This window comes from Butyricimonas sp. DFI.6.44, from assembly GCF_022132345.1.
Lineage (GTDB): Bacteria > Bacteroidota > Bacteroidia > Bacteroidales > Marinifilaceae > Butyricimonas > Butyricimonas muris.
In genome coordinates this window covers 173,015-230,685 of record NZ_JAKNJD010000007.1, presented here as the reverse complement: position 1 = coordinate 230,685, position 57,671 = coordinate 173,015, and the positions used below count along the sequence as shown (strand labels likewise).

Annotated in this window: 50 protein-coding genes and 1 tRNA gene (1 of these 51 cut by a window edge); 36 read left to right on the top strand and 15 right to left on the bottom strand. The window is 44.3% G+C overall.

Annotated elements, in window-relative coordinates; all coding sequences use genetic code 11:
* Positions 1-308: 308 nt before the first annotated feature.
* The 15 genes from L0M98_RS11485 (at position 309) to L0M98_RS11415 (ending at position 15,768) form a co-directional block, all read left to right on the top strand.
* A complete protein-coding gene (locus L0M98_RS11485; protein WP_227215974.1) occupies positions 309-536 on the top strand; it encodes a hypothetical protein in 228 nt (75 codons plus the stop codon).
* A complete protein-coding gene (locus tag L0M98_RS11480; RefSeq protein ID WP_227215973.1) occupies positions 529-801 on the top strand; it encodes a hypothetical protein in 273 nt (90 codons plus the stop codon). Before L0M98_RS11485 ends, L0M98_RS11480 begins: the two co-directional genes overlap by 8 nt.
* Positions 767-1,156 carry a hypothetical protein gene (locus L0M98_RS11475; RefSeq protein WP_227215972.1) on the top strand — a complete coding sequence of 130 codons (390 nt, stop codon included), beginning with the start codon at positions 767-769 and terminating at the stop codon, positions 1,154-1,156. The genes L0M98_RS11480 and L0M98_RS11475 overlap by 35 nt, the downstream gene beginning before the upstream one ends.
* Before the next feature lie 100 nt (positions 1,157-1,256).
* Positions 1,257-1,649 carry a hypothetical protein gene (locus L0M98_RS11470; RefSeq protein WP_227215971.1) on the top strand — a complete coding sequence of 131 codons (393 nt, stop codon included), beginning with the start codon at positions 1,257-1,259 and terminating at the stop codon, positions 1,647-1,649.
* Between the two features lies 1 nt (position 1,650).
* Positions 1,651-4,356: a hypothetical protein gene (locus L0M98_RS11465; RefSeq protein ID WP_227215970.1), complete on the top strand. Its 2,706-nt coding sequence runs from the start codon at positions 1,651-1,653 to the stop codon at positions 4,354-4,356.
* A 1-nt stretch (position 4,357) separates the two neighbouring features.
* Positions 4,358-6,130: a hypothetical protein gene (locus tag L0M98_RS11460; RefSeq protein WP_227215969.1), complete on the top strand. Its 1,773-nt coding sequence runs from the start codon at positions 4,358-4,360 to the stop codon at positions 6,128-6,130.
* Between the two features lie 55 nt (positions 6,131-6,185).
* A complete protein-coding gene (locus L0M98_RS11455) occupies positions 6,186-6,398 on the top strand; it encodes a hypothetical protein (protein WP_227215968.1) in 213 nt (70 codons plus the stop codon).
* Positions 6,395-7,534: a hypothetical protein gene (locus L0M98_RS11450; RefSeq protein ID WP_227215967.1), complete on the top strand. Its 1,140-nt coding sequence runs from the start codon at positions 6,395-6,397 to the stop codon at positions 7,532-7,534. Before L0M98_RS11455 ends, L0M98_RS11450 begins: the two co-directional genes overlap by 4 nt.
* A complete protein-coding gene (locus L0M98_RS11445) occupies positions 7,535-12,799 on the top strand; it encodes a hypothetical protein (RefSeq protein ID WP_227215966.1) in 5,265 nt (1,754 codons plus the stop codon). It begins immediately after the preceding gene.
* Between the two features lie 45 nt (positions 12,800-12,844).
* On the top strand, positions 12,845-13,150 hold the full coding sequence (locus L0M98_RS11440; protein WP_227215965.1) for a hypothetical protein: 306 nt from the start codon (positions 12,845-12,847) through the stop codon (positions 13,148-13,150).
* Positions 13,151-13,166: 16 nt separating this feature from the next.
* Positions 13,167-13,463: a hypothetical protein gene (locus tag L0M98_RS11435; RefSeq protein ID WP_227215964.1), complete on the top strand. Its 297-nt coding sequence runs from the start codon at positions 13,167-13,169 to the stop codon at positions 13,461-13,463.
* Positions 13,464-13,584: 121 nt separating this feature from the next.
* On the top strand, positions 13,585-14,043 hold the full coding sequence (locus tag L0M98_RS11430) for a hypothetical protein (protein ID WP_227215963.1): 459 nt from the start codon (positions 13,585-13,587) through the stop codon (positions 14,041-14,043).
* Positions 14,021-14,431 (top strand): DUF5675 family protein, encoded by a 411-nt coding sequence (locus tag L0M98_RS11425; RefSeq protein ID WP_370645646.1) that lies wholly within the window; start codon positions 14,021-14,023, stop codon positions 14,429-14,431. The genes L0M98_RS11430 and L0M98_RS11425 overlap by 23 nt, the downstream gene beginning before the upstream one ends.
* Positions 14,432-14,439: 8 nt before the next feature.
* A complete protein-coding gene (locus L0M98_RS11420) occupies positions 14,440-14,826 on the top strand; it encodes a hypothetical protein (protein WP_227215962.1) in 387 nt (128 codons plus the stop codon).
* A 393-nt stretch (positions 14,827-15,219) separates the two neighbouring features.
* Entirely contained in the window at positions 15,220-15,768 is a 549-nt protein-coding gene (locus L0M98_RS11415) for a hypothetical protein (protein WP_227215961.1), read from the top strand.
* Between the two features lie 120 nt (positions 15,769-15,888).
* Here the strand turns inward: L0M98_RS11415 and L0M98_RS11410 are convergent, their stop codons facing one another.
* Both L0M98_RS11410 and L0M98_RS11405 read right to left on the bottom strand, forming a co-directional pair.
* A complete protein-coding gene (locus L0M98_RS11410) occupies positions 15,889-17,067 on the bottom strand; it encodes a tyrosine-type recombinase/integrase (RefSeq protein WP_227215960.1) in 1,179 nt (392 codons plus the stop codon).
* 137 nt (positions 17,068-17,204) lie between these two features.
* Positions 17,205-17,278, bottom strand: a tRNA-Pro gene (locus L0M98_RS11405).
* A 211-nt stretch (positions 17,279-17,489) separates the two neighbouring features.
* Between L0M98_RS11405 and trxB the strand changes: the two genes are divergently transcribed.
* Positions 17,490-18,449 carry a thioredoxin-disulfide reductase gene (trxB, locus tag L0M98_RS11400; RefSeq protein WP_099293780.1) on the top strand — a complete coding sequence of 320 codons (960 nt, stop codon included), beginning with the start codon at positions 17,490-17,492 and terminating at the stop codon, positions 18,447-18,449.
* A 138-nt stretch (positions 18,450-18,587) separates the two neighbouring features.
* Here trxB and L0M98_RS11395 read toward each other — a convergent pair whose 3' ends face one another.
* Positions 18,588-19,589: a DUF2027 domain-containing protein gene (locus tag L0M98_RS11395; RefSeq protein ID WP_227215959.1), complete on the bottom strand. Its 1,002-nt coding sequence runs from the start codon at positions 19,587-19,589 to the stop codon at positions 18,588-18,590.
* A 234-nt stretch (positions 19,590-19,823) separates the two neighbouring features.
* On the opposite strand from L0M98_RS11395, the gene L0M98_RS11390 reads away from it, so the two are divergent.
* The gene (locus L0M98_RS11390; protein WP_186976249.1) at positions 19,824-21,833 is read left to right on the top strand and encodes a urocanate hydratase; all 2,010 of its coding nucleotides are present in this window, start codon (positions 19,824-19,826) and stop codon (positions 21,831-21,833) included.
* A 323-nt stretch (positions 21,834-22,156) separates the two neighbouring features.
* Here L0M98_RS11390 and L0M98_RS11385 read toward each other — a convergent pair whose 3' ends face one another.
* Positions 22,157-23,038 (bottom strand): RluA family pseudouridine synthase, encoded by an 882-nt coding sequence (locus tag L0M98_RS11385; protein ID WP_227215958.1) that lies wholly within the window; start codon positions 23,036-23,038, stop codon positions 22,157-22,159.
* A 198-nt stretch (positions 23,039-23,236) separates the two neighbouring features.
* On the opposite strand from L0M98_RS11385, the gene L0M98_RS11380 reads away from it, so the two are divergent.
* Complete coding sequence (locus L0M98_RS11380; RefSeq protein WP_227215957.1) at positions 23,237-24,781, top strand: PCMD domain-containing protein; 1,545 nt, start codon at positions 23,237-23,239, stop codon at positions 24,779-24,781.
* A gap of 59 nt (positions 24,782-24,840) precedes the next feature.
* Here the strand turns inward: L0M98_RS11380 and L0M98_RS11375 are convergent, their stop codons facing one another.
* Entirely contained in the window at positions 24,841-26,118 is a 1,278-nt protein-coding gene (locus L0M98_RS11375; RefSeq protein ID WP_227215956.1) for a DUF4925 domain-containing protein, read from the bottom strand.
* A gap of 336 nt (positions 26,119-26,454) precedes the next feature.
* On the opposite strand from L0M98_RS11375, the gene L0M98_RS11370 reads away from it, so the two are divergent.
* The 9 genes from L0M98_RS11370 to hisIE all read left to right on the top strand — a co-directional run bounded on the left by L0M98_RS11370 (position 26,455) and on the right by hisIE (position 35,250).
* Positions 26,455-27,735 (top strand): DUF4925 domain-containing protein, encoded by a 1,281-nt coding sequence (locus L0M98_RS11370; RefSeq protein WP_227215955.1) that lies wholly within the window; start codon positions 26,455-26,457, stop codon positions 27,733-27,735.
* A gap of 286 nt (positions 27,736-28,021) precedes the next feature.
* On the top strand, positions 28,022-28,879 hold the full coding sequence (gene hisG, locus L0M98_RS11365; RefSeq protein WP_227215954.1) for an ATP phosphoribosyltransferase: 858 nt from the start codon (positions 28,022-28,024) through the stop codon (positions 28,877-28,879).
* An 18-nt stretch (positions 28,880-28,897) separates the two neighbouring features.
* Entirely contained in the window at positions 28,898-30,178 is a 1,281-nt protein-coding gene (gene hisD / locus L0M98_RS11360; protein WP_227215953.1) for a histidinol dehydrogenase, read from the top strand.
* Between the two features lie 120 nt (positions 30,179-30,298).
* Positions 30,299-31,336 (top strand): histidinol-phosphate transaminase, encoded by a 1,038-nt coding sequence (gene hisC, locus L0M98_RS11355; RefSeq protein ID WP_237961695.1) that lies wholly within the window; start codon positions 30,299-30,301, stop codon positions 31,334-31,336.
* 8 nt (positions 31,337-31,344) lie between these two features.
* On the top strand, positions 31,345-32,445 hold the full coding sequence (hisB, locus tag L0M98_RS11350; protein WP_227215951.1) for a bifunctional histidinol-phosphatase/imidazoleglycerol-phosphate dehydratase HisB: 1,101 nt from the start codon (positions 31,345-31,347) through the stop codon (positions 32,443-32,445).
* Between the two features lie 34 nt (positions 32,446-32,479).
* Positions 32,480-33,064, top strand: a complete 585-nt coding sequence (hisH, locus tag L0M98_RS11345) for an imidazole glycerol phosphate synthase subunit HisH (protein WP_227215950.1) — start codon at positions 32,480-32,482, stop codon at positions 33,062-33,064.
* Between the two features lie 5 nt (positions 33,065-33,069).
* Positions 33,070-33,768: a 1-(5-phosphoribosyl)-5-[(5-phosphoribosylamino)methylideneamino]imidazole-4-carboxamide isomerase gene (gene hisA, locus L0M98_RS11340; RefSeq protein ID WP_227215949.1), complete on the top strand. Its 699-nt coding sequence runs from the start codon at positions 33,070-33,072 to the stop codon at positions 33,766-33,768.
* Between the two features lie 106 nt (positions 33,769-33,874).
* Positions 33,875-34,630 (top strand): imidazole glycerol phosphate synthase subunit HisF, encoded by a 756-nt coding sequence (gene hisF, locus L0M98_RS11335; RefSeq protein WP_227215948.1) that lies wholly within the window; start codon positions 33,875-33,877, stop codon positions 34,628-34,630.
* Positions 34,631-34,644: 14 nt separating this feature from the next.
* Positions 34,645-35,250 carry a bifunctional phosphoribosyl-AMP cyclohydrolase/phosphoribosyl-ATP diphosphatase HisIE gene (gene hisIE, locus L0M98_RS11330; protein ID WP_227215947.1) on the top strand — a complete coding sequence of 202 codons (606 nt, stop codon included), beginning with the start codon at positions 34,645-34,647 and terminating at the stop codon, positions 35,248-35,250.
* A gap of 10 nt (positions 35,251-35,260) precedes the next feature.
* Here the strand turns inward: hisIE and L0M98_RS11325 are convergent, their stop codons facing one another.
* The gene (locus L0M98_RS11325) at positions 35,261-37,318 is read right to left on the bottom strand and encodes a helix-hairpin-helix domain-containing protein (RefSeq protein ID WP_227215946.1); all 2,058 of its coding nucleotides are present in this window, start codon (positions 37,316-37,318) and stop codon (positions 35,261-35,263) included.
* 251 nt (positions 37,319-37,569) lie between these two features.
* On the bottom strand, positions 37,570-38,076 hold the full coding sequence (purE, locus tag L0M98_RS11320; RefSeq protein WP_099293760.1) for a 5-(carboxyamino)imidazole ribonucleotide mutase: 507 nt from the start codon (positions 38,074-38,076) through the stop codon (positions 37,570-37,572).
* Between the two features lie 103 nt (positions 38,077-38,179).
* Here purE and L0M98_RS11315 point away from each other — a divergent pair, with 103 nt between their 5' ends.
* The 4 genes from L0M98_RS11315 (at position 38,180) to ubiE (ending at position 41,795) form a co-directional block, all read left to right on the top strand.
* The gene (locus L0M98_RS11315; protein ID WP_227215945.1) at positions 38,180-38,719 is read left to right on the top strand and encodes a phosphoribosyltransferase; all 540 of its coding nucleotides are present in this window, start codon (positions 38,180-38,182) and stop codon (positions 38,717-38,719) included.
* Between the two features lie 87 nt (positions 38,720-38,806).
* A complete protein-coding gene (gene obgE / locus L0M98_RS11310; RefSeq protein ID WP_099293756.1) occupies positions 38,807-39,796 on the top strand; it encodes a GTPase ObgE in 990 nt (329 codons plus the stop codon).
* 83 nt (positions 39,797-39,879) lie between these two features.
* Positions 39,880-40,923, top strand: a complete 1,044-nt coding sequence (locus L0M98_RS11305; protein WP_099293754.1) for a DUF2776 family protein — start codon at positions 39,880-39,882, stop codon at positions 40,921-40,923.
* 179 nt (positions 40,924-41,102) lie between these two features.
* On the top strand, positions 41,103-41,795 hold the full coding sequence (ubiE, locus tag L0M98_RS11300) for a bifunctional demethylmenaquinone methyltransferase/2-methoxy-6-polyprenyl-1,4-benzoquinol methylase UbiE (protein WP_227215944.1): 693 nt from the start codon (positions 41,103-41,105) through the stop codon (positions 41,793-41,795).
* A 34-nt stretch (positions 41,796-41,829) separates the two neighbouring features.
* On the opposite strand, the gene L0M98_RS11295 is transcribed toward ubiE, so the two are convergent.
* From L0M98_RS11295 to L0M98_RS11285, 3 genes are all read right to left on the bottom strand, one after another.
* Positions 41,830-43,119 (bottom strand): arginine deiminase, encoded by a 1,290-nt coding sequence (locus tag L0M98_RS11295; protein ID WP_227215943.1) that lies wholly within the window; start codon positions 43,117-43,119, stop codon positions 41,830-41,832.
* Positions 43,120-43,764: 645 nt separating this feature from the next.
* Entirely contained in the window at positions 43,765-46,245 is a 2,481-nt protein-coding gene (locus tag L0M98_RS11290) for an endonuclease MutS2 (RefSeq protein ID WP_227215942.1), read from the bottom strand.
* A 36-nt stretch (positions 46,246-46,281) separates the two neighbouring features.
* Positions 46,282-46,986: a DUF1573 domain-containing protein gene (locus L0M98_RS11285; protein WP_227215941.1), complete on the bottom strand. Its 705-nt coding sequence runs from the start codon at positions 46,984-46,986 to the stop codon at positions 46,282-46,284.
* 117 nt (positions 46,987-47,103) lie between these two features.
* Here L0M98_RS11285 and rpsO point away from each other — a divergent pair, with 117 nt between their 5' ends.
* The 3 genes from rpsO (at position 47,104) to L0M98_RS11270 (ending at position 51,044) form a co-directional block, all read left to right on the top strand.
* Positions 47,104-47,373 carry a 30S ribosomal protein S15 gene (rpsO, locus tag L0M98_RS11280; RefSeq protein ID WP_099293740.1) on the top strand — a complete coding sequence of 90 codons (270 nt, stop codon included), beginning with the start codon at positions 47,104-47,106 and terminating at the stop codon, positions 47,371-47,373.
* A gap of 121 nt (positions 47,374-47,494) precedes the next feature.
* A complete protein-coding gene (pnp, locus tag L0M98_RS11275; RefSeq protein WP_227215940.1) occupies positions 47,495-49,732 on the top strand; it encodes a polyribonucleotide nucleotidyltransferase in 2,238 nt (745 codons plus the stop codon).
* A gap of 211 nt (positions 49,733-49,943) precedes the next feature.
* Entirely contained in the window at positions 49,944-51,044 is a 1,101-nt protein-coding gene (locus L0M98_RS11270) for a PdxA family dehydrogenase (protein ID WP_227215939.1), read from the top strand.
* 31 nt (positions 51,045-51,075) lie between these two features.
* Here the strand turns inward: L0M98_RS11270 and L0M98_RS11265 are convergent, their stop codons facing one another.
* From L0M98_RS11265 to L0M98_RS11245, 5 genes are all read right to left on the bottom strand, one after another.
* Positions 51,076-52,839: a (Fe-S)-binding protein gene (locus L0M98_RS11265; protein WP_227215938.1), complete on the bottom strand. Its 1,764-nt coding sequence runs from the start codon at positions 52,837-52,839 to the stop codon at positions 51,076-51,078.
* 4 nt (positions 52,840-52,843) lie between these two features.
* Entirely contained in the window at positions 52,844-53,191 is a 348-nt protein-coding gene (locus L0M98_RS11260; RefSeq protein WP_227215937.1) for a 4Fe-4S dicluster domain-containing protein, read from the bottom strand.
* An 82-nt stretch (positions 53,192-53,273) separates the two neighbouring features.
* Positions 53,274-54,296, bottom strand: coding sequence for an FAD-dependent oxidoreductase (locus L0M98_RS11255; RefSeq protein WP_227215936.1), 1,023 nt, complete (start codon positions 54,294-54,296; stop codon positions 53,274-53,276).
* A gap of 78 nt (positions 54,297-54,374) precedes the next feature.
* Positions 54,375-55,451: a CoB--CoM heterodisulfide reductase iron-sulfur subunit B family protein gene (locus L0M98_RS11250; protein ID WP_227215935.1), complete on the bottom strand. Its 1,077-nt coding sequence runs from the start codon at positions 55,449-55,451 to the stop codon at positions 54,375-54,377.
* A gap of 79 nt (positions 55,452-55,530) precedes the next feature.
* A complete protein-coding gene (locus L0M98_RS11245; protein ID WP_227215934.1) occupies positions 55,531-56,223 on the bottom strand; it encodes a 4Fe-4S dicluster domain-containing protein in 693 nt (230 codons plus the stop codon).
* A 250-nt stretch (positions 56,224-56,473) separates the two neighbouring features.
* On the opposite strand from L0M98_RS11245, the gene rbr reads away from it, so the two are divergent.
* Together rbr and L0M98_RS11235 are read left to right on the top strand one after the other, a co-directional pair.
* On the top strand, positions 56,474-57,052 hold the full coding sequence (gene rbr / locus L0M98_RS11240) for a rubrerythrin (RefSeq protein WP_227215933.1): 579 nt from the start codon (positions 56,474-56,476) through the stop codon (positions 57,050-57,052).
* A 419-nt stretch (positions 57,053-57,471) separates the two neighbouring features.
* On the top strand, positions 57,472-57,671 hold the 5' end (the start) of the coding sequence (locus tag L0M98_RS11235) for a UpxY family transcription antiterminator (RefSeq protein WP_099293720.1). Its footprint extends 325 nt past the window's final position; 200 of the gene's 525 nt are visible here — the first part of the coding sequence; it begins with the start codon at positions 57,472-57,474; its stop codon lies beyond the right edge, outside the window.

Genomic DNA, 57,671 nt, shown 5'->3' with positions numbered 1-57,671 from the left:
TGAGATATATAAAGGAATAGCTCTCGTCATGGAGCATCTCTGAAACTTTTACAACTTTAGAGGGAAAGCCTACCATTCTTGTGGTGGGCTTTTTTCGTGAAAAATGGAGCAAATTTAGAGGCAGATTGCCATAGATTCCGGTTCTTTTCTTATCTTTGCAGTGCTAACAGTTTTAATATAAGTATTCGTGCAAAGATTTTATTCAAAAATAAAAAGGCGGCATACGGGTGTGAGTCCCGAGACTTTTCAGCTTATGTTGAAACTGTTAGCGGTGACCGCCTTCTTTTTTTATCACAAGATTTTCTATTATGCTAACAGGAAAAGTCAATCCCGCATCTACGGTGGCGGAAGTCCCAACTCTCCATGGGATAAAGAAACAAGAGGAGAAAGTAAATTATTACAAAGAATTATTCTTGCAAAATTTGGCTTCTAAGAATGTCGAAGCCTATCGCAAGGTATGGGCAAAGGCTCGGGCTGAATTGTCACGAATGCAAATGGAATATCACTTTGCCGAAAAGGAGGTGAGTCATGTGTAAGCCTTTTGAAAACGTGAAGGTTGATAATGCCGTGATTACCGCACGTGTTGCCCATTATCTTGGTTGTCTGCAGGCGAATAATAACGAAGACTTGCACATGATGCTGGGCAATATAGCCGAGATGAAGCGTTTTTTTATTAGCTTACAAGGACGTGATGTTGATTCGAATGAATTGTTGGGATACCTCGGTTATGTGCAATATATAGAGGATGCCTTGAAAGAATTGATGTATGACGAAACAGCTACAAGAAATGGAAAAGAATAAAAAGAAAGAAGATTCGGTAGAAAAAAGAGAGACTGATCTAAATAAAATGACTCCACTCGAGATTATCACTCGTTGTGGGGAGTTGCGCTACTCGCTTACGCAGATAATCGCTTTATTGCGTCCCCGGCTATCAAATGACGAGATTCTTCGGGTAACCCTTGCAATGCGTACTCCCGGATCAGACGAGTATAATGCTTATGAAACTGGAATGACTACTGCAGATTTCAAATTGCAGTCCGAGTTACTGGAACGAGCTGGGATGGATAAAGATTCCTACGAGGCATTTACAGCGGAACAACGTCGGCAGGCTATTAATGCTGCACTACAAGATAAATTCGGGATATCCGAATCGTAAACCTAAAATTAGACTTTGTAACCCGCCATGAAAGTGGCGGGCTTTTTTGTCCTTTCTATCCCGTTTTCTTGGAAATACATTAGCTTAAAATGTATAGAAAATGGGAATAAAGAAGTATGTAAAACCGAAATTTGTCGATAAAATTCTTGCGGAGGAAGCCGAGGTAATCAAGGGGTTGCAGATGGAGGCTGCGGATGATTGGGGGTTGAATGATGACTCCGGAGAATTACGTGAAAGTTTGCGGGGACATTTTTCTGTAACCCAACTGGGTGAAGGAACTCGGCTTACCATGCGGTACGTGAAGTACCTGCGTTTTATCGACATGCCTTGGGTGGCAACCCGAAAAAAAGGTTTACATCTTTACAATCGGATCGTGTTCGGTCGGATTTATAATGACACCCATTTGCGCTTGAGACTTGCTTACCGGGAAGCATTCAACGAGCAAGCAATAAACATGATAAAAGAATCGATGGGACTGCTAAATGACAAGTAACATGAAAGATGATAATGTAAACTTACAGGTAAATATTGGGGTATCAGGAGCGGTTGCTAGTATCCAAAAGTTGAATGACGAGAACATGAAACTTGCTTCTTCCACGAAGGCAGCTAAAACCCGCATGGCGGAACTCAAGGCACAAGGAGAGAAAAATTCAGAGGAATATAAACAGCTTGAAGCCACGATAAAAGCTAATACTACTGCCATTAATGAGAATAAGAAAAAGATCGTGGAGCATGAGAAATCTTTATCCTTGAACGAGAAAACGATGGCTCAACTCCGAAAAGAAGCGAAGGAGTTGCAAGCACAATTGGATCGAACGGTTCAGGCTGCCGATCCTAAAGGATATGCCGATCTGCAGAAACAACTTGAGACAGTAAGAGGACGTATGGGGGAATTACGTAGTTCTGGACAATCACTTTCAACCCAGTTGCAAAATATTCCCGGTCCGGCAGGCGCCGTTACCAAGGGCGTGATGGGAATCCATAAGGCATTTCTTACTTTACTTGCGAATCCGATAATTGCGGTCATTGCGGCTGTTGTAGCGATTTTCATGGCTCTTTATAAGGCTATCAGCACGAGCGAGGAGGCCACGAATAAATTAAATGCGATCATGGCGCCACTAGGTGCGGCAATGGATGCAATTTTAAATGTTGTACAAAAAGTTGTGATTGGTCTTCTTGATTTTATTGCAGCTATTCTTGAATTTGTAAGGACTGTATCGGAAAAACTCCCTATCGTGGGTAAATATTTTAAAGAGATAAATGATTATGAACGGGAAGCTATTGCGTTGGAGAAATCGAAACAGGCTCTTGTAAAAAAAGAACGTGAAACTCTCGTGGAGAATGCTGCAGCTGAAGTGAAAATTTCTAAACTTAGAACAGAGGCAAAGAGGAAGGATCTGTTTACTTCAGAACAGCGACTTGCGAAGATTGAGGAAGCGATTAAGTTGGAGCAGGATATGGCTAGTCAAGAATATGCAAACGCTCAAGAGCGATACCGAATAGAAAAAGCAGAAGCTGATAGAGCTGATAATGCGGCAGAAAAAAACCAGAGGCTTGCTGAATTGCAAGTTGCTATGTCGCGTGCGGAAAAAACATATCACGATCATTCTCGTGAGTTGACAGAACAATTGAATACAGTCCGAAATGAGTTTGCAAATGAAGAAAAGCAACGCATAACTGATCTTTTAAATAAGAAGATTGAGGCTGTCGATCGAGCCATTGCCTCCGAGAAAGCCAGTTTGATTCAATCTCGTTTGGATAAAGAGATTGACGAAAAGAACTTCAATAAAAAAATGGAGGAACTTGAGCTTGAGGCATTGAATCGTAAACTCGAAATTCATGGACTAGAGAAGAAAAAGCGGGATGAAATTAATGCTGCTATTTTGGCTGCTAAATTGAAGATGCTGCAGGAAGAAGAGAAAAAATCTAAGGAATTAACAGAAAAACTTCGTGTTGATGCGTTCTCTAAGTCAGAAAAAGAGATAGATGACATTCGGAAAAAATATGAAGAACGAGAAAAATTACTTGTTGAAAGTAAAGAACAAGGTCTAATTACAGAAGCGGAATACGCACAACGGCTACAGGTTCAACGGGAGGAAATGCAAGCCGAGATTGATAAAAGAACTACCGAGCAACGTTCCAATCGGGCTGCAGAAGAACTTCGGGAGATGGAACAAGCCTATGATCGGGAGAGGATTTTAATCATGGAGCAATACGCCAATAGAGAGATATCGCAAGCAGAGTATCAACAACGTTTATTAGACTTGGAGCGTGAATTTCTTGCCGAGAGATTGATGATTAACGGGTGGACGGAGGAACAAATTGCTAAATTGAAGGAGAAAAGCTTGCAGAAACAAATAGCAGATAGAGAGAAAGAAGAAGAGGATGCAGAGAAAAAAGAAAAGGAGAGATTGCAAAAACGGGCACAGATATTCTTGAATTTTGGCGAAAAGATTGGAACAATTTTAGGAGAATTTTTAACAGGTACGGAAAACTCGATTGCAGATGCTTTGGGTGAAATGTTATTATTGACGCTTGATTCTTTACGACAAATGGTAACATTGGCAATCGCAGAAACAACGATTAGAAATATAAAAACGTTGGGTTTGGTGGGTGCCGCAAAAGCTGCGGCCGAAATTGCTTTGATAAATGCAGCATTTGCAGCAGTGAAAGGTGTTATAAAGAAACCATCTTCAAAGAATGCAAATAGTGATTTGCAAGGTAAATCTGATACGGGAAAGCTTGTTGTGAACCAGCGTGCCATAGGAAAATATGATGTTATTGGTGAAGAAGACGGTAGACTTTATCGTGATGTTGAGTACGTGGGAGAGCCGACGACGGGCATCGTTCGGAAGCCAACTCTAGTGGCGGAACAAGGGGAAGAATTGGTCGTGTCCAGTCCGGATCTTCAATTGCTAAAGAAACACGTGAATTACCCGTATATAGTATCGGCGATCAACGATGTTCGTGCGGGTGTTGTAAAACAAAGAGCTACCGGAAATTATGATGCTGTTGATAATGTAGTCCCTTCTTCCGATGCCGATGATCCTCGTTTATTCGAAATCTTTAATAAATTGAGTGCGATACTAGCGTATTTTCAAGAGTACGGCATTAAGGCTTATGTTGGGTTGGACGAATTTGACGCGCAAAGAAAATTGAGAGATGATGCTCGAGCAATTGGAACAATAAAAAAATCATAACATGGAGATAATTACGGAACAAGGGGAGCATTTTGATGTTCCTGCAGATTATTCTTTTGATTTCGAGTTTATAAATCCAATGTTGTCAGAGGTTGGTTCACAAACAGCTCCGGGAACATTACCTTACACCACCCGCAATCTAAAACTGTTGGATTATCCACAACGTTTTGACCGGGCGAAAAAGTACCTGATAAAAAGAAACGTTCTTCTTCGTGCCGGAACATTTCAAAAGAGAGCGACACAGGCTGTATTGAAAGCAAACGAGAAAGATAAAATCGTGACAACATTTTACATGGACGAGGCTATTTTTTACGAGAAAATAAAAGACGTGCAGATGGGGGCGGTGAATTATGGTGGAACCCGCACGGGAACGGTTCGGGAATTATTTAATCTTTGTAGTGACGTGATGTTTAACCGTCGTGTGGATGATTTTCATTTATTCCCGGTGGTTGCAGGGTTTGACGGGAAAAAGTATACTTCCGGAATATGGTTGAATAAGATAAGAATAGATCCGGACACGAAAGCAGTCTCTCTTTGGGACCAAAGCACTTCCCAGATTGAAATAGATGGCACGATGGTTGATGTCCCGTTTGGTTTCGGGATAACTCCATTCTTGAAAGTATCATTTGTGATAAAGAAAATAATTGAACATTTTGGATATTCCGTTGGGGAGTCCGTGTTCGAGTCTGATGTGTCGTTCAAACAACTTGTACTAGTGAATAACGTGGCGGATGCGATTGTTGGTGGAGTGCTTGATTACACGCAACTCCTGCCAACTTGTAATGTCAGTGATTTTATTTTAGCCCTTCAGAAAAAATTCGGTCTGGTATTTATTTGTGATGATACAAAGAAAACGATATCGGTAACCTTGATCGATGACAACATCTCTCGGGAGCCTGATGTGGATCTTACACGATTCGCGGCAGAATTGCCTAGAATCGAGTGGCACGATAACGAACAACTCAAGATTTCGGCAAAGACATCCATTAAATCGGCAGCACCTCCGTGCGAGTTATTGTCTGATCTAGTGGCGAAGTACGGGGAGATAACTTTATTGAAGAATGATTACGGGATTCAAACGAACGGGAAATTGTATTATGTAGCCCCGGAAAATACTATTTACAGGAGATATTATGCGGAAGGTCATATTGCGGCAAGCTTACAACGATTTTCTCCCTATTTCAATTACTATTCATCGAAAAATAAAATGATGGTAGAATACGCGTCTGATGACGAACAACTACCCATGTTTCGGAATAGAATTAAAATGACAAAAAGTGACGGTAACGATGTTTATAATTTTTTCTATGTGCCAACGGTTCCCGAGATAATCCTCTTGAACTCGAGTTTAGTGAAAGAGGGGGACGACATTGATAGTAGCAAAACAACCGCGGATATAAAAATGATGTTCTGTTTTAAGGTCCCGGAGTTACAGAAAGAGAAAAATTCTGGAACATTGATTAGCATGGGAACAACCGTTAAGTATGATTATCCGGGTGAAATATGGGGGAATTGGAGTTTAAGGATTGCCGGGGAGGATGGTTTATACGAGAGATTCTGGAGGAAATATGATATGATGATTCAGAGTTCCAATCAAACGATATATTGTAACTTGAACCTAACACTGAGTCAATTGCAGATGCTAAATATATGCACACCTAAGTTGTTATTCAATCAACCTGTTCTTATAGAACGGATAAAGTGTAAAATCGGGATTGATAAATTTGAAATAACAGAAGCCGTGTTCAGGACTCTTCGAGAGTACCAAGATTAGTTTGTCCTTTCTCTCCTTGTTGTCACGTCGTATTTTCGAGATAAAATAATACGATATGGCAACGATCCTTACGGCACCGACTATCAATAATGTGGGATTATTGTTCGAGCGATATAAAGAACAATTTCCTACGGCTTCAGAGGAAGCATTTTATCGCTTTTTATTGGCTCCTACCCCGGAACGGAAATTTTTTTTAGAGCAAAATTGTTCTAAAAGCTATTTTACACATGATACACAAGTCGTTGAAGTAAAATTATATTTGTTATGACAGCAGAAATTTTACCGCCCGGTATGGCTATGACTGGAAACCCGATATTGGTTAAAGTGACCGCTTCCGGGGAGAAATATGTTCTGGTGTGTGTCAAACATGACAACAAGGAAATTTTTTCTACATCGGGTATCCCAGATACGAATGGTAATATTGAATTTCGTATAGATGAAGTATTGAAAATGCTTTTAACTTCTCGAATTGTAGAGTCTGCAGATTTGTTAGTTGCACTCCCGGAAATGACCACGGATTATAATGTTACCGTGAGAGGACAAAGCGGGACGACGGTAACACTCTCCGGAGAATGTTTTACCGGAGGGGCTTCTAAAAGCGAGTTGAGAAAATTTGTAGATGTAAATATTTTAGAGACGTTCAAAATATTGAATCGTAATGGCAATTTCTTTTTGACCACTCGGACACAATCGGATTTGATTTCCATGAGAGAAAGTGAAATCTATCCCTTGTATTTCATACATCCGGATGGAATCATCCGTGTTGAAGATAGTTCCGGGAATGCGATAACTTTGCCGATAGGAACACCCCGAAAACCTTACGCGTTAAACCTGCCTGTAATTCGAAAACAATTCCTTGAAGCCGGAACTCTTTCAAACTATTTTAAAATATTTGTTGATGATATTTGTGCGTGTCGAGTTGTTTTAATCCCGGCAGTTGATGCTGATGATCGATACTTGGTACAGTTTAAGAATTCGTATGGTGCTTATGAAAGAATAGAGATAACCGGAACTCCAACTCTTGAAAGCAAATATGATAACACTAACGCTCAATATACTGGATACGATGAAGATATCCACGATTTTTCATCGAGTACGAAAAAAGTGAAAGCCACGAAAGTGATAAAAGTACATACTGGTTATAAAACTCCTGAAGAAATAAATTTTATAAATGATTTACTCTCTTCTGATGATGTACAGTTACTCACGATGAATGCTGATGTTTTCAAGGTTTTGGTTTCTGCCCAAAAAGTAGAACAGAAATTATTACAAAGTGTTGCTCCTAATAGTATTCAGCTTAACATCCAGTTTGTTGATTCTGAATCCTATAATATCCCGGGTATGATTGGTAATGTTTTAGCTAATAGGATATTTTCAATTCATTTTGACCAAACTTTTAATTAAATGACACTAGAGGAATTACGACAATATATACTTGGTGCTCTTGACAAAGCGATCGGGATCCGGGACGAACAACGCATGATGGCAAATACGGCCAAGCGTGTAGGAGGGGATCTTGTGGATATCGTAGAGATTCTTCGAACTCTGTTTTCTGATTATTTGGATCAGGCACTTCGTACTTTCGATGATGTGGAATTTCAGAAGTTAGTTTTGCGGGAGAGTTTTAAAACGGCTGATTTTATTCCCGGTGTTCTTGGTGCTGGTACGGGTATGGTTGGTACGGAAGATTTCACTACCGGGAAACTGACGGTACGGAATTACATGGAGGTGATGGCACTCGCCATTGCGCAGGTATTTTGGCGTGGAGGGCAAGACGTGTATTCTCCATCAGGAATGAAGGTCAACAAGGTGGAGGAATATGACGATTACTGGCGTTGTTACATGGAAACTTCCAAGGGACAGAAGAACACTTGCACGGTCGGGGCTCAGATGCGTTGTAACAAGTACGGGGATGGCAAGAAAAAATATTACTGGAACCTTGTAACGAGTACCGGGGAGAATTATATTGATTTGTCGAAGACAGACCGGGACGGTGTTGACGTGCCGGAGGTGGGGGATGAACTGGCGCAGTTCGGACACAGGACGGCCCCGAATCTCTCTTGGATTCTTGTTATTTCCTCGATGCCAGAGGATGCTGGGATGACGATGTACGCCGGGGTGGATAGTTACACGCTCTCGGGAAAATGGGCTATTAGAGTGGGTAAAGACCCGAACGGGAGTAACCGGGTGGGAATATTCACGAAAAACGGGGAGTTCTCTGATGTTATCGAGGGATTGGAGGATAAGGTTGACGGGATACAGATAGGGGTTAGGAACTTGTTTTTAAATTCTGGTATAGAAGTTAAGAATAGCTCGTATAATATCGTTAATTATGTAACTTCCATCGATCTGGTTACTGGCGGGAAATACACGTTAGTATTAAGAGGGACAACGACAGGAGGACAACAATTAGGAATGTGGGCTAATAGTGGTAATGGTAAGATCGTCTTGTTAAAGGCAAACATGAATGACGAGGTCGTGTTCGCGCACGTTACTCTACCAACCATAAACGAAAGTTACAAGAGAAAAATAGATTTTTATAACTACCCTAGTTCAGGTGCGACAGCCAACCCGGCAACGATAAAATGGGCTTGTCTTTACGAGGGACATATAAAACCACCTTTAGATTGGGTACAAGCCCCGGAAGATATAGACAAAGCGATTCAGAACGCTATCGCCAAAACGGTGGATATTATAGCACCCTCTCAAGTGTTTAAATACGAGGCGGCTTACACGGGTACCCCAACCCCGGCAAGCATCCTTTTAACGGCATGCCCGAGGAATTTCACGCCGACGTCGTACCAGTGGCAATTCTTAAATGGCAGCACTTGGACGAACATAAGCGGAGCAACCTCCTCGACTTATTCGGTAGCACCGGGTAACACCACGTTGTTTCCTCCCGGGGTTTACACGAGAACATTCCGGTGTGTATGTAACGGTGACGAGAAATTATCGGATAATTTCACGCTTGCCAAGTTAGCGGATGGTGCAACAGGGCAGCCCGGAGCGGCGGGCAAGGGGGTAAAAAGTACAGTGGTAACCTATCAAGCCTCTACCTCTGGCACGACGACACCCACGGGAACTTGGTTAGCAAGTATTCCACCCGTGGCTGCTGGTTCTTACTTGTGGAGCAAAACCGAGATAACATACACTGATAACTCTAGAAGCACGATGTATTCCGTGGCAAGGATGGGAACGAATGGTACTAACGGGAACGCCGGGAACGGGGTAAGCGGCACGGTGGTGACGTACCAAGCCTCAACTTCCGGCACGACCGCACCGACTGGGACGTGGAGTAACACCATTTCCCCGGTTTCGGCAGGTTCTTTCCTTTGGACGAAAACGGTAATCAGTTACACGAATGGAACAAGTTCGACAATTTACTCCGTGGGTAAGATGGGAAGCACGGGAGCGGCAGGGAAAGACGCTTACACGATCCTGCTAACCAACGAGGCTCACACTGTGGCTTGCGATGCCAACGGGAATCCGTTACCGGGAGAATTGGCGAAGGCGAAAACGAAGATAACTGCCTACAAGGGGACTTCTAAATTAGCGGCAGTTCATTCCGGGGCAACGACGGGGCAATTCTATGTCGTTAGTTTAACAAGTGTTGGCGGATCATTTCAATTAAATGGTAATGACGAGATAACATGTACAGCCATGAACGCGGACACGGCGTCATACACTTGTAAAGTTTATCTTGAATCTACTTCTTTCTATGTGGAGAAAACATTTATTGTCACGAAAGCGAAATCCGGGGAAAATTACTGGAAAACTGACGTGTGGCTGGATGCGTCCTCCTATGACGCTGACAAATGGATACCTTTTACCGGTACGGCTTTGCAAAGAATGGGATACAACAGGATATGCGTTTCGGTGGCGCTTAATAGTGGAATTAAACCGGCTTGGAGTACTCACGCCTCTGGTTTCTCGGTTGACTTTGATTTTGATATGCAAGCGAGCGGGTGGGGAACGACTGACGCGCAAACTCTAATTTATGCTGACACGTTCAAGTTCTGCCCGGAGTCCCCGGCGAGTTGCGGGCAAATGACGTATTCAAGCATCCCGGTTTTGTACCTGCGTGGAGGGGGCAAGTATCACGTGAAAACTGATTTTCCCGTCACGTGGACACCAAGGCCCGACGGGTACACGTGGACCAGTGGATCGTACACGCAATCGGTAAGCCCGCAAACGAGTAGGCCGAAGCCGGTTGGGACAAGCATAATCGGTCGTGGTGTTAGATCGGTGACGAACAAGTACGCCGTTTCGTCAAGCAACACAACAGCCCCCACGTCGTGGTCAGACACGGTACCATCCACGACGACGACGAATCGATACCTTTGGAATTACGAGATCATAACCTACACGGATGGCATGACGGCGGAAACGAACAAGCGAGTTATCGGGGTACATGGAGCCACCGGAGCCACGGGAGTGGGGATTAAATCGATCACCGAGTATTACCTCGCTTCCGCTAGTGCAAGTGGCGTGACAACATCCACGTCGGGATGGACGACCGGGATGCAAGTCACCACAACGACAAAGAAGTACTTGTGGAATTACGAGATTGTCACGTACACGGATAATAGTAAATACACTAGCACGCCCGTGATCATCGGGACTCATGGTGCCCCCGGAGACAAGGGAGACACTGGTGCGGCTGGTAAGGGCGTGAAAAGCACGGCAATTGCTTATCAAGCCTCAAGTTCTGGAACTACAACTCCTACCGGGACGTGGAGTGGTAGCATACCCGCCGTTGCAGCCGGGCAATACCTTTGGACCCGGACAATCATAACTTACACGGATAGCACGACAAGCACGATGTATTCTGTCGGTAGAATGGGTACGAACGGCACGAACGGTAACGCCGGGAACGGGGTGAGTAGTACCACTATAACTTATCAAGCCTCAACATCAGGCACCACGGCACCAACGGGTACATGGAGCAGTAGTATTCCAACGGTTGCGGCGGGTTCTTATCTTTGGACGAGAACGATAATTAGTTACACTAATGGTACGAGTTCTACAATTTACTCGGTGGGAAAAATGGGTAACACGGGAGCCCAAGGGGTACCCGGCGAGTCCATTAACGGGAAAATGCTTTATAAAGATCCGGAGTTTAAACTAGGCTGGAATGGGGTTAATAAATACTCTAATTCCGCCGCGGATGTTAAAGCCAAGTTAGTCGTGGAAAGAATCGCGAAGCCATCGGATGCCCCGACACAATCCGGGTACTGCTTGAAGATCACGTGTAAAGCAGCTCAATCACCCGGGTATGGCGGGGTGTACCAGTCTATAACTTCCCGGGCGAATGCCGTGTTTGTGCAAAAAATTATCGCCAAAATACCCGTTGGTTATAAAATAAATACAGCTTCCAATAGCATGGGAGCGGGCTATTCCGACACGTGGCTAACTCCCACGGAGGGTACAGGGAAATACACGACGTACCTTCGTAAGGTTGTCTGCGGGGCAACCGGAACTTTTAGTGCGGGTGGACACGTGTATATAACCGGTAATCCCGCTCCTTCTGAATCCATACCGTTGGAATGGTATATCGCTTCCATGACTTGTTTCGACCAAACGTCGGACGGGTATGCCGATATAGAAATCGTCACGAAAGATTCCTTTGCGGTACAGCTTGGGTTCACTAGTTTCGAGGCACTGAAGGCGAATGCTTTAACTAAAGGTCCGCTAATAAAAGCGGGGCTTATTAATGCGGATGTTATAGATGTCAACACGCTGGCTGCTAACGACGCTCTCGTCGATAAATTACGAACTAATATCCTAAAAGCTAACGTTATCACGGCCAATATGCTATCCGTCGCCGGTTTCACGTTTGCCGACAACAAGATAATTGGCGGTAAAGACTTCGGAACTGGGGCTGGTATAAAGATAACATCAATCGCCGCGGAGAAATCTTTCAAGGCTTATAAGGATGCTAGTAACTATATTAGTATGTTTTACAATAGTGATAGCGATTGGGGGCTGAAAGGGGTTGTGGGAGGTGCGGAACTGTTAAAATTAGGGATAACGAACAAGATCGGTCCTTTCACTATCGAGGGATCGTGGCTAAGAGGTAGCAACTTGGCTCTATCTGGTTCCCAGTTAAATTTCAGTTATAGCGATCATCAAGTATACGTGGGTAGTCATCCTGACATGACTACCGCCGGTAATGCCAAGCTCGGGACTTTCATGTTGTCGGGGGGAGGCTATGGAGGTCTGGGTAGTAATAAACAAGTTGCGTTGATAGCGGGAGCCCCCAATAATGTTAATTCCTACGCCATGGCGGTGACACAGGGAATGTTAAAAATGTTTCCAAATGCGTCTATCGTGTCGGGTGTTTACAGGGCTTACATGACAGGGAGCAACCCGGGGATTACACTAGGTAATGAACATCCTAACTTTATATGTCTTTACGGTACTGGCAACAGGAAAAAAATAAACCTGTATGCCGGGATGGAGATCGGGAAACATTTTATCATAACAAGCGAGGCGTCGCAAGGGTTTGATATATTATGTACGGGGAGTGAAAAATTTTACCGTAACGGGAACACGTACGTGGCAGTACAGTCAAGCGGGCAGGATTCCGTTCTCGTGATGAAGGTGGACACGTATAAATGGACCGCTTGTCAGATGCCTATAAACTGGCTTGGAACATGGAATCCTTAATTACAAGAAGTGAGTTAATATCAAACATATATAACAAACACGAACATGGAACTAACATTTGTAGATAGAATAGCTATTAAAAATCTCATTCCCGAGCGGGTAAACATGATAAAAGGTATGTTGTTTAATTCAATCGCCAAAAAAGTGAATTTCACCCCGGAAGAGGTAACGAGGCATAAACTAGAAGAAAAAGAAACTATTATCAACAATATCCCTGAAACGATAGACGTGGTATTCGAGGAATCAGAGTTGATGGTAATGAAAGAGATAATCGACGAGATGGATAAAGAGGGAACAATTCCATTTGGGCTTATCGATTCTTATTACAAGATAAAGAACACGAACGTTTAATTTAAAAATTATAGAAATGGAAATTAATTACAAAACGGTAGCAACAACCACAACCCCGGTTATTTTAAAAGGGATAAACGTGAATTTGTCGGCAGAGTACGAGAACAACGCCCCCGGTATCGTGACTTTCAGCTGCGATGGACATTTCGTGGAAGAGAATTCACAGCGTTCCGATTACTTGAATTTTAATGGGTCTTACGATTGCGTGAATCGTTCCTTTCCTGCCATCGGTGGTGGTCCTGTGTCACCCGTTTTCTTGACGTTACTGGAGCAGCCAATTATGGAGTTCTACAAAACGATCAAGGAAGGGTGATAAAAAAGAGGGAACTTTTCCATCACGGTACTTGTTCCCTTCACACTTAGAATTTTCAATACGCAAAAATAGTAACAAATAATGCAATATTGAAAAACAATGGAATAAAAGGAGGCGTGTAATGATAGAATTTTTTGTGACAGGTGATTTTAACGTTATTCAATCGCAAGTGTACATTATACTGGCGATGTGGGCTATAATGGTTCTCGCTGTTTGTATTGACTTGTGGGCAGGTACGGATAGTGCTAAAGCCCGGGGAGAGAAGATTTATTCCGGCGGTTTGCGAAGAACTTTTTCGAAGCTTGGGGATTACTGGCGAATACAAGTCATGGCCTTGATATTTGATTTGATCGGGAGCTGTATCGACTGGTACACGTTACCTTTCGCCTCGATGCTCGTGACGGCCGCTATCGTGTTAATCGAGGGACGTAGCGTGTGGGAGAACGAGAAAGCGAAGAAAAGTCAAGTGGCGAAATTACCGGATGCCATCCGGGCGATAATCCAATGTGCTGATGTTAAAACGGCAGAACAATTACTGGACAAATTAAAAAAACTCGATGATGAAACTAGAACTAAATAGAATAGTGAAGAAACCTTTATACACGATTGGTCGGTTGTTCGTGGACGGGGAATATTTCTGTGACACCTTGGAAGATCGTTGTCGGGATTTGGACAAGGAAGAGAAGGTGATGAACGAGACGGCGATCCCAGCAGGAACCTACGAGGTTATCGTGAACGTGTCCGCGAAATTTAAACGGAAATTGCCTTTGCTTTTGAATGTTCCCCACTTCACGGGTATAAGAATTCACAAGGGTAATACAGATAAGGACACGTCCGGGTGTATTCTCGTGGGAGAAAACAGAATACCCGGAAGAGTGATTAACTCGACAAATTACGAGTTAAGATTAACACGTGTACTGGAGGAAGCGATGGTGGCCGGGGAAAAAATAACCATAACAGTAAAATAGCAAGTTTTATGAAAGCAAAAGAGTATTCAGTTTTTGAAGGGGGAGAGCGTAACTGTCATCAGCCTGTGAATGCAGGTGAGCAAACAATTCATCGAGGGTCCTCCATTGGCGTGTGTCCCCGAAATGAAGAATTATCTTCCATAAATAGGGATGTTCAACAAACAGGGGGAACATCTTTGTTGCTATCACGTTGTAATAATCTCGATGATATTTTGGCTCGGACAAAATTGAACCCCAAGATTGTAACCATCCCGGATGATCAGTTGAAGAAAGCAGCCGAGGATTTTTTGAAAGGAGGGCATCTAGATAATCCCGGAGAGAGGGGGCGTAATGGGTCTGGTATTCTTCGTGAGATTGAGACCAAGAGGAATAAAAAAGTGAAAGTTGAAATATAGACGCTAGCTCGCAAATGGACTCCTCGAACCATGTTAATCCAGTTATCTCCCCAGTAAATTTTCCGTTTATTAAATGATGGCAATATTCATGAGCAAACTGGTATATCCATTGACACCAGTAATTTTCTTGAGTATTTAAATGAATTTGATGCCCAATACCGATATCTGTACACATGGGACAGTTAGGATTATAAATAATATAACAATTACGAGAGATAAAAGGTGGAATTTCTAAATATGCTGAAAAATTGACATCAACTGATGCCAACAACGTGTGAATGATATTTCTGTCATAATTACCGAAGGATTGATCATTTGCTATGTATAGATTTGGTGCGAATTGAATGAAACTCATGATTTTATTTTTAATGACAAAACAAAAGTAATAATAAAATGAATAAATTTCTAGTCGTATGCTGTATAGCTTGTTTTGCAATTGGATTCTTTCTTGGGCGTTCTTTCTCGAAAGAAAAAATAATTACTAAAAACGTACAAGGTGTAACGATTCGGGACACGATAACTCGATTTGTTCCGGATACGGTTTATTTAACTGGGAAATTAAAGTATAAGTATGTGTATATTTCGGATACGATTTATAAAGATGTACCCGTGATCGATCGGGAGGAAAGTATCGCAGAAACAGTCCGGGACTGGAACCGGACGAGAGAATACAATAGACTACTTTTCGATAACGAATTCGGTAAATTGTCTATCGACTTTGTTACGCAATACAACGAATTACAGAAACTATCTTACTCATTTACCCCGGTACGCAGAGAAAAAATGATCGTGAAGAAAAGAGTGTTCGAGCCTTTTGTTTCCGTGTCTTGTATCCAGTTGAGTTTTTTTAGTATGGGTGGCGGTTTTTTTTATCAAGACGTTGGTTTTAGAATAGAATATGCAGTTAATGGCTTGAATTTTGGAATAATGTATAAGTTTTGAGTATTATTTGGGGTTCAAGATTGTACTTCTATTGCAAAACAGAAATTTTACTGGTTTGTATTCAATCAGGAGTGAATTAGAAAGAGGCATTTAGCCTCTTTCTTGGTTGTAGGTTGTAAGCTAAAATACATCTTCATGTGCTTCGATTAGAGCGTTTGCTTTTTGAATATCATGTGGTGTATAAATGTCCGTAATCAGAATACTTGAATGTCTGGCTTGATCCCTAACACTTAATTTGTCGATATTAGTATCCCTGAGCAAGTTCGTGATTCCTGAATACTTTAAACTATAAAATTGATAATAAGCGGGAAAGTGCAATTTTTTCCGAATCTCTCGACTCCAGTAATCTCTAAAACGTTTTTCATTTACGTATTCTAACCCGGGCATGAAATCCTTGGAAAATAGGTATGATTCACTTGGATTGTTGAAAATACTTAGATCAACCATAAGGTGTATTACTTTTTTAGGGAGAGTAATAACCCCTGCGGTTCTATTCTTAGAGATGTCTTCAGGAATATAGATAGTACGATTTTTAATAGAGAGATGTTCAAGTTTTATCTTGGACATCTCTTTGGGGCGTATAAAACAATAATACAATATATAACAAGCTAATAGATAATGTTTATTATGCTCCTGAAGATAAGTACTTAGTCGAATCAAATCTTGTTTCTCTATCATTTTTCGTTTCTTCTTGTGGGCTTTTTTACCTAACATGGAAAATCCCTCGCTAGGTTTGACCTTTACGAACTGTTGTTGCACCAAATACGTGGAAAATTGGCGTAGCCATGATAAGTAATTATCTCTAGTTTGAGCTGTATTTTCTCGGTCAATATAAACATGATCTAGAAAATCATTGACATAGGCGTGATCAAGTTGATATATGTATGTTATAGGTATTTTAAGTCTTTCATTATAATTGCATAAATTGCGTAAGAAAGAGGAATATGCCGTAAATGTTTCTTCTGTATATATGTTATCCTGAAATAATTTTGTAATATATCGTTTATAATGTTCGCATACATCATCGAATTTGTTGTAAGATTTTCCGTATTGTGTTTCAATCCACGGGTTCCATCCCTTGGATAGTTGGTCGCTTAACCTTTTTATTAAATCTTGTGCATATTTTCTTTTTGCACATATCCCGCCAGCAATACGATTAATTTTTATTCGTTTTCTATGGAGTTTACCAAGTGCTGGATCAAAAGCCATGAAGCCGATGTACCATTCTTTCCCCGTGTAAAGTTGTGGGGGTGTGTAAGAAATGATCTCGTCAATTCGTGTTTTTTCGTGATTTGTCATTTTTTTTTTTGCTCACCCACATTTGTTGTGACTATGCAAAGAAATATATGTACTAATACGTGTCCCGTTTTTGTCCCGGTATAAAAATGGGGAAGCGGCTTAATAAACTGTTTTCCAATTTATTAAACCGCTTTCTGTCGGGATGACAGGATTTGAACCTGCGACAACACGCCCCCCAGACGTGGACTCTACCGGGCTGAGCTACATCCCGAATTCGGATGCAAATATAGTAAGAATTTTTGTAATGATGCACGTTGATGCGAAAAAAAATGTAAATATCGCTTATGGTGTAGGCTTTCAGAGAATTGCGGGGAGAAAAAAGAGAGTGGGGTGGAAAAGATTGGAGGTACAATTTTTTTTTGGTAACTTTGCGAATCGTTACGTGGAATAGATACATTGTAAATTAATAAAAGGAATAATTTATGTCTACAGAAAATGCAATAGAAAGAGTTAAGTGTTTGATTATAGGTTCAGGACCTGCCGGATACACTGCCGCGATATATGCTTCAAGAGCTAATTTGAACCCGGTGCTTTACACGGGAATACAAATGGGTGGACAGTTGACGACCACGACCGAAGTAGAAAACTTCCCGGGGTACCCGGAAGGTGTTACCGGACCGGTGATGATGGAGGATATGAGAAAACAAGCCGAGCGTTTCGGTACGGATATCCGTTTCGGTATCGTGAGTGATGTGGATTTTTCCGGGCATCCTCATAAAGTGACGGTTGACGGGGAGAAAGTAATCGAGGCTGATGCCGTGATTATCGCCACGGGTGCTACCGCTAAATATTTGGGATTGCCGTCGGAAGAAGCGTTCCGGGGAGCCGGGGTGAGCGCTTGTGCTACTTGTGACGGGTTCTTCTATCGTGGGAAAGATGTTGCCGTGGTAGGTGGTGGTGACACTGCTTGCGAGGAGGCTACTTATTTGGCCGGATTGTGTCGTAAGGTATATTTGATCGTTCGTAAGAATTACTTGAGAGCTTCAAAAGCTATGCAGGCACGTGTGTTTAACACGAAGAACATCGAAGTATTGTTCGAGCACAACACGTTGGAGTTACTCGGTTCTGATATGGGGGTAGAGGGAGCTCGTCTTGTGTACAAAAAAGGTACCCCGGAAGAGGCAACCAAAGAAATCAAAATCGACGGATTCTTCTTGGCTATCGGTCATACCCCGAACACGGATGTATTCAAGAAATTCATCGAGTTGGATGAACAAGGGTATATCATCACCGAGGGTAAGTCTTGCAAGACAAATGTTCCCGGGGTATTTGCTGCCGGTGACGTGATGGACCCGACGTATCGTCAAGGTATCGCTGCTGCCGGAACCGGTTGCCGTGCCGCTATTGACGTGGAACGTTATTTGGGCGAATTGAATGCGTGAATATTCTAACCATTGAATAGAATCGTTTTCTAATAAAATAGAAAAGCTGTTTGAAATAATATTCGAACAGCTTTTTTTTAATCCCCAATTGATTTCTGATGAAATACGGATTGTTTTAATATTCCTTTAATATATAATTTACTTGATCGTGACCATTGTAGCCCCGTAACCGTATTGTTTGAAAGAGGCATCCTGATGGTTGAACCGTTTGTATTTGGTTTGCAGTTCCCAGAGAATGCGTTGTCTTAACACGCCGTCGCCTTTTCCGTGTATGAACACGATTTTCATACCCCGCCGCAGTTTATATTCTTCCAGTGTCTTGTGAAAAACGTCCATTTGGTATTCCAACATATCTTTATTATCCATTCCGACAGTGGTTTCCAGTAACTGGCTAATGTGGAGGTCTACTTCAAGTATGTTGCCGACCATTTGTTTATGGGGACGTTCGTGTTGTTTGTCTTCCGGTTTCGGAGCGGCTTTCTCCAAGAATTGCTCCGGGATAACTTCCAGACCTTCTTCTTTAACAATGCTTTCTTTGTCAAGCGGGCGGAGCAAGGTGATCGTGTTGAACCAGCGGGTATGCTTGTATGCCCCAGTTTTGCAGAGGTTGGTGGGCACGATCTTGATTTGTGCGTCTATGGCGTTTCTCAACTGGTGAACACCCTTTTGATAAAAGACGGCTTGTACATGAATTCCTTTGATGTTGTCCAGTTCTTTCAATGAATAATTACCGATCAGGTAAGTGGTGTCGGGGTTGCTGTTGCCTGCCGTGATACCGGTGTATTTTTCCCCGTCATGGAACGAAATGGAATACAAGCTTGTCTGCGTGGTATCGTTCACGAGATAAATGTCGAAACGGCTACCCGTGAGATCATTGAAGTTCTCGGGTACGAATGCAAGGTAGACGGTATCGGCTGATTGCATCACCACGTTTTTTTGTTTTGCCGCGGGTGATGCGTTGATTTTGTTTACCGGGGCAGAATCCGTGTGTATCACGACAAGGTCATTGGTCGAGGCGGGTATCTCGAAACCATATTCGTCACAGAACACGTTTACCGTGTTGTTATCTATGATGCCCGTTACTTTTCCTTCTAGTTTTTCGGATATAAACCGAACGATATCTCCTATTCTTACATTCATGATATGTGCTTTTTTGTCCTACAAAAGTAGTGTTTTATCTCTTTATTACGAGATGTTGGAGTGAATGATTTGAAAGCGTATAGCAAAAAAATGCCCCAATTAATGGAAAAAACCATTGGAATGTATTAATTTAGCGAACTGATAAGTAGGCTATACGCTGAAAATCGGATGATAGCGGTACTAGTTTGTATGCCGTGTGGTTATTGAAATAATAGATAGTAAAATATAATTATAATGACATTACAAGAGTTTCAACAATCAATCCGGGAAGGTATCCCGGCGGAGTTACCGGCTCCCAAAACGTACGAACCGGAGATCAACCATGCTCCCAAGCGGAAAGATATTCTCACGAAAGAAGAGAAAAAATTAGCGATTCGTAATGCCTTGCGGTATTTTGACCCGAAACATCACGCCGTGTTAGCCCCGGAATTTGCCGAGGAGTTGGAAAAATACGGGCGTATTTATATGTATCGTTTCCGTCCCGACTACAAGATGTTCGCTCGTAATATCAATGATTATCCGCACAAGAGTTTGCAAGCCGCGGGGATTATGTTGATGATGAGCAATAATTTGGATTATGCCGTGGCGCAACATCCTCACGAGTTGATTACTTACGGGGGGAATGGTGCCGTGTTCCAAAACTGGGCGCAGTATCGTCTGGCGATGAAGTATCTGTCGGAAATGACGGACGAGCAGACGCTGGTGTTGTATTCCGGTCACCCGATGGGACTGTACCCCTCTCACAAGGATGCTCCCCGTGTGGTTGTGACCAACGGTATGGTTATTCCGAACTATTCCAAACCGGATGATTGGGAACGTTTCAATGCTCTGGGAGTTTCTCAATACGGGCAGATGACTGCCGGTTCATTCATGTATATCGGACCGCAGGGTATCGTGCACGGAACGACGATCACGGTTTTGAATGCAGGTCGCAAGATTTCCAAGCATGGCGAGGGACTTGCCGGGAAATTGTTTATCACTGCCGGGTTGGGCGGTATGTCCGGGGCACAGCCGAAAGCCGGAAATATAGCCGGTTGCATCAGTATCACTGCCGAAATTAACCCGAAAGCGACACATACCCGCCATTCTCAAGGTTGGGTGGATGAGGTATTTGATGATTTAGATAAATTGGTGGAGCGCGTGAAAGTAGCTCGCGAGAAGAAAGAGGTGGTTTCTATCGCTTTCCAAGGTAATATCGTGGATGTTTGGGAACGTTTCGCGGAAGGAGATATTCCTGTCGAGTTAGGTTCCGACCAGACTTCTTTGCACAATCCTTGGGCGGGTGGGTATTATCCCGCGGGCGTTAGTTTCGAGGATGCCAATCGTATGATGGCGGAAGAACCCGAACTGTTTAAACAGAAGGTACAGGAATCTTTGCGTCGTCACGTGGCGGCTATCAATAAATGCGTGGCTCGTTTCAATACTTATTTCTTTGATTACGGGAACGCGTTCTTGTTGGAGTCTTCCCGTGCGGGTGCGGATATTTTGAAACCGAACGGTGATTTCAAATACCCGTCTTACGTGCAGGATATCATGGGACCGATGTGTTTCGATTACGGGTTCGGCCCGTTCCGTTGGGTATGTTCCAGTGGCGACCCGAAGGATTTGGCTAAGACCGACGAGATCGCGGCTCGTGTGTTGGAAGAGATCATGACTCACTCCCCGAAAGAGATACAACAACAGATGGCGGATAATATCCGTTGGATCAAGGCGGCGATGGAAAATCATTTGGTTGTCGGCTCTCAAGCCCGTATCCTGTACGCGGATGCAGAGGGACGTATCAAGATTGCCGAGGCTTTCAACAAGGCTATTGCTGCCGGTGAGATTTCCGCTCCCGTGATTTTGGGACGTGACCATCATGACGTGTCCGGTACGGATTCTCCTTATCGCGAAACGTCCAATATATACGACGGTTCTCGTTTCACTGCCGATATGGCAATCCAGAACGTGATCGGGGATTCTTTCCGCGGTGCGACTTGGGTATCCATTCACAATGGTGGCGGTGTCGGTTGGGGAGAAGTGATTAACGGCGGTTTCGGGATGTTGTTGGATGGTTCTGCCGATAGCGACAGACGTCTGAAGAGCATGTTGTTCTGGGACGTGAATAACGGAATCTCTCGTCGTAGCTGGGCGCGTAACGAGGGTGCCGTGTTCGCTATCAAGCGCGCGATGGAGGCAAATCCGAACCTGAAAGTGACGTTGCCGAACTACGCTGATGACCAGTTAATAGAATCGTTATTTTAATCATAATATTTTGATATTGGCGGGGAATGCTTTTCACGGGCATTCCCCGTTTTGTTTTCAAGGGATAAGTACATGCGGAATAACCCCTTTTATACCCGATTTGCCGGGAATAGGTTTCTGGTTGCTTTTTTGTTGCTTGGGTGTGCGAATGGCATGCGAGTAGCGTGTCTGTTTACAATCTGTTAAAACGTGGGCGAAGTGTGGGTAGTGCGTGGGCGAATAGTAGGCGATGCCGCCTACAATCCGCCCAAAAGCCACTCTAAATCCGTCCGAAAAGGTAGGTCGTCCCTTGAAATAGGGTTGTTAATTCTCGTGTCGCTCTTTTATTTGAATAAGGCGGTGAACTTGGCGGGTACGGGAGTTTCAAAATTCATTTCTTTTCCGGTGACGGGGTGAATGAAATGGAGCTTGAAGGCGTGCAATGCCAAGCGGCGCAAAGGATTCTTCATGGCACCGTATTTTTTATCCCCGGTGACCGGATGTCCTATTTCCTGCATGTGTACTCTGATTTGGTTCTTGCGACCGGTTTCTAGATCCAATTCGACGAGCGAGAATTGCCTGTCGGATTTTAATACGGTGTAGTTCGTGATTGCCAGTTTGCCGTCTTTGGAGGAGTGAACGACAAAGGCTCGGTTTTCTGATATGTATGATTTTATTTGTCCCTGCTCTTGTTGCGGGCAGCCCTCTATGATAGCCACGTATTTTCGTTCCAGAATCATGTTGTTCCAGTCTTTTTGTAGCTTTTCCTGTACTTTAGCGCTCTTTGCGAACATCATGATTCCGGATGTTTCTTTATCTAGACGGTGAAGGATGAAAACGTGGTTCCGGGGATTTTTGTTTTTCACGTAATCGTTCAATATATGATACGCTGTTTTCGTCTTGTCCCGTTCCGTTCCCATGGAGAGCAGGCCGCTCGCTTTTTCAGCGACGATTAAATCATCATCTTCATGCAGGATGGTCAACATCGGGTGGTGGAAAGGGGCTGCCGTTTTGTTCATGCCGACGGTGACCGTATCGCCCGGATTCAGACGTGTGTCAAATTGTGTGGTCGGGCGGTTGTTCACTTGTACAAGTCTGTGAGCGAGTAGTGATTTCACGGTAGTTCTACTTTGGTCATGCAGAGCTTGTAACAAGAAAGGCATGAGAGTATTCTCCTCTTTGACTTCGAAGCTTCTGCTTCGCGGGGCCGGGTAATGGGATTTCATATGTTTATTTTTTAGCCGTTAATCCGAAACAAAGGTAGTGAAATAAAGTGTTAATTTTTATATTTGCGGGAATAGACATGTTAATTCTTGTTCTGTTGCGGAGATAGAGGCGATAATTTGTAACGCGGGCTTGGTCTTTGTTGTAAAAGAAAACCTAGGAATTTGTTCCATAAGTTATTAACAAACAAATGATCAGTTATGAGAAGAAAATTTTTGTTTTTATGCACATTCGTGAGTGTACTGGGTTTCTTGATGTCATGTAGTGATGATAAGAAAAAGCCGGATATTCCGCCAGTCCTTGAAGATGTTATCGGGGAGTATGCATCGGATAAGTTGAGCGTGAAGGTGGACGGGAAAGATGCGGATGCAAATGCAAAAATCCATGTTCTAAAGGAGGCGGACAACACGGTTTCTTTGAAATTGACGAATATTGTACCCGGTGTCGAAGAATTTATTATTCCTAATGCCCAATTTAACACGGCTAGCCGGAGTTCGTACGTTGCAACATTAAGTGGTAAGCATGCCGATAACGTGAGCGGTTACGAGGTGTCCGTGGATGGAACCGTGGATAACGATGTATTGACGGCAATCGTGTCGATAAAGGAGATAGCGGGAGAGTCCGTTGAGCCGGAACAATTTATCGGGGCTAGGTATAAGGGCGAGATGAAGATTACCGCCGGGAATTTGCCGGCACCGGTGACGATAGAGCAACAAGTGTATATCACGAAGACCGAGACGGAAGAACCGAATGTTTTCTGTTTGAATATTGATAATTTCGGGCTTGGGGAGGATCTGCAGTTGGGTGATATTAAGCTGGACGGAGTGACGCTCGTGAAGAGGGGTGACGTGTACGGATTCAGCGCGGAAGGTTGCAAGATCGATTTGGATATCGTGGGAGAAGTGACGTTGGACGTGAAGGGAGCTATCAATGGTTCCACGATGACGATGAATCTGGATATTGATGCCCTAGGGATGAAAGTAACGGTTGCTTTCACTGGAGAGTATTATTTCGGTTTTGACATGACGCAATGGGTGGACGTGACTTCGGGGAAATATACTTTCCAAGAACCGTTGTTTATGGCGACGTCGAATCAAGCGGGAGTATACCTTATGAATATGAAAAAGATCGATTCTTTCTTCGTGGTATATGACGAGGATGAAGGGGCTGCCAAGATTGACACGAAAGACACGGAAGGTTCAAGTTTGTTTGGAGTTGTTATTCCTAAATCAACAGCGGGAACGTTGTTTACCGGTTCTTTTGTTTTGAACGCCACGAACACGTTAAAGAGTACGCATTTCGGTGTGCCTTACCGGATGAAGCCGACGACGTTGAAAGTGACGTATAAATACACGGCAGGTGAAAAATTCTATGAAACGACTTCTACGGGAAGTGGTTTAAGTACAAAAGTTACAGTCACGGAATTTCCGGATATAGTGGATAAATGTTCGATTGCCGCTTATTTATTCGAGGTGGATTCGTATGACGATGATGATTATTTAGATGGTAATACGATTAAAGATTCTGATAGTAAGGTTATTATGGTAGCTTCTTTGACAAGCGAGGGAGAGGCGAATTTTACCAGTAAGGAACTGAAGTTTGAAGAAACTGGTAAAGGTGCGTATGATCCGAATAAAAAATATAAATTAGCCATTGTTTGTACTTCAAGTAGCGAAGGGGACGCTTATCGCGGGGCCCCGGGAAGTACGTTGTGGGTGAAGAATTTAGAGGTTCTTGGAGAATAAAATAATATTATAAAAAACTCCCGGTATCTGATAGGTGCCGGGAGTTTTATTTTATTCTATTATTTTAAATCTAAACCAATTCCAATACTTTCGGTAATAGACCAGTATTGAGGTAGGTATTGAATTAATAGTTTCGCTTGCGCATATTGACTTGGCATAATTCCGGCTGTTGTTAGTATATCCCATATTTTTATTATATCAGCTGACGTGGGATCACTGGGGTCGCTTGGTTTTAGCAAAGGTTCCAGAGCCTCTTTGTCAAGATAGAGGCAGGTGTGATTTTCTTCTTGTTTTATGTTTAGAGGGAATCCGGTATTAACCCACTTGAGTAAAGTGTTGATGGATTCATCACTAATAGAACTTATGTCGATATTAGCAAACTGCTTTATGATGGTTTTGATAGTTGCGGCATCAGCTTGAAGTATAGTATTGATGATACTGGAAAGGTCAAAGCTATTTTCTGATAATGTTGAAGTTTGGTTATCAGCCATTGTTTGCGTGATAATATTGGCAATATTAAGTTTTACATAGACTTTCTCATCTTTCATGAACCAAAATGCGAGATTCTGGGGAGAATTAGTCCAATCGGTAGATGGTATAAGAGCCTTCACTTGTTCTGCGGTAGGAACTATTGCAAACCAAAGTGGTTTGAATGTTATTTCATTTGCTCCGGTGTAGTAACTTGCTAGAATATTACCGTCCGCATTGAATGTTACAGATTGTAATATCTGGGGTAAAATAATACTTCCTATTGCGCGGTACGATTTCCCGTAAGCAATTCCATATTCGTTATTTTCGTCTTGGGCAACCCAATCCACGTGTAGGGCTCCCGCCACGCAACTGGCTATAGTGTTTGATTTGCCATTCCATTGGTACGTGAGTTTGTCTTTCACGTAATCGGTTAAAGTGTATGTTTTGACTAAATTGGCAGGGTCTGTAAAGGAAACATTTAGATTAAGGGTTAATTCCCCTTTCTTTACTGACCCACTATAGGAAATATTGCCTTGTGATTCGATACTTCTACTTATAGAAGTAGAACCTTCGAACGTGTACATTTCGTTTCCCTCGATGAGTTGAATGTTACTGATTGTCATTTCCGTTTTGCCCGGAATGATATCTTTTAGTGTTAGCGTGGCTGTTTTATTGTCTTGGGTGTTAAAGGTCACTTGTTTCCCTTGTAATTCAACTCCACTATAGGTCATTTTTAAAACGGATTCACCGCTACCAAAGGTTGTATTTATATCTGCGGGTGGAATTAGCGGTTTGTCGTCATCATCGCTACAGGAACATAAGAATGTTATTCCTAGAAATAGTAATAAAAGAAATTTGTTTTTCATACTTCATTAAATATTAATTAGACATCTTTTTATAATCAAATTTGTGTAATATCAATAAACCTTCGTTTATTAATAGCGTATGAATAAATATTTTTCAAGTAAAATCAAAAAGAAGTATGGCACTATATGGCTATAATTTGTTGAATTTTTAAATTTTTAAAGAGGTGATAATTAAACATTTGTGAATCTTGAAGTGTTAAAATTGCAAATCACTTGTAACTTCTGATTAAAATTGCACGTTTTTTGCTGGGTAAATAGCTACGTGGCGTAATAAACGAAGGTTTGTTGATAGCACGTTTGGTTATAAAAAGATGTCTAATTAATATTTAATGAAGTATGAAAAATCGGTTTTTATGGTTGTTGATTTTAGGGATGGTGTTGTTTTCTGGGTGTAGTGATGATGACGATCCTATGATTTCTCCTGTGGACTTGAACACTACTTTTGGAGAGGGAGAAACCATGTTAAATATGACTTATGGTGGTACTGCTTTAGTGGGTAAACAGGTTAAGTTTAATACAAAAGATAGTAAGACTGCAACATTAACTTTGTTGGAAGTTATTCCGGGACAAGTAGAAACAATAATTGATGGAATACAATTGATCGAGGATAATGACGTGTATAAATTTGATGGTGCAACCGTTTTGGGACGTGCTGTTCAAGGTTCTATTGCCTATAACGGTTTTGTGAAGAAGGGCGAATTGACATTGAATTTGACAGTTACGATGCCAGATGATAAAGGATGGAGTAAAAACTATAAGTTGGGAGAATATACTTGTGGACCTGCAGAATATGCGGGAAGTCCATTAACTAATTGGGCATACAGTGGAGCGTTATACACTAAATGGGAAGGTGAGGAAGAAGACCATTATGGTTTTATGCTTGCTGGAATATTGAGAGTGGTTGGAGCTGCTATTCTTCCGCAGGTTGTAGAAACTATAGGCTTGGAAAATGATGGGAATATTGTTGCTAATTACATGGAGGAGCCTAATGTTGTGTTTGATCAATCTTTGATAATGCAAATCTTTTTTGGTGGTGGTGCACCTACGGTTGAGCAGATTCAAGAGTTGATTCCTAGTGACGGTTGGAAAAGATCTCCGAAAAATCTAGCATTTTGGTTTGAGAAGGATGGTAAGATGTATATTAAATTGGATGTACCGGCAATTATTGCTCAGTCGATGTCTGATGAGACAACGAATTCTTCTATTGTAAATACACTTATTGCTGGTGTTTTAAACGGAGATGCGGCAACGATTAAGCAATTGGCACAAGGTGTTAATATAGATTTGAGTAAGATCACGGATAAGAGTATTAATATTTTGCTGGATTGGGTTAAAAATGGTATTCCCATGAATGTAAAAAATGAAAATAAACATACGTACATTTACTTGGATAAGGATTCTATAGAATCTTTCATGGCTGTACGTGATTCAGGAGAAGTGGATGATTGGGGAGATTCTGTCATGACTTCTGATTTGAAGGAAGTATGGAAGGCTATAACAGCTGCTGGGATAATTCCTAAGGAAATGGAAGCATTAGGAGCGTTTGTTGAGATGATGGCGGCAACATGGACTGGTACGACTGAATTTGCTTTAGGATTAGATTTAATTGCTCAGTAATTACTGATGTGTTTATGATTTTCATGGAAATTTTATTCATGAGATTTGGATAATAATTTTTAGTTCTTATATTTGCAGCACGAAAAAGACAAAAATATGAATAGTACGTTACATCATATGCATCATCATTGCCATCACTGTTTTCAGGTGAGATGATGCTGTTGTGCTGTAATTAGAGATAAAGAAAGTATAAACGAGCTCGCCTGAATCAGGCGGGCTCGTTTTGTTTTTTTCGATATCATAAATAGCCTTTCCGGATTCAGTGCGACGATAAAATCGAATAAAGATGGTAAAATTGAAAGTTGCGATTCAGAAGTCAGGACGTTTGAACGAGGATTCCCTCGAATTGTTGAAAGAGTGTGGCATTTCTATTAATAACGGGAAAGAGCAGTTGATGGCACAGGCCTCCAATTTCCCGTTGGAGGTGCTTTATTTGCGAAATTCGGATATTCCTCATTACGTGGAGGATGGGGTGGTTGACGTGGCGATTATCGGGGAGAACACGATAATAGAGAAACGGGCGAATGTATTGAAGTTGTTGGATTTGGGCTTTTCCGGGTGTCGGGTGTCGATAGCGATTCCGAAGTCGGAGGAGTTTACGGGATTGGAGTGGTTGCAGGGGAAGAAGATCGCGACATCGTACCCGAATACATTGAATGATTTTTTACAGCAGAATAACATACAGGCAGAGGCTCACGTGATTACAGGGTCGGTGGAGATTGCGCCGGGGATTGGGTTGGCGGATGCGATTTGTGATATCGTGAGTTCGGGGAGTACGCTTTTCAAAAACGGATTGACGGAGGTTTACACGTTATTCAAGTCTACTGCTGTTTTGGTGGCGAACCCGAATTTGGACGAGGGAAAACGGATGTTGTTAGAGCAATTGATGTTTCGGATTAAAGCGGTGTTGGCGGCGAAATGTAACAAGTATATTTTGTTGAACGCTCCGGAGGATAAGTTGGAAGAGATTTGCAGGGTGTTGCCGGGGGTGAAAAGTCCGACCGTGATGCCGTTGAGGATGAAGGGGTGGTACTCGCTTCATTCGGTGGTGAACGAGAATCGGTTTTGGGAGTCGATAGGAGCTTTGCGTGCCGCAGGAGCGGAGGGGATACTGGTGGTGCCGATTGAAAAAATGATTGAGTAAAATTAATGTAATAAGGTTATGAATAAGATATTATATCCGAAAAGAGAAGATTGGGCGAAGATATTGGAACGTCCGGTAAATAAGGGCGAGGATTTGGAAAAGGTGTGTCGGGCTGTGTTTGATGAGGTGGCTCGTGATGGGGATGAGGCGTTGAAGAAGTACACGTGGTATTTCGATAGGGTGAAGATGGCTGATTTTGAGGTAACGAATGAAGAGTTTGAAGCTGCTGACCGGGAGGTAGCCGCAGATTTGAAAGAGGCTATCGGTGTGGCGAAGGAGAATATAGAACGGTTTCACGAGGTGCAGTTGCCGGGTATTAATGAATACGTGAATGCGAATGGTTTCCGTTGTTGGCAGGAGGCGAGAGCGATTGAACGCGTGGGGTTGTATGTGCCGGGAGGAAGTGCGCCGTTGTTTTCGACCGTGTTGATGTTGGCTATACCTGCGCGTATTGCCGGATGTCGGGAGGTTGTGATTTGTACGCCGCCGGGACAGGATGGACGGGTGAATCCGGTGATTTTGTGGACGGCGAAGCTGTGTGGCGTGAGTCGGGTGTATAAAGTTGGGGGGATTCAGGCGATTGCCGCTTTGACGTTGGGGACGGGAACGATACCCCGAGTAGATAAGATTTTCGGACCGGGCAATCGTTTCGTGACGGCGGCTAAACAAATGGTCGGGCGTTACGGGGTAGCGATTGATATGCCGGCTGGTCCGTCGGAATTGATGATTGTGGCGGATGGAACTGCCTGTCCCCGTTTTGTGGCGGCAGATTTGTTATCGCAGGCGGAACACGGTCCGGATAGTCAGGTGGTGCTTGTCACTTGCGTGGAGAGGTTGGTGGAAGAGGTGGAAAGAGAGTTGCGGGAGCAATTGGATAGATTGCCTCGCAAGGCGATAGCGGAGATGGCGTTGAAATGTTCGAAGTACGTGGTGTTGAACAGTCGGGAGGAGTGCGTGGAGATGGCGAATCTTTATGCCCCGGAACACTTGATGTTGTGCGTGGAGGATTACATGGCGTGGGTTCCGCGGATACGGAATGCCGGTTCTGTTTTCTTGGGAAATTATTCGACGGAGAGCGCGGGGGATTATGCTTCGGGGACGAATCACACGTTGCCGACGAACGGGTATGCACGGGCGTATAGTGGTGTCGGGGTAGATTCTTTTATGAAGAAGATTAGTTTTCAAGAGATTCGTCCGGAGGGATTGGCTTATCTGGGGAAGACGATAGAGATTATGGCTGATAACGAGAATTTGACGGCGCACGGGAATGCGGTAAGGGTTCGAGTTGAAAGTTTGTAAGGTTCATAAAGTTCATAAGATTTATGAGGTTTATGGGCTGTATGGGGACTTTGTTCTCGGCAGCGAGGCTGCCGGAATACTTTATAAACTTTACGAACATTATAAACTTTATAAACAAACATGAAAATGGAGTTTGAGAATTTGGTAAGAGAGAATATACGGGAACTGGAGGCGTATTCTTGTGCCCGCGGGGAGTTCGAGGGAGCGGGGGCGGTGTTGTTGGACGCGAATGAGAATCCGTTCGCGTCGGAATATAACCGTTATCCGGACCCGTATCAGCGGGAACTGAAACGGCAGGTTGCCCGGTTGAAGGGGGTGGATGTGTCACGGTTGGTGTTGGGTAACGGGAGTGACGAGTTGATTGATATGTTGATACGGACGGTTTGTGTACCGGGACGGGATAATATAATCGTGTTTTCTCCGGGGTATTCGATGTACGAGGTGAGCGCCCGGGTAAATGGCACGGAGGTGCGGAACTTGGTGCTGGACGATAGTTTTATGCCGGAATGGGAGCGTATTTTTGAGCGGGTGGATGAGCGGACAAAGATTATTTTCTTTTGTACCCCGAATAATCCGGTGGGGAATGTCATTCCCTTGGATGAGATTCGGCGGGTTGCGTCACGGTTTGACGGGTTGGTCGTGGTCGATGAGGCGTATATCGACTTCGCGGATGTGCCGTCGGCAACAAGTTTACGGGGGGAGTGTCCGAATGTCGTGGTATTGCAGACGTTGTCGAAAGCGTGGGGATTGGCGGGATTGCGTGTAGGGATATGTATGGCGGAACCGGGATTGGTGAAGTATCTGAATAAGGTAAAGCCGCCTTATAATATCGGTTCGGTGACGCAACGAATGGCGTTGGAGGCGTTGAAGAACGTGGATTTGTTTCGAGAGAGAGTCGAGGAAATCAAACGAGAGAGGGAACGGGTGTTGGTGGCATTGCGGGGTATGGCGTGTTTTGAGCGGGTGTATGATTCGGAGGCGAATTTCTTGCTCGCGTGTACGCCTCGTTATCGGGAAGTGTATGATTATTTGTTGGCTCACGGGCTGGTTGTCCGGGTACGGCATATTCCGCCCCGGTTGGAGGGGGGCTTGCGCGTCACGATTGGGACGAGGGAGGAGAATGATTTATTGATTCGGGTATTAAAGGATTTTAGATGACGTGGTTTATGAAGAAGATTTTGTTTATAGATAGGGATGGAACGATTATCAAAGAACCGTCCGGTGATTTTCAAGTGGATAGTATGGCGAAATTGGAATTTGTGCCGGGAGTTATCGGGGCTTTGCGGGAGTTGGCGAGGGATACGGATTATCGGTTGGTTATGGTGAGTAACCAAGACGGCTTGGGGACGGAGCGTTTCCCGATGGAGGCTTTTTTGCCGCCTCATGAATTTATGGTACGGACGTTGGCGGGTGAAGGCGTGGTGTTTGACGAGATTCTTATTGACGAGAGTATGCCGGAAGACGCTTCCCCTCGTCGGAAACCGGGAATTGGCATGGTGGAGAAGTATTTGGGGGATGGATTGGATAGAGAGTATTCTTACGTGATAGGGGATAGGGTGACGGATATGCAGTTAGCGAAAAACATGGGAATACGGGGAATTTATTTGGGCGAGGAGGTCTCGGAGGGGGTACCCGTGGCTTTGTGTACTGGTTCTTGGGGAAGGATTGTCCGTTTTTTGAAAAAAGGCAGTCGCCGGGCAGTAAAAGAAAGAAAGACCGCGGAAACGGATGTGAAGGTCGCGCTTGACCTGAATGGTTTGGGAGAAGGGGACGTACGTACGGGATTGGCTTTTTTCGACCATATGTTGGAACAGGTTGCACGCCACGGGGGAATTGATTTGGTTGTTGCCGTGAAGGGGGACTTGCAGGTCGATGAACATCACACGATAGAGGATACGGCTATCGTGCTGGGGAGTTGCTTTGCCGAGGCGTTGGGGAGTAAGAAGGGGATTGGGCGGTACGGTTTTGCTTTACCTATGGATGAGGCGAAAGCGGAGGTGTTGCTTGATTTCGGGGGACGGGGTTGGTTGGAATGGAACGCGACGTTTACCCGGGAGTACGTGGGGGATTTCCCGACAGAGATGACCAAACACTTTTTCGCTTCCTTTTGTCAGACGGCAAAGTGTAATCTGCATGTGACGGCGAAGGGAGAGAATACACATCACACGATTGAGGCTATTTTTAAGGCTTTCGGGCGTTGCTTGCGTGTGGCGGTGGAACAGAAGGACGGGGGAGAGGTGCCGTCGACGAAAAAGGTAATATTTTAATCATAAATCTTAAATCATAAATCTTAAACCATAAATGGAAAAGGTTGTTATCATAGAATACGGTGCGGGAAATTTATTCTCGGTGGAAACGGCGGTGCGGCGGTTGGGATATGAGGTAGCGTGTAGTGCCGATGCGGAAGTGATACGGGCGGCGGATAAGGTTATATTCCCGGGGGTGGGGCAGGCTGCTGCCGCGATGCGGCAATTGAAAGAGGGTGGACTGGATACGGTAATATCATCATTGCGGGTACCGGTGCTGGGGATATGTTTGGGGATGCAATTGATGTGTGAGGCTTCGGACGAGGGGAACACGGACGGGTTGGGTATTTTTCCTGTACGGGTGCGGAAATTCGGGTACGAGAGCAAGGTGCCGCACATGGGATGGAACGGGATTCGGGAGTTGGGGAGTCCGTTGTTTGCGGGAGTGAACGAAGGTGAGAGGGTTTATTTCGTGCATTCCTATTATGTACCCGTGTGTGAAAATACGATTGCGGCGTGTGATTATCAGCGGGAATTTAGTGCCGCTATCCGGAAGGATAATTTCTGGGGATGTCAATTTCATCCGGAGAAGTCTGCTGAAACGGGGGCACGAATACTTGAGAACTTTTTAAAATGGTGAGTGATATGGAAAAGGAGATAACGATTATTCCGGCGATAGATATTATCGGGGGGAAGTGTGTGCGCTTGATGCAGGGAGATTATGACAGGAGTAAGGTTTATCATGATGACCCGTTGGAGGCTGCACGACGTTTTGAAGCGGCGGGAATGGAGAGGTTGCATCTCGTGGATTTGGACGGGGCGGCGGCTTCTCGTGTCGTGAATGTCGATGTGCTGGAAAGAATATGTAAGCATACACGTTTGCGGGTGGATTTTAGTGGTGGGATAAAAGGGGAGGATGATATTTGCCGGGTGTTTGATGCCGGGGCTTCATTTGTTTGCTTGGGGAGTATGGCACAACAAGATAGACGGAAAACTACGCTGTGGTTGGAACGGTACGGGCGGGAGCGGGTGATTGTAGGTGCGGATGTCCGCGGGGAGCAGGTGTATATCAACGGGTGGAAACGCGGAACGGAAACAACGGTATTTGAATTGGTAGAATGGTACCGTCCCATGTTGAAATATTTGATGTGCACGGATATAGAGCGGGACGGGATGTTGGCGGGCGTGGCATTGCCTTTGTACCGGGAGTTGGTGACTCGTTTCCCGGAATTGACGGTGATTGCTTCCGGGGGAGTGAGTTCAAAAGAAGACGTGAAGGCGCTGGCAGGTGTGGGAGTGACAGAGGTCATAGTGGGGAAAGCGTTGTATGAAGGGAAAATCTAATTAATTTATGATTTATGAATTACGATTTACGATTATTAGTTCGTGGGAAAAATCATAAATCGTGAATCTTAAATCATAAATCTTAAATCGTAAATCATAAATTGGTATGTTTTTAGCAAAGAGAATAATTCCCTGTCTGGATGTAAAAGACGGGAGAACGGTAAAAGGGGTGAATTTCGAGAATTTACGGGACGCGGGGGACATCGTGGAACTGGCTGAGCGTTATTCGAAAGAGGGGGCGGATGAATTGGTGTTTTTGGATATAACGGCGAGTTGTGACAAGAGGAAGACGATGGCGGAATGGGTGGAACGAGTGGCTCGTGCGGTGAATATTCCTTTTACCGTGGGGGGAGGAATATCATCGGAAAAAGATATCGAGGTGTTGTTGCGGAAAGGTGCGGATAAGGTGTCTGTAAATTCGAGTGTGTTGGCTGAGCCCGGTTTAATTAATCGGTTGTCGGAGGCATTCGGGCGACAGTGTGTGGTGGTGGCGATTGACGCGAAACAAGGGGCGGATGGTTGGCAGGTTTATAGTCATGGCGGTCGTTTGGTGACGGAACGGGAGCTTTTCTCGTGGGCACGGGAGGTAGAGGAGAGAGGTGCGGGTGAGATTTTGTTCACTTCGATGGACCATGACGGGACACATCAAGGTTTTGCCTGCGATGCAGTGGCTCGACTGGGTGAAATGGTGCGGGTTCCGGTTATCGCATCCGGGGGAGCGGGGTGTATGGAGGATTTTTATGACGCGTTTGTTCGTGGGCGGGCGGATGCCGTGCTGGCGGCAGGGGTATTCCATTTCGGACAGGTCGGGATACCGGAGTTGAAGTGTTATTTGAAAGAGAAAGGAATTGTTGTACGTTAAAAATGAAAAGAGAGATGATAGCATTGGAAAAATTGAAATTTGATGTAAACGGGTTGATTCCGGCAATCGTGCAAGATGCCGAAACCCGGGTAGTATTGATGCAAGGGTACATGAACGCGGAGTCTGTCGCGAAAACGTTGGATTCGGGTAAAGTGTGTTTTTTCAGTCGTTCCCGTCAACGCTTGTGGACGAAGGGGGAGAAGAGCGGTAATTTTTTGCACGTGAAAGAGATTCTCGCTGATTGTGATAATGACTCGTTGTTGGTGAAAGCGATACCTGCCGGACCTACTTGTCACACGGGGAGCGACACGTGTTGGGGCGAGGTTAACCGGGAGAGTGATTTTCTGCATTATTTGCAACAATATTTGCGAAAACGTAAAAATGATTCCCCGGAGGTATCGTACACGGCACGATTGATAGGCAAGGGTATTAATAAAGTCGCTCAGAAAGTGGGCGAGGAAGCCGTTGAACTGGTGATTGAAGCGAAGGATGACAACGAAGAATTGTTCTTGAATGAGGCGGCGGATTTGATGTATCACTATATTGTATTGCTGATTGCCAAGGGGTACGGGTTGGAAGATGTGGAACGGGTGTTGAGGGGAAGACATACAGGGGTGTGAGTCCAGTTTGTTATATTCTGACTCGAACTTGGAAAGTAAAATCGAATAATTTGTTGTCGTCCACTTGTGTCAAAGAGGAGCTGATAATCGTTTTGTCCGGATAATAGATTACGCCGGCTTTGAGGTATAGCGTGATGCGGCGGACGGGTTTCCAATTCAGATTCAAGTAGGAACGTACGCCCCGTTCTTGGTATGCCGGGAAAGAATACCCGTAAAGTACGTTATGTTCGTAGGCGTATACGCGGGCATTGTAGCTGTCTGTATCAAAGTATGCCAAACGAAACTGGGCTTTAACGTTTTCTTCGCGGGAAGTATAGGCAATGTCTTGATAAACGAGAAAACCGGACTCTTTTTTCTCTTGTTTCGCGTAGCGGACATAGGTGGCACGGCTTTGTAGTTTCAGGCATTCACTGGGGATGTAGGAGAATTGGAGTCTGTATTCTTGTTTTACGCGAGTGACGGAGATGATTTTTTCTGCTTTGTAGTCTTCCGGTTTCCCCTCGTGTTTGAAACGCAGGCTACATTCCCAGCGGGGACGGGAGTAGGTGACTTCACCCGAGACCTCGTTTCCGGAACCGGGGAGTGTTGCTTGATAACGGGGTGCGAAGAAACGGAAATGGTCGTAGTACGCGTTAAGTTTCAAGTCGCGGAAAGGTGTACATTCCAGTCCCGCGTATATGCCTTCTTCGTTGGAGGTATTCGAGTATTCGGCGAATCCGCTGTTATAATGGGAGCGGAAGTCTTTATCGTATCGGCGATAAATGACGCTTAGTGCCGCGGGGCGGAAACCCGTGTAACGCAATCCGTTGATGGTTGCCCATGAGCCATTGTCGCCGCGGGCGATTTCCCCGAATAGAAAGCAGTGGCGGGCTCCCGTTTTATAGTCGATGCTGATGAGGGTGCGATGGCGTCCCCGGTCGTTGTATTGCTGGTAAGTGGATTTCCCGATGGCGAGAGCGGGGGTGAAATTGTAATATAGAATTTGTATCCCCGCTCGAAAGTAGCGGTGATTCAAGCGGGCGGAGAGTCCGGTCGTAAATTCTTTCAGCGTGTGTTTCTTCTCTGATTCCAGTGCGTTGCGGTGATAACCTGTTTGATAGAGTGTGGCTGTGCGTAAGGCTTCCGGGGTGAGGGTATCCGTGGCGAGCGGGTTGCCGTCGGTCTTTTTGTAGGAGATGAATATTTCTGTTGTCATATCCCGAAAAGGTTGTAGGCTGATGGCGCCACCCCGGAGAAAGCGATTCTCGTCGGTGGAGAAGTAGGGCATGATGCCGTTTCCTGATTTTTCGTTACTCAGTGAAGCGGATGATTTGCCGGTAGAGAATCCGCCCCACGCGATTAATCCTTGTCCCCATTGTATTTTATAATCTCCGACGCATATTTTTTGAATGGTATTACCGGGCGTGTAGCAGAGGTGGGCGGAGAGAAAGTCGAATCCGGTTTTCTGGTTTTTCGTGAAATAATTCTCTCCCGCGTCGTTTTCGAGGGTGATACCCCCTTGCCAGCGGTTTCCGGCGGTAGCTTTGTATTTTAACAAGGTGCTTACGGGCGGACCTTGGAAACGGTTTCTTTTTTTGGTGAGGTAATCTTTTTCATAAATGAATGCATCTCGGCTGTATTGCTTGTAACCGGCTTGTTGTGGGCGTGTGGTTTTGACGCGAGCCAGTATCTCGTGGTGCAATCGGGGAAGGCGGGTTGTACCGGGAGTGTAATCCCCGATGCGGATAAAGGGTTTGATATTTTCTAAATCTCTAGTGCCGAAACCTGTAACCAATAGAATCTCGTTCGGGTGCATGAAAGCACCATGCTTTTCCCGAAATTCCAGTAAATTGTCAATTTGTGCATCTGACAGGAAAAAGAGCATTTTCAGGCTATCGAAAGATGCGGAATTAATATTTATAGGGTTTGTGGATAGATTCAAAAGGGTTGCCACGATATCTTCATAATAAGATTCGGAAGCTTCCACGTCATTGTCTTGCAATAATTTCTCTATATCCGTGATTTCCTGCGAGTGAAGAATGGCAGGGAGCATGAATAGAAATATACAGAAAAGTACTGCTCTATACATCTTTGGAAGTTTAGGTTATTGGTATGAAAGACGGCTTTGGAGCCGCATATCCAAAGATATGAAATTTATAAGTTATAACTTATAAAAATGGGGAAAATGTGAATTTTATCAAGTACGATTAATAAGAGGATGTGGCAAAACACATCCTCTGGTCTGTAAGGTCTATAAAGTCCATCATGTCATAAAGTCAAGAGTATTTGTGAACCGAAGGTTCGTCTTTTATAGACTAGAGGTGTGTAAAACACACCTCCTTAATTCGTCTTGTAATCGTATTTTACTTTTGCCAGTTCATTGTTGGCGTCAACGATTTTCTTTTTCAAGGATTCTTTGAAATCAACGATTTTCGCTTTTAATGCATTGTCACCCACGGCAAGAATCTGTGCTGCCAATATTCCGGCGTTCATGGCTCCGTTGATGGCTGTGGTGGCGACAGGGATGCCCGGGGGCATTTGGGCGATAGCCAAGAGGGCGTCCATACCGTCGAGGGAGGCATTGATGGGTACTCCGATAACGGGGACGGGAGTCATGGCGGCGATAACACCCGGCAGGTGTGCTGCCATTCCGGCTCCGGCGATGATAACTTCGATGCCCCGTTCGCGAGCGCCTTTGGCGAAGGCTTCCACTTCTGCCGGCGTGCGGTGAGCGGAAAGAGCATTGATTTCGAAAGGTATGCAAAAGTCATTCAATACTTTCGCGGCTTTTTCCATAACGGGTAGATCAGAAGTGCTACCCATGATAATACTTACTTTTGGATCCATATTTTTACCGGATTTTAAATTCAAAGTTGTACTTTTGCGCAAAGTTAAATAAAAAAACGAGTCCGAAGACGGAAAACAGTCATTCGGGAGAAATATTTGTGATATGAAAACAATCAGACTGCATGATCGGGATTTCCGGTTATTGATCGGGGCAGAGGAGATTGAGCAGGCGATAGACCGGGTTGCCCGACAAATGAATAAGGATTTGGCGGGGGAATCTCCCTTGTTTATTGGTGTTCTGAACGGGGCTTTTATGTTCGTGTCCGATTTGCTGAAGAAAATCACGGTGGAAGGGACAGAAATCAGTTTCGTGAAGATTGCCTCGTATGACGGGCTTGCTTCTTCCGGAAACGTGCAGAACTTGATAGGTTTGAAAGAAGATATTGCCGGACGTACTGTCGTGATTTTGGAAGATATGGTAGATTCGGGAGAGTCTATGGTATACTTGAAGCGTATGTTGGAGGAGAGGAACCCGAAACAAGTGAAGATCGCGGCTATGTTTTATAAGCCGGGGGCTTTGAGGTATGACTTGACTCTTGATTACACGTGCATTGCCTTGGGGAACGATTTTGTGGTCGGGCGAGGTTTGGATTACGATGGGTTGGGACGGAATCTACCGGACTTGTATACAATTGAAAGTTGAAAATTGAAAATTGAAAATGACGAGTGAATGATGTCATTTTTAATTTGGAATCTAAAATCATAAATCATAAATCTAAAATAAAAAAGGATGGCATCAACGAACTTTGTCGATTACGTGAAAATTTTCTGTCGTAGCGGAGCCGGTGGACCGGGTTCCATGCATTTGCACCGGGATAAGCGTTCCGCTAAAGGCGGGCCTGACGGGGGAAATGGAGGACGCGGCGGTCACGTGATTTTGCGTGGGAATCGTAATTATTGGACATTGATTCACTTGAAATTCCAACGTCACGTGTTCGCGGGCGACGGGGAGAGTGGAAGCGGTAATTTGTGTACAGGGGCGGACGGGGAAGATGTAATCGTGGACGTGCCTCTCGGGACAGTGGCTCGGGATGCCGACACGGGTGAAACGGTTTGTGAGATTACCCGGGACGGTGAAACGGCTATTGCCGTTCGCGGAGGACGTGGTGGTCTTGGAAACTGGAATTTCCGCTCTGCCACGAATCAGACACCTCGTTACGCGCAACCCGGGGAACCGCGCGTGGAGCGTACCGTGATTATGGAGTTGAAAGTACTTGCCGACGTGGGATTGGTGGGATTCCCGAATGCCGGAAAATCAACCTTGTTGTCCGTGGTGTCGGCAGCGAAACCGGAGATTGCCAATTATCCTTTTACAACGTTGGTACCGAACTTGGGAATCGTGAATTACCGGGATAATCGTTCTTTTGTTATGGCGGATATCCCCGGTATCATTGAGGGGGCTCACCTTGGTAAGGGGTTGGGATTGCGATTCTTGCGTCATATCGAGCGAAATTCGGTATTATTATTTATGGTGCCGTGTGATAGTAAGGACATTCACGAGGAGTACCGGATATTGCTGAACGAGTTGAAGCAATTTAATCCGGAACTGTTGGATAAAAGAAGATTGCTGGCAATCACGAAGTCCGATTTCATAGACCGGGAACTCATGGCGGAAATAGAACAGGACTTGCCGGATATTCCTTACGTTTTTATTTCTTCCGTCACGGGAAGCGGCATCACGGAGTTGAAAGATATGTTGTGGAAGGTACTGAATGATTAGGTTTTTTAATATAATTTTCAAAGAAACGGGTTAACCGAATATGTTAATCGCCGTATATGCATAGGTATTAAAATGAATTGCTTATGAATTACGGTATTAGTGTTTTGTTTCGTTTAATTCCCTTATTGATGGCGTTGATTTGCTTCTTTTTCGGGGGGTATATTTTCGGTTACGGGAATGATGAAGCTCGTTGGGTGGCAGGGCCGGTCGTGTTTTCATTAGGAGTTCTTTGTTTAGCCCTTTATGCCACGGCTGCCACGATCATTCGTCAGTTGATCCACACGTATAATCCTGTGGTGAAGTATTTGTTGCCTGCCATGGGGTATTTGTTTGCCTTGGGTACTATGATTTGGGGGATCACTTTGTTGAACATGGCGGAACCGCAGAATATGTTCGTGCCGGGGCACGTGATTTGCGGGGTGGCATTAATTGCCGGTTGTATCTCTACGGCGGCGACTTCATCGACTAAGTTTACATTGATTCCGGGAAATTCCCACGGGACGAGTGATAAAATTAACCCGGCAGGTTTTTCAGCGACGACGGAATCCACGCTGATTGGAATCACTATCGTGCTGGCTTTGGTGGCATGGGTATGGGCTATCGTTTTATTGTCCGGGGCTTCCGAGGGCGATCATCTGGTTGCCGGGAGTGTCATGGCGGGCTTGGCTTGTATATGCACGAGTCTGATTGGTTTGGTTGCAAGTATTTCCCGTCAGATCAGGAATGATTACGGAGAAAAAGATAGAAAAAATTGGCCTAGACTGGTATTTTTCATGGGGACTATCTGTATTGTAGGGGGAATTGTAGAGTTGTTGGCTGCAGCGGCTCCCGTGAATACTACCGGTTTTATCTTGATTGGCCTCGGGCTGGTTTGTTTCAGTATTTCCAGTAAGGTTCTTTTATTGGCAAAGGTGTGGCGTCAAGAATGTAAATTGGCGAACCGGATACCTTTGATTCCGGTCATGACAGCTTTGTTTGCTCTTTTCTTGGGAGCCTTCCTTTTTGAAGAGGCGTCACTGGATAACGCTTTCTTTGTACCTTCGCGTGTACTGATCGGTTTGGGAGCGATATGCTTTTCCCTGTTCTCGATTGTCAGTATTCTGGAAAGCGGTACATCGAGCAAATAACTATACTTTCGGAGGTTTTGATTTGAGTTTATATTTCGTGTCGTGAGGACTCTCTGCAAAGGGTTCTCACGATTTTTTCGTGTGTACTTTATACATGTTTTGTTTTGAGTTATACAGGCGGTTATTGTTTTAGAAGCTAAAAATTGATTATTTTCGCCGTTGAAATAAATGAAAAAATAATGGCAAAGAAAGAAAAGGTACAGGAGATGTTCAACGGGATTGCCCCCAAGTATGATTTGTTGAACCACTTGTTATCTATGGGGATTGATAAACGTTGGCGGAGAAAAGCGATGAGAGTGGTAGGAGCCGGGCGGAAAGAGTTGGTGTTGGATATCGCTTGCGGTACGGGTGATTTTTCTATTGAGGCGTTGAAGCATGGCGTGAAGCGTGTGATTGGGGCGGATATATCCGAGAATATGTTGGTTGTTGCCCGTGAGAAAGCGAAAAACAAGGGACTGGCAGACCAACTCGATTTCCAGTACGGGGATAGTGAGAATCTTTCGTTCGGGAATAATACTTTTGATGCCGTGACAGTGGCTTTCGGCGTACGTAACTTCGAGCACTTGGAGCAGGGGTTGACGGAAATGTGCCGGGTGTTGCGTCCCGGGGGAAAGGTGGTTATTTTAGAATTTTCCACGCCCGAAAGATTTCCTATGAAACAGCTATACAATTTTTATTTCAGAAATATACTGCCTTTCGTGGGAGGGATTATTTCCGGTAACCGGAAGGCTTACGAGTATTTGCCGGCTTCGGTATTCGCTTTCCCTCAAGGAGAGAAGTTCTTGGAAATCATGCGTCGTTCCGGTTATGCTAATGTTTCTCAGCAACGGTTGACGTTCGGAATCGCCAGTTTATATATCGGGGAGAAATGAAAAAAGCCTCCGTTCGGAGGCTTTTTTCATTTCTTTACCACTCTACTTCATCCCGGTTGATCGGCATGGTCATGCATCTGGCACCTCCTCCTCCGCGGGGAAGTTCCGAACCTTCAATGGTAAGCATGTATTTGTTGTAGTTCTTTAAATCTACTTTATTGCTAATCACGTCACAAGCGCGGATAATCTCGAACCCGGCGTTGCTCATGGCTTCCACGGTATAATTGTTACGAGCGTAACCGATGACTTTACCCGGTGCCACGCAGAAGAAGTTTGCACCACTGTGCCATTGTTCTCTTTCCATGTTCCAAGTTTCGTCCTCGCCGCCACAATACACGGGCTCCAAGTCTATTCCCAGTTTTTTCAACGCATGTAACAAGGTTTTCTCCCTGCGGATACTGATTAATTTGCCGTGTTGAATCTTGATATGCACGGTCTGGTAGTTGCCCGGGCTCATAATCAGGGGCTCGTAAACCATACATTTGTCTTTATCCAAGAAGGTAAATACCATATCCAAGTGGATGAATGATTCCGGAGAATGGGGTAATTCCTGTACCAGAATATGTTGTACTTTATCTTCGTTCCGGTTGATGAAGTTGTACATCAGTGCATCGATACCGCGAGTGGTGGTACGTGCCCCGTTACCGATTACTAAAATATCGTCACGAGCGATCAGAACGTCACCTCCCTCGATTGTTAATTTGCGGGTGGGGTCGTTTGTCGTGTTCAAATTAAGGGTGCGTGTTTTGAACCCGGGGGTGAAATCAAAAATAGACTGCATAATCACGGCTTCACGATCACGTACTGCATTTGCCATGCGGCCGATGAGTACCTCGTTGTACATGCTCATGGATGCATCGCGAGTGAAGAAGAAATTATGCAACGGACGCAGGTCATACCAATCTTTATTCAGGAATTTGGTCAACGTGTCCCGTTTCATTTCCACCCCTTCGATGAGTAAACGGGCTAAATCTTCTGCATCTTCATCCAATAATTTATCCTTGATCGAACCTTTGGGTGTTTCTTCCGCGATAAAAGGTTCTATTTTTTCGATGCGGTTGAGCACTTCCAACTTGATGGCATCGTCCTTTAAAATGTTAGTTAGTAAGTCTCTTACTTGATAAGTTTTCGTGATCTTACCCAAGACTTCACTGAGCTGTTTGTATTCTTTTCGTGCAATTGATAGATTTAAAATATCGCTGTAGAGCGCTCTCTCAGCGTTTTCAGGAGTCATGTTTTCTACCTCCTCGCCTGGTGTATGGAGGATAACTCCATTCAGTTTTCCGATTTCGGATTGAACATTTACCTCAACAATCTTAGACATAAATTGGTTTTTTTGATTACATGACAAAAATACGATATAATGAATGATAAACCTTATAAATCACCACTATAATTATGCAAAAGTTGAAAATAATTATGCACGGCGGGAGAAAAAAAGAAGAAAGGGATACACTCGGTATCCCTTTCTGTATACCCGAAGAGTTGTCCGGCCTCTCCGAGCTGGTTGCATTTTCAAATATCTTGAATGTATGAACACCTCTTTCTACTTGGTTTTTCGAAAGGAATTCAATACATAATATTTTTTAAAACTAGGCTACACACTTAATTCGACACAAAAATATGATATTTAATTTGGAAAAACAAGTATTTTATACATATTTGATTTTAATAGTTTTTCTTCCTTGTTCGAGGTGAATTTCTGTCCAATTCAGTTATCGGGCTAGAATAGACTATAGTTATACCATGTATTTTGCTATTATTAAATTTTATTCAAATTCAATTTAAATTCTATTATTCAACCTTTATAATAGGGGATGAATGGGAGTTGAATGGGAATTGAATGGGAGTTGATATTAATCAAGTATAAGTCACGTATATCAAATATATTTATTATTTAACTTATTTTGACTTAAACACGAGAGAAATTTGGTTCTCTCGTGTCCATTATTTTATTTTGGCGTGTTTTTCAGATATCCAGTTTGACAACCGTGATTCCTGAGCCTCCCATTTGCACGTGTTCGTCCCCGCAATGACCGACGACGGGATTCGTTCTCAAGTAATCCCTGATAATCTGCCGAAGGGCACCGGTACCCGTCCCGTGCAGGATACGCAAGTCTTTCATGTTCAGCATGACAGCCGAGTCTATAAATTCGGCTACTTTCATGAGAGCCTCGTCCCCCCGCAATCCGCGGACGTCAATTTCCGGCTTGAAGTCCATGCGTTTCTGGCTGATGTTTTCCAGATAGGACGAGGTGCTTTGCCGCGGCTTGCTTTGTGCTATTTTTTTTGCCACGCTGTTGGATACTTTTGTTAGACGTTCCGTTTTCACGGTTGTCATCAGTCCGCCTAGGGCAATCACGGCGCTTTTATCATTGATTTCGATAATTTCGCCGATAGCTTTATTGTCGAGTTGCACGAGATCTCCTTTATTGAGTGCGAGTGTTTTTCGGGTTTCTTGTTCCGGCGTGGCGGTTTGCGGTTGTTTTCCCCGTTCTTGACGTTTCTTTTCCCGGTTCTTCAGTTTCTCGATTTTCTTTTGAAGACGTTCTTCTTCGCCTTGTTCTTCCGCGAGGAGGCGTTGTTTTTCTTCTTCAAAGGCAGCCTTTGCCAATTTCGTTTGCTCTTTTTCTGCTTGGCTTTCCTTGATTTCCCGGATGGTTCTCTCTATCGTGCTGTTCGCACCGGATATGATTTCCTTTGCTTTTTCCTGCGCTTCTTTGATAATCTCTTTTCTTAATTTGGAAGCATCATCCAGTTCTTTCTTGTAACGCTCCAGCACTTCTTCAAGGCGTTTTTCGTTGTCGTGAATGCGTTTCCGTTTTTCTTCCCAGTACCGTTTGTCCCGTAGAATTTCTTTCAAGTGCTTGTCGAAGTTGACCCTGTCTTCCCCGATTTTGCCGGCGGCATCGTCGAGAATCTCCTTCGGGAGTCCTATCTTCTTGGCTATCTCGAACGCGAAAGAGGAACCCGGTTTGCCGATTTCCAATTGGAACAAGGGAAGCATCCGGTGGGAATCGTATAGCATGGCACCGTTCACGATGCCCGGGGCAGAGGAGGCAAAGTGCTTCAAGTTAGTGTAGTGGGTAGTGATAACTCCTTTCACTTGGTTCTGGTTCAAAGCGTTCAGTATTGCTTCGGCAATGGCTCCTCCCAGCATGGGTTCCGTGCCCGTTCCGAACTCGTCGATTAGGATTAATGTATCGTCTGACGCGTAACGCACGAAATTTTTCATGTTCACCAGATGGGAGCTATACGTACTCAAATCGTTTTCGAGTGATTGTTCGTCACCCATGTCAATAAGTATCTTGCGGAATATCCCGAATTTACTTGATTCTTCCACGGGTACGGGAATGCCGCATTGGAACATGTACTGCAAGAGTCCGGCGGTTTGCAAACAAACGGATTTACCCCCGGCGTTAGGGCCGGAGATTAGGACGATACGTTGTTCCTTGTTGAGCTCGATATCCAGAGGTACGACTTCCTTGCCGTTGGCTTTTAAACTAAGGTATAACAGGGGATGTTTTGCCTTGTACCATAACATCTCGGGACGATTCTCGAAAACGGGTACGATGGCGTTTACCCGAATGGCGAAAAGTGCTTTCGAGCGAACGAAGTCCACGAAAGCCATGAAATCGTATGCCGGGATCAAGTCGTCGATATAGGGACGTATGTCATCCGCGAACTGGCGGAGGATACGGGTGATTTCCCGTTTTTCTTCTAGCTGCAACTCCCGGATCTCGTTGTTGGTTTCGATGATTTCCGTGGGTTCGATATATGATGTTTTTCCGGTTGTCGATTCATCATGCACGATACCGTTTATTTTTCGTTTGTAGGCGGCGGGAACGGGAATAACCATTCTGCCGTCACGGATGGATATGTTCGTGTCTTTGTCTGCCCAGCCCTCTTCCTGTGCTTTCTGCAATAAGGCTTGCATGCGGCGGGATATTCCGGATTGTTTTTTTGTGATACTATGCCGGATATTTGCGAGGGCAGGGGAGGCGGAGTCTTTTATCGTGCCGAATTTGGAAACGATGGAATCCAGACGCTGCAATATATACGGGAATACACGTATGTCCCCGGCACGAGCGACCAGTGAAGGGTATTGTTCCTGTTTGTTGTTGAAAAAACGGGTAATGGCGTTCAATGATTCCAGCGAGTTTTTTAGTATTACCAGTTCGTTTACTTCCAGAAATAGCCCTTCGACTCTTACGCGAGCGAGAAAAGGACGGGCATCGTGATAATAAGATACCGGGAAATTCTCTTCTTCCTGACAGATGCGTATAAATTCCGCCGTTTCGGAGAGTGAGGTGCGAATCCAGTCCGCGTCGGATGAAAACGTGATATTGTCTACCAGTTCACGTCCCATGTCACTCAGGCTGTTGTTGCTGATAAGTTGTCTTATTTTGTCGAATTTTATTTTTGTCTCGAAATTTTCAGGATAAACCATACTAATTGAAAATTGAAAATGCAAAATTGAAAATGATTAATAAACAAGGGAGAAGTTGAAGCTCTCGCCTTGACTGGTTTGGATTACAAGTCGATCGGCGGGAGAGAACGCGGTGTTCTCGTTTCCGGTGTAGCGGATGATGAGGTTGCCGATCATTCCTTTCTCCATGGTGAAGGGGGTGTAATCTACTTCTAGGTAGTCGGGTTTGACGATGGATGTAATGGATATATTTTTTTTGCCGGTATTGATCATATTCACGATTTGTTGTTTTGTTTTTAATTGGTTTATGGAGATGGTGTCCGTGTTGACGCGTAACTCTCCCGCTGTGAAGGGATATTCTTTATCTATGTCTGCGGGTTTGCCCACGACTTCTCCGTTTAATTTTAAGACAAGATTGGGCGGGTTACCATTGGTGTACACGATAATTTTCTTGGAGAAGGTACCGGGACGGTCTTTCGGGTTGAAGACCACGGAGATGGTTCCGCTGTCCTGTGGCAGGATCGGACGGCGGTTCCATTTTGGAACAGTACATCCACAAGTCGTTTCCACGTATTTTATTAGTAACGGTGCTTTGCCCTTGTTCACGAATTTGAAGTTATACGTGATTTTTCCTCCGGTTTCCTGTACCAGACCTGCGTCGATCGTGTTTTTCTCGAACGCGATCTTGGCTTTCTGTCCGAACGCGAGAGCCGGAATGAATAGCATGATGAAGTATATTAGTGTTTTCCCTTTTCTGCTCATGTCGTTGTAATTTTGAGTACAAAAATACAAAAAGGGATGGAAAAGATTGTTTGATGTCGGAATAAAGTGTATCTTTGCAGCGTTAAAATAATTTTTAAATTTAAAGAACTGAACATCATGTATTTGACATCAGAAAAGAAAGAAGAACTTTTTTCACAGTACGGGAAGTCTAATAAAGATACCGGCTCTGTTGAGTCACAAGTAGCTTTATTTTCCTACCGTATCGCTCATTTGACCGAGCATTTAAAGAAAAACCACAAAGATTTCGCTACTCAAAGATCTTTGATTAAATTGGTTGGAAAACGTAGAGCGTTGCTTGATTACATGAAGAAGAAAGATATCGAGAGATATCGTGCTATCGTGAAAGCATTGAATTTACGTAAGTAATTACATACCGGACGCTCCGGGTTACCCGGAGCGTCTTTTTATTAAAATCCTCCCCTCCTCCTCCTTTTATCTTAAAGAATTCCGTTAAAATGTTTTATATTTTAACAGTATTATTATTTCTATGAATGTAATTGAAAAAAGCATTACCCTGAAAGATGGTAGGGTAATTACGCTAGAGACCGGGAAGCTCGCCAAACAAGCCGATGGGGCTGTTATGTTGAAGATGGGCGATACGATGCTTCTGGCTACGGTTGTTTCTGCACAGGATGCAGGTCCGGACGTGGACTTTATGCCTTTGTCCGTGGATTATAAAGAAAAGTTCGCTTCTCTGGGACGTTTCCCGGGAGGATTTACTCGCAGGGAGGGAAGAAGTTCCGATTACGAGATTCTGGTATCCCGCTTGATAGACCGCGCGTTGCGTCCCTTGTTCCCGGATGATTACCATGCCGAGACTTTCGTGCAGGTAACATTGTATTCGGGCGATGCCGAGACGATGCCGGATTGTTTGGCAGGATTGGCAGCATCTGCCGCTATTGCCGTGAGTGATATTCCTTTCCACGGACCGATTTCCGAAGTTCGTGTAGCCCGTGTGGATGGCGAGTTGGTGATTAACCCGACCAGAAGCCAGTTGGCGACGGCTGATTTGGATATTATGGTTGCCGCTACTTACGAGAATATTATGATGGTGGAGGGTGAGATGAACGAGGTGTCCGAGAAAGAGATGCTGGAGGCTATTATCTTCGCTCATGAGGCAATAAAAGAGCATTGTCGGGTGCAAGAGGAATTGGCTGCGGCTGTCGGTAAAGAGAAACGGGTTTACTGTCACGAAGTGAATGACGAGGAACTTCGTAAAGATATTTGGGCTAAATGCTATGATAAGGCTTACGCTATGGCACGCCAGTGCAACGCGGATAAACATTTGCGCGAGAGATTGTTCACGCAAGTGAAAGATGAGTATTTGGAATCTCTTCCGGAAGAGGAAAGAGAGGAGAAGAAGATGCTTGTCGGTCGTTATTATCATGACGTGGAGAAAGAAGCTGTACGTAGAATGATTTTGGACGAGGGATTGCGTCTGGACGGTCGTACTACCGAGCAGATTCGTCCTATCTGGTGTGAGGCAGGTCCTCTACCCGGACCTCACGGGTCATCTATCTTTACTCGCGGTGAAACACAGGCATTGGCTACCGTTACTTTGGGAACCAAACTCGATGAAAAGATTATTGATGAGGCCACGGAACAAGGAAAAGAAAAATTCTTGTTGCACTATAATTTCCCGCCGTTCTCCACGGGTGAGGCAAAGGCTTCTCGTGGTGTGGGACGTCGTGAAATAGGTCATGGGAATTTGGCTCACCGCGCGTTGAAGCGTATGTTGCCGGATGGTTATCCTTACTCCGTGCGTATCGTTTCGGATATTTTGGAATCTAACGGTTCGTCTTCCATGGCTACCGTGTGTGCCGGAACATTGGCATTGATGGATGCCGGTATTCCAATCAAGAAACCGGTAACGGGTATCGCAATGGGATTGATTACCGATAATGAAAAATATGCCGTGTTGTCGGATATCTTGGGTGACGAGGATCACTTGGGGGATATGGACTTCAAGGTAACCGGAACCGTGGATGGAATCACCGCTACCCAGATGGATATCAAGGTTGACGGACTTCCTTACGAGATTTTGGAGAAAGCTTTGGAGCAAGCAAAACAGGGACGTTTGCATATCATGAATATTATCAAAGAAACCTTACCTGAGCCTCGTCCGGAGTTGAAACCGCACGCTCCGCGTATGGTGACTCTCACGGTGGATAAAGACCAGATCGGTGCTATCATTGGTCCCGGTGGAAAGATTATTCAAGATATTCAAGAGAAATCCGGTGCCGTTATCGTTATCGAGGAAGTGGGTAATCAAGGTATCGTGGATATTTCTGCCAGCAACGCCGAGGCTATCGAGATCGCGGTTGCCCGTATCAAAGCTATCGCTAGCAAGCCGGAGGTTGGGGAAGTTTATGAAGGTGTCGTGAAAACGATCACTGCATTCGGTGCTTTCGTTGAATTCATGCCCGGTAAAGACGGATTGCTGCACGTTTCTGAAATCGATCACAAACGTATTGAAAAAGTGGAAGATGCCTTGAAAGAAGGTGATAAGGTTCGCGTGAAATTGATCGATATAGATCCTAAAACCGGTAAGTTCAAACTTTCTCGGAAAGTGTTACTTCCGAAACCTGAAGGGATGGAGCAACAAAACGATCGTCCCCGTGGTGATCGTCAGGATCGCGGAGAGCGTCAAGACCGCGGCCCAAGACAGGATAGAGGTCCTCGCCATGACAGAGGTCCGAGACCGGAAAGAAGAGATAGAGAATAGATAGAAAGGGGCTTAACGCCCCTTTCGTTTTTAAAGTTTATAAGGTTTTTAAGGTTCATAAAGTAACGGGTATCCTTCGGGCAAAGTTTATCGGCAGTTCTGCTGCCGTAGGTAAAGCCTACGTTAGGGAGTTATACTTTATAAACTTTATGAACCTTATAAACTTTATGAACTATTTCATTATCTTTGTGCAAATGAAATATTGTATAATATGGAAAATAGATTAAATGTAGGTATCACGCATGGAGATGTAAACGGAATATCTTATGAATTGATCATAAAACTGTTGGCAGAGAACCGGATTTGTGAGTTGTGTGTTCCTATTCTATACGGGTCGCCCAAAGTGGCTGCCTACTACCGGAAGGTATTAAACGTGGAGAATTTTAATTTGAACACGATTCGGGAACCTAGAGAGGCGAACGGGAAAAGATCTAATATTATCAATTGTGTGGATGACAACGTGAAAGTGGATTTAGGTAAGGAGACTCCTGATTCGGATCAAGCCTCGATGATTGCTTTAAAATACGCTCTGGATCAGTTGGAGCGTAACGAGATTGACGTGTTGACGTTGGCTCCTCAAGGACCGGAAAGTTTTCTAAAGGAAGAGGCAAATTCTTTGGCAGAATATTTGTCAAAACGTTATAATACTTCCGAGGCTATGTCACTTTTCGTGAGCGAGAAGATGAAAATGGGATTCGTGACGGAATATTCAAAATTACGTGATGTACCTCACCAGATTACACGGAAGAATATCTTGAAAAAATTGATGTTGTTGGATGATACATTGAGAATTGATTTCACGATATCAAAACCTAAAATTGCCGTGTTGGGTTTGAATCCTCAAGTGAACTGCGGACAGAATGGTGATGAAGAGATAGATGTTATCGTGCCGGCTATCGAGCAGGCTCGGCAAGAGGGAATCATGGCAATAGGCCCATTCTCCGCCGATAGGTTCTTCTCCGAGAAGATGTACGAGAAGTTTGATGCCGTTCTCGCAATGTATTACGATCAAGGAGTGGCAGCGTTTAAGGCAATAGATGAAGAAAGTGCCGCTTGTTATGTAGCCGGACTTCCCGTGATTTGTTCTACCTCCTTGACGGAGCCCGGTTATGATATCGTAGGACAGAATATAGGTGATGAGCAAGGAATGCGTAACGCTCTTTATCTGGCAATGGATGTGTTTGTACACCGGGAACAGAATATTGAGTTACAGAAAAATCCTCTTCCGCATTATGATATTGCGTCGAATAGTAACGAGAGCGATTTGAATGTTGAACAGATTGAAGGAGTTAAGGTTGAGCTTGATGATTAGAGCATGAAAAAAGCCGCAATTGCGGCTTTTTTCATGCTTCTGCGACCAGTTCCGCTATATCTCGAACCGGAATCTCGGTTGAAGTTTTGCTTAATGTTTTCTTGCATAGCGGGCATGCCGTTACGATTACATCCGGATGATAAGCGGCGTAAGCTTTTACCGTGTCCCCGCTGATTTTTGTTTTTTGTTTGGAATCGATAGCCGTGTTTGCTAGGCTGCCACCACAACAAAGTGATTTTTTGCCGTCGTACACGGTTGTTATCTTGTAACTTACTTGATTCAACACGTTTTCCGGGGCACTCACGATCCGACTTCCTCGTCCCAATTCGCAAGGATTGTGGAACACGGTTTTCAGATCCATGTTGTTGACCTTTAGTTGCCCGTTCCGAAGTAGCATTTCGATGTATTCCGTGTGATGCATCACTTTTGCCTTCAAGGTATAATCCTCTTTGAAGGTTTTGTAGCATATCGGGCAGGAGGTGACAAGTATATCGGCGTTTGACGCCTCGATCATTTCCTGATTTTTGTCCATAACAACTTGAGCTGCTTGCCAATTTCCCGAAAGAGCTAACGGGCGTCCGCAACAGACTCCGGCTTTTTCGTCAATAAACGAGTAATCGACGTTAGCTTTCGCGAATATCTGCTGCATGGATTTGATAATTCCGGGAGTGAGGTGACTCATACAACCGGCAAAGTAAGCTACTTTCGCCGTTTTTACTTGCGGTTGTGGCACGTAAGTGTACGTGTCTTTCGTCACACGAATGGTATCCGGGCGTTGACTTTGCCGGATGGCGTTCAAATTGATTCCCACGGGGCATGATTCTTCGCAACGACCGCACATCAAGCAATCTTCGGCTTGTTGAGAGAGTGGTTCGTGATTACGAATACGGCGTAAGAAATAGACCGGTTGCGTGTCATTGATACCACATGAGCTGTTCAATTGACACGTGTTGATACAGATTCCGCAACGGGAGCAGGAGTTGACTTGTATTTTACTGAACCCGTTGTATTCTCTACCTTGTTTTACTCCCCAGTTCTTCAAGAAAATATATACCATTTCCGTGGGAATGTGCATATAGCGCGAAAAGGGTAATAACAAGAAAAATAACCCGAGAAGGGATGAATAAACCCACCATGCCGGATAGGATAGGTGTTCCAACGGGAGGAAGCCGCTAAAGAAGTTTCCCGCGTTATACGTGAGAAAACTTCCCCCGCCATTCAAACCGCTCGTGAAACTTTCGGCAAGAAATCGTACCGGGAAAATCAACCAGAGTACGGTCAGTATCAATAAGTCGTACGCTCTCTGTTTGGTTGTTTTCTTCATCCCGAAAAGGCGGGAATAGAATCGCTTGGTAACAGCTAATCCTATGCCGATTAACAAGAATAGCAGGATTAAATCCATCAAGAATGCAAAAGTTTCGCTGTAAGGGAAGGTTTCATTAGCCGGGTGGAAATACCGGAAAAAGATGGCAAAATAGGGGGGATTAAATGCACTGGTATGGTATATCATGGACTCGATTTTCCCGACAACTATCAGCAGAAACCAACCGAAAGCGAAGGTCATGTGCATGTAACCCAGCATCGGGTTGGTTTTGAATATATTGTGATGTAGCAAACTCTCCCGGAATATTTCCCACCCGGAACGAATCGTTTGCAAGGAGAATAACCCTTTACGGATTTTCTTGCGTTCCTCCTTGGGAAAACTCTTAATCCACTTGTAGTATTTGATACACAAGTAGACCAGTAGCGTTATAAGCCCAATCGTGAAAGGTAGGACAAAATGGTCGTAGTACATAGCTTCAATCTTCTAGTTTATGGTTATTTCTTATGAAATTCAGCATTTCGAGTATCATTTTTCGGGTTTCCACGCCTCTTGGACATACTAGCATGCACTTCCCGCACAGCATACATTTTTGCAGTTGCTCTTTGGTGTCTTTCGTTTCACCCCGTTTCATGAGCATTTGCACTTTACGGATGTTGAAGTTCGTGAGGTTCCCGGCGGTACAACCGGCAGTACATCCCCCGCAACCGATGCAGAGCTTGCTGCTCGGGACGGTCTTGGCAATGTATTCTGTCATCGCCTTGTCGTTTCTGTCGTAATTGATACTCCTCGTTTCCGATATGCTATATCCCCAGAAATTTATCATACCCTTTTAATTTTAGATTTTAAATTTTAGATTTAAGATTCCAACCACACGGGCTGACGCTTTTTGCGTTTTTAATTCTAAATCATAAATTATTTAAGTATTGTGTTATTGAACTCGCGGCAGAGCGGGCATCTGCCAGCGTATCGGTCAGGTTCATCGGGGCACTTCCGCATCCTGCCACGAAGACGCCTTCCATGTTGGTGAAGTTATTCCGGTAGTGCGGGTCTTGTGACTGGATAAATCCGTTTGGAGCTAGATTCAAACCTAATTTTTCCGCGGTCTGACGGGTGCCTTCCGAGGATTCCATGCCGACCAACAATATCATCATGTCCAACGCCATCCGTAACGGTTTCCCGACAAGTGTATCTTCGACTTTGATTTGCAGTTGTTTTTGCATATTCTCGGCGGCCTCGGACAATCGCCCGCGGATAAATTTGATGTTATTTTTCTCTTGGGCATCGCGGTACATTTCCTCGTATCCCGGACCGAACATACGCATGTCCATGTAGAAACAGAGGATTTCTGCTTCAGGTAACAATTCCCGTATCTCGATAGCTTGTTTCACTCCCGTGATACAGCAGAGTTTGGAACAGTGGTAATTACATACCTTTTCGTCACGGGAACCCACGCAATGGATGATTCCAACCCGTTTCGGGGTATGTCCGTCAGCCATCGTGATGGCGTGATTGTAGAACATGTTTTCCAATTCTACGGAAGTGATGACGTTCTCGTATATCCCGTACCCGTATTCTTCTTTTCGCCGGGCATCGAATGTTTTGAATCCGGTAGCGACCAAAAGCGAGTCACCTTCCAAGAGGCTTCCGTCTGACAGGGGAACGTTGAATTTCCCGTTTTTATCTTTCTCGATGTTGGTTGGTTCCATCCCGAGATGAAGCCGGATATTCGGGTGTTCCAAGTGTCTTTTTAGTATCGTGTTTAAATCTTTAGCGTATTTGCGGTCGGGGAACAATTGATACCAATTATTCAAGTTGCCACCTGTTTCGTTGTTCTTCTCGACCAACTCTACTTCGACACCTTGATTTGCCAATTGGTGTGCTGCCTCACAGCCTGCCGGACCTCCACCGATGATGATGACTTTTGCCATGTATTCAATTGAAAATTGAAAATTGAAAATTGAAAATGAATGACTTCATGGTTCTTTTTTCAATTTTGCGGTTTAACATTATAAATTTGCAACTCTCAAGTACGTGGGACATTTCGGGGTGCCTATGTTTTCCCCTCGTGCGTTTTTGTATTTTGCGTCCGGATCGTAAGGGATTCCCATCTTGTCTAACAAGGGTTCCACGGATACTTGGTGCATCTGCAAGCCGATTTCCCACGGATCGTAACCCAATACCAACGCGGCAAGTTCCTCGTAGGTCAGCACGGGAATGCCGTACCCGTCCTGCCCGTAGGTGGTGCCTTCCATTTCACTGATAGTGTATTGCCATTTATCCATGAACATGGCGCATCCCGGGCAATTAGCCACGATAAAGTCGGGTTGATACGGTTGCATGGATTCGAATTTCTTTTTCGAGTTCGCCACGGAGTATCCCCGGTTTGCCATAACAAGGTATTGACGGAAACCGAACCCGCAACAGTGTCTTCTTTCCGGGTAATCAATCACGTCGCCGCCCCACGCGTAGATTAACCCGGACAGTACGGCGGGAAATTCAGCTCCCCCGATCCCTTTCGTGGGGAACATTTTGGAGTAGTGGCACCCGATGTGGTCGACCCCTCTTAGCGGTCTTCCCGTGTGGACGTCCACCAGTTTGTGTTTGGATTGCTCGGCAATTTCGTTTCTGAATTTATAGACGATATCCGAGGTGTGTGCCAGATTTTTCGGTTTCTTGAATTCCCGTTTCGTAGCTTTCCACAAGTATTCGCGGATCTTTTCTTCAATTTCCGGATGGTGTTCCCACGTTTCCAGAATCTCTGTATATATTCCGAAAGAGGTAATGCACGAGGGAGTCATGTTCTCGTATCCTGCTTCTGTCATCAGTGCGAAGTGGCGTGCCACCACGGTCATGATCGTTTCCGCCGGAACAATATCGGAATGATACCCGATCCCGGTACATGTCGTGTGGCGCGGGTCGTCGATGATATCTTTACCCAGTCTGTTCTTCATGATGTCCAAATACGCCCATTCCGAACCCGGGAAGAACGTCTGCCGGATACAACTCCTCGCGTAGAAATAATGATCATCCGCGATCTCTTTCTGATAATCATTCCATATCTGTTGTTTTCCCTCTAAATTCATCTTCCAATTTTAGATTTTAAATTTTAGATTTTAAATTGGGGATTCATTTTCAATTTTGCATTTTCAATTTTCAATTGCATTATTGATGTTCTCCCGTGTTCTCCATGTATGTTTTCAAGAAATAGGCTTCTTCCAAATCAACCTTTTCTTTGTTTGCCTCGCGTTGAGAACATTGGTCTATATTGTTCAGAAAGTCCGTACCGCCGGTAACGTCGAAAATCTTTCTTAACTCTTCCATGCTTTCATTATCTACTTCCCGAAGGGCGCCCGCTCCCGGTTTGCGATAATTCGAGTGCATGCGTTCGTACACGTCGTCCAAATGTTCGTAAATCCATTCCCACACTGGCCCCTGTTCCGGATGCATCTCCGGCTTCACGAGGTCGGGTGTCACGCAGTAGCCCCTAGCCAGAATGGATTCCCCGATCACGTGCTTTAAAGCGTATTGCTGGCGTCCTTTTTCAGAGTAAACGAAATAGCCCAGTTCCTGCGAAGCCTTACGCAACGCCATGATAATCAGTCCGGGAGTATTACAACGAGGACAACGTGTTTTGCATGACATACATTCCCCGCAATACCAGATAGTTTCTCCTTTCAGTAATTTCTCTATCTCTTCCTCGTTTCCTCTTTGTACGGTTTCCACGATCACCCGGGGATCGTAATTATAGAATTCCGCGGCCGGACAAATGGCGGTGCATACCCCGCAATTCATACAGCTGTTCATCCCCTCAATGAAGTGAATATCTTCACGTAATTTGTTTAATATCTCAGACATATCTAATTGTTGTGTGAAAATTTATTCTCCATAAATTTCTATGGTTACAAAATTATATTTTAATGAACGAGAACTAAAGGATGAAAATGCGTAAATGTGAATGGTATTTATACCACCGGGAACTACCTTTCCGGTGATATGTTGCAAATTGGCGGGTTGCGGGTTATTTAGAAACAAACTATATTTGAACTTGCAACCTGTCAACCTGTAACTTGCAACTTTTTCTTTTCGTATAGAAAAGGAAAAAGCTATGGCAAAAAATGTTAAAGGTTCCATGACGGAAGTCAATTTATTGAAATCATTTGCCGGGGAGTCTCAGGCAAAAAATCGTTACACGTTTTTCTCCAAAGTAGCCAAGAAAGAAGGTTACGAACAGATCGCCGGTATTTTCTACGAGACGGCATTGCAGGAAGAAACTCATGCTAAACGCTTCTTCAGTCGTTTGGAAGGTGGTATGTTAGAGATTACGGCGGCTTATCCCGCGGGTATTATTGCCGACACGGCTTCTAATTTGATTGAAGCTGCCGAGGGAGAATATGACGAATGGCATCACTTGTATCCCGAATTTGCCAAAGTCGCGGAAGAGGAAGGATTCAAGGATATCTCCGTGATGTACAGAATGATCATCGAGGCCGAAAAAAATCACGAGACAAGATACCGTAAATTGTTATCCAATCTGCAAGAAAATTTGGTATTCGAACGTCCGCAAACCGTGAGATGGTATTGTCGCAAATGCGGTTATATCCACGAGGGACCGGCAGCCCCGAAAGTATGTCCCGCTTGTTTGCATCCGCAGGCATTCTTTGAATTATTCCAAGAATTATACTAGATTTCGATATCGTTAGAAAGGAGCAGTCCCAAAGATTACTTTTGGGACTGCTCCTTTTTTATAGTTGAAATATATTTTAGAGCGATTCTATAAAAAGAAAAATAATTGCTCTTGAATTTGCGTAATCCGAAAATTTGGTATATTTGCAACGCATTAATCGGATAGTTTTTCGGATTGATTGCAATTTTTGAAACAAATTGGCGTGTGTTCATTTGTGACAAATAATTGAAAGGATCGGTTTCCCCGAGAAAAGACAGTTCTCACAAGTTGTACCTGTTTAAGGATGATAAGTGGGGCATATGGTAAAAACGTAAATTCCTAATGTAAAAAGGTCAATGCACGAAGTGTGTCCGGACGTTTTTCCTATTTTCTTTTTGTAACCAATCACGAGAAATATCCGAAGACGATAAACTTTAAGCATGTCAAGTGTAGAAAGAAAGTTGTACTGGTTTGCGGCGTACACCAAAATCAACCAGGAGATGACAATCAAGAAACGATTAGACGGGATGGGAGTGGAGAACTACTTGGCCATGCGGGACGAAGTACGAGAAACTCCTTCTGGGAAAAAGCATGTGCGAGTGCTACTTATTCCTCATTTGATTTTTATCAAAACCGATAA

Bases quoted from the DNA above. Each gene is read 5' to 3' on its own strand.
- L0M98_RS11385 (WP_227215958.1), bottom strand. From the start codon at position 23,038: ATGAAATCCCATTACCCGGCCCCGCGAAGCAGAAGCTTCGAAGTCAAA.
- rbr (WP_227215933.1), top strand. From the start codon at position 56,474: ATGGCAAAAAATGTTAAAGGTTCCATGACGGAAGTCAATTTATTGAAA.
- L0M98_RS11285 (WP_227215941.1), bottom strand. From the start codon at position 46,986: ATGAGCAGAAAAGGGAAAACACTAATATACTTCATCATGCTATTCATT.
- L0M98_RS11380 (WP_227215957.1), top strand. From the start codon at position 23,237: ATGAGAAGAAAATTTTTGTTTTTATGCACATTCGTGAGTGTACTGGGT.
- L0M98_RS11435 (WP_227215964.1), top strand. From the start codon at position 13,167: ATGGAAATTAATTACAAAACGGTAGCAACAACCACAACCCCGGTTATT.
- L0M98_RS11475 (WP_227215972.1), top strand. From the start codon at position 767: ATGACGAAACAGCTACAAGAAATGGAAAAGAATAAAAAGAAAGAAGAT.
- L0M98_RS11455 (WP_227215968.1), top strand. From the start codon at position 6,186: ATGGCAACGATCCTTACGGCACCGACTATCAATAATGTGGGATTATTG.
- hisC (WP_237961695.1), top strand. From the start codon at position 30,299: ATGAAAATGGAGTTTGAGAATTTGGTAAGAGAGAATATACGGGAACTG.
- L0M98_RS11260 (WP_227215937.1), bottom strand. From the start codon at position 53,191: ATGATAAATTTCTGGGGATATAGCATATCGGAAACGAGGAGTATCAAT.
- L0M98_RS11315 (WP_227215945.1), top strand. From the start codon at position 38,180: ATGAAAACAATCAGACTGCATGATCGGGATTTCCGGTTATTGATCGGG.
- L0M98_RS11370 (WP_227215955.1), top strand. From the start codon at position 26,455: ATGAAAAATCGGTTTTTATGGTTGTTGATTTTAGGGATGGTGTTGTTT.
- purE (WP_099293760.1), bottom strand. From the start codon at position 38,076: ATGGATCCAAAAGTAAGTATTATCATGGGTAGCACTTCTGATCTACCC.
- L0M98_RS11460 (WP_227215969.1), top strand. From the start codon at position 4,358: ATGGAGATAATTACGGAACAAGGGGAGCATTTTGATGTTCCTGCAGAT.
- trxB (WP_099293780.1), top strand. From the start codon at position 17,490: ATGTCTACAGAAAATGCAATAGAAAGAGTTAAGTGTTTGATTATAGGT.
- L0M98_RS11270 (WP_227215939.1), top strand. From the start codon at position 49,944: ATGGAAAATAGATTAAATGTAGGTATCACGCATGGAGATGTAAACGGA.
- L0M98_RS11480 (WP_227215973.1), top strand. From the start codon at position 529: ATGTGTAAGCCTTTTGAAAACGTGAAGGTTGATAATGCCGTGATTACC.
- hisIE (WP_227215947.1), top strand. From the start codon at position 34,645: ATGATAGCATTGGAAAAATTGAAATTTGATGTAAACGGGTTGATTCCG.
- hisH (WP_227215950.1), top strand. From the start codon at position 32,480: ATGGAAAAGGTTGTTATCATAGAATACGGTGCGGGAAATTTATTCTCG.
- L0M98_RS11415 (WP_227215961.1), top strand. From the start codon at position 15,220: ATGAATAAATTTCTAGTCGTATGCTGTATAGCTTGTTTTGCAATTGGA.
- obgE (WP_099293756.1), top strand. From the start codon at position 38,807: ATGGCATCAACGAACTTTGTCGATTACGTGAAAATTTTCTGTCGTAGC.
- L0M98_RS11265 (WP_227215938.1), bottom strand. From the start codon at position 52,839: ATGTACTACGACCATTTTGTCCTACCTTTCACGATTGGGCTTATAACG.
- L0M98_RS11430 (WP_227215963.1), top strand. From the start codon at position 13,585: ATGATAGAATTTTTTGTGACAGGTGATTTTAACGTTATTCAATCGCAA.
- L0M98_RS11375 (WP_227215956.1), bottom strand. From the start codon at position 26,118: ATGAAAAACAAATTTCTTTTATTACTATTTCTAGGAATAACATTCTTA.
- hisF (WP_227215948.1), top strand. From the start codon at position 33,875: ATGTTTTTAGCAAAGAGAATAATTCCCTGTCTGGATGTAAAAGACGGG.
- L0M98_RS11325 (WP_227215946.1), bottom strand. From the start codon at position 37,318: ATGTATAGAGCAGTACTTTTCTGTATATTTCTATTCATGCTCCCTGCC.
- L0M98_RS11410 (WP_227215960.1), bottom strand. From the start codon at position 17,067: ATGACAAATCACGAAAAAACACGAATTGACGAGATCATTTCTTACACA.
- L0M98_RS11425 (WP_370645646.1), top strand. From the start codon at position 14,021: ATGATGAAACTAGAACTAAATAGAATAGTGAAGAAACCTTTATACACG.
- L0M98_RS11295 (WP_227215943.1), bottom strand. From the start codon at position 43,119: ATGTCTAAGATTGTTGAGGTAAATGTTCAATCCGAAATCGGAAAACTG.
- L0M98_RS11290 (WP_227215942.1), bottom strand. From the start codon at position 46,245: ATGGTTTATCCTGAAAATTTCGAGACAAAAATAAAATTCGACAAAATA.
- L0M98_RS11450 (WP_227215967.1), top strand. From the start codon at position 6,395: ATGACAGCAGAAATTTTACCGCCCGGTATGGCTATGACTGGAAACCCG.
- L0M98_RS11465 (WP_227215970.1), top strand. From the start codon at position 1,651: ATGAAAGATGATAATGTAAACTTACAGGTAAATATTGGGGTATCAGGA.
- L0M98_RS11255 (WP_227215936.1), bottom strand. From the start codon at position 54,296: ATGGCAAAAGTCATCATCATCGGTGGAGGTCCGGCAGGCTGTGAGGCA.
- L0M98_RS11305 (WP_099293754.1), top strand. From the start codon at position 39,880: ATGAATTACGGTATTAGTGTTTTGTTTCGTTTAATTCCCTTATTGATG.
- L0M98_RS11245 (WP_227215934.1), bottom strand. From the start codon at position 56,223: ATGTCTGAGATATTAAACAAATTACGTGAAGATATTCACTTCATTGAG.
- L0M98_RS11440 (WP_227215965.1), top strand. From the start codon at position 12,845: ATGGAACTAACATTTGTAGATAGAATAGCTATTAAAAATCTCATTCCC.
- L0M98_RS11470 (WP_227215971.1), top strand. From the start codon at position 1,257: ATGGGAATAAAGAAGTATGTAAAACCGAAATTTGTCGATAAAATTCTT.
- L0M98_RS11420 (WP_227215962.1), top strand. From the start codon at position 14,440: ATGAAAGCAAAAGAGTATTCAGTTTTTGAAGGGGGAGAGCGTAACTGT.
- L0M98_RS11250 (WP_227215935.1), bottom strand. From the start codon at position 55,451: ATGAATTTAGAGGGAAAACAACAGATATGGAATGATTATCAGAAAGAG.
- hisD (WP_227215953.1), top strand. From the start codon at position 28,898: ATGAATAAGATATTATATCCGAAAAGAGAAGATTGGGCGAAGATATTG.
- L0M98_RS11390 (WP_186976249.1), top strand. From the start codon at position 19,824: ATGACATTACAAGAGTTTCAACAATCAATCCGGGAAGGTATCCCGGCG.
- hisB (WP_227215951.1), top strand. From the start codon at position 31,345: ATGAAGAAGATTTTGTTTATAGATAGGGATGGAACGATTATCAAAGAA.
- pnp (WP_227215940.1), top strand. From the start codon at position 47,495: ATGAATGTAATTGAAAAAAGCATTACCCTGAAAGATGGTAGGGTAATT.
- L0M98_RS11445 (WP_227215966.1), top strand. From the start codon at position 7,535: ATGACACTAGAGGAATTACGACAATATATACTTGGTGCTCTTGACAAA.
- hisA (WP_227215949.1), top strand. From the start codon at position 33,070: ATGGAAAAGGAGATAACGATTATTCCGGCGATAGATATTATCGGGGGG.
- ubiE (WP_227215944.1), top strand. From the start codon at position 41,103: ATGGCAAAGAAAGAAAAGGTACAGGAGATGTTCAACGGGATTGCCCCC.
- hisG (WP_227215954.1), top strand. From the start codon at position 28,022: ATGGTAAAATTGAAAGTTGCGATTCAGAAGTCAGGACGTTTGAACGAG.
- L0M98_RS11395 (WP_227215959.1), bottom strand. From the start codon at position 19,589: ATGAATGTAAGAATAGGAGATATCGTTCGGTTTATATCCGAAAAACTA.
- rpsO (WP_099293740.1), top strand. From the start codon at position 47,104: ATGTATTTGACATCAGAAAAGAAAGAAGAACTTTTTTCACAGTACGGG.
- L0M98_RS11485 (WP_227215974.1), top strand. From the start codon at position 309: ATGCTAACAGGAAAAGTCAATCCCGCATCTACGGTGGCGGAAGTCCCA.